Below are 44,502 nucleotides of genomic sequence, written 5' to 3' on the forward strand. Positions count from 1 at the left end.
TGGCGCTCTCACAGCACGCATTCCAGGCTGCCTGCGGACCGGAGAACCTCGCGGAGGTTCTAACCCTGTTCCGGGACTGGGCGCTGACCACTGACATCCAAGCCTGACATCAACGGCGGCAGATGACTATGCATCCCAACACTCCGTGATGGAGGCGACACACCTCGCCGGTTGCCGCTGACTAGAGCAGGCACAACGGGCGAATCGAACTTACAAGGCAGATGTCGGCGACGACGTCAAGCGCCTCAGCCGACGCACGGTCCCGCTATGACTCCACAGGGGCTTCGGCATCCCAGGGATCGATGCCCAGGTCCATGAACCGGCTGGCGTCGCGACCGTGGAGGAACCGTGCCCCTGTATAGGGGAGTTCGAAGGTCCAGTGCTCGGGCAGGTCGCGGGCTGCGTAGCGGCAGAGAAGATCGACCATCCCGAAGTCGAAGGCGGCCCAGCACCCGGGGGCTGCCCACTGCCGGTGCCAGATTACCGTGGTCCACTCGTTGGGGTCCGGTGTGTCCGCGCGCCAGCACAGCAGGTCGGCCTCCGTAGTCAGCCCCCAGCCGACGAGGAGTTCGGGCGCGTCGTACTCCTCCTCTTCAGCCCCAACGCATGGCAAGAGTCGAGGTCAACCGCTACGAGTCCGGAAGCCTGGGCGTTGACCGGCAGTGACACCTGGAGTCCGCAGCTGACCAGAGCGATAGCCCCTCGGGCGTTCTGAGGCTTCAGGGAAGCAAGTCACCCCGGTTCACGCAGTTGTACGAGCCGTCGTCATTGCGCCCCACGCTGTTGTACGACCAGCAGTGCAGCATGGGCGCGAGCGTCCACATCCGCAGTGCCATGAGGACGCCGAGGCAGGCGACAGCAGCCCGTCCGCCGTAGGACCGCCATCCGGAGAGCGCCAGTCCGCCGACGGCCACCAAGGCTGCGAACCCCAGCACGTACACGGCCAGCGGCGCCAGGTTGTCCCGCAGCCCGGGAAACGACTCCATCTCGATGGTCCCCAGGAAGCTGAACAACACCACGAGTACGGCAATGGCGAATACGAGGGCGGCCGTGCAACCACGGGCTGCGCGCGCGTATGGCTCGAGCGTGACCTCGCCCTGCTCGGCGGCATGCTCTCCGTTCACGGCACCTCCTCGTCTGCGGTGAGCCGCGATCGTAACGGGCCGACGGGGCCCGGCAGGAGGCGAGCCAACGCCGGCTCACCGCCCAAGAGGCGCACTTGGCAGACCCACTGAGCGCCATTCCAGGCCCGAGACAGCTTGTCGAATGCGTGTTGGAGTCGGCAAGCAAGGCTCCGTCAGACCACGCGACTGTGCAGGCCAGCCGCCTACTGCGGGCGAACGAGCGGGGCGCCTTCTTAGCGCTCGGGCACATCCGCCGATCACTGGGGCACGATCGGCGCGCCTTGGCCAGGATGCGCATCTGCTGTCTCCCGATGGAGCGGCGTGGTCCTGCGTCCGCCGGCGGCCTGCCGTAAAGCCGCCTGGATCGGAATCCGATTGCCCCGTCGCGGCCGGCTGCGCATCCTGCTGGGATGCGTTTCTCGATCAACATCCCCAACTTCGGTGACTTCGCCGACCCCCGTAACGTCGCGACCGTGGCGGCTGCCGCCGAACAGGCCGGCTGGGACGGTCTCTTCGTCTGGGACCACGTACTGCACCGGCAGCACCAGGGGCGTCCCTTCGGGGACCCTTGGATGCTGCTGACCGCGGCCGCGTTGGCGACCTCCCGGATCCGGCTGGGCACCCTGTTGACGCCGGTCCCTCGTTACCGTCCGCAGCAACTTGCCCGCCAAGTGGCCACCCTGGAGCACCTCAGCGGCGGCCGGGTGATCTTCGCCGCGGGTCTGGGCGGTCCCATCGAGGACGAATACCGCAGTTTCGGCGACGCCGCCGAGCCGCATCTCCTCGCCGAGCGGCTGGACGAGGGACTGGAGCTGTTGAGGCGCCTCTGGTCCGGCGAGCCGGTAACCCACCACGGCCGGCACTATGAAGTCCGGGACGTCACCCTGCTGCCCGCCACCGTGCAGCGGCCCGGTCCTCCGGTGTGGATCGGCGGGTTCTGGCCGCGTCGCCCGCCCATGCGGCGGGCAGCGCGGTGGGACGGCGCGGTGCCGCTGTTCGAGACTGCCCGGCATGGCCATGTGCCGGATGCGGCGGAGGTACGGGAGCTGGTCGGCTACGTGCGCAAGCAGCGTACGGCCGGGGCCGAACACCCCTTCGAATTCGTGCTCGGCGGTGCCACGCCCCCGGACGCGGCCAGGGCCAAGGACGTGATCGGTCCGCTGCACGACGCGGGCGCCACCTGGTGGGACGAGCGACAGGTCCAGACCGGCCCCGACCTGGATCGTCTGCCCCCGGTGCTGCGCCGCATTGAGGCGGGGCCGCCGGTGGTCTAATCAGCCGTTCGGGGTGCGCCGGTGAGCACCACGTGCGGCAGGCCGTGACAGGTGAGTTCGGCGCGGAAGCGGCCGGTCATCCCGGAGCGCAGGTGCTCCCCGTCGCGCAGCCCGTCGTCCTCGAAGGGCACGCCGGCGTCGTCGGCCAGGTGACTTCGTCGAATGTGGCGTCGGGGCGGATCGTCAGCGGGCGCGCGTACTTCTCCTCACTGTACGTGCGCCCGCACTCGGGCACCCATCGCGTCGCCTCCCACGCCCCTCCGCGCGCCCGGTAGCGCTCGGCCAGGGCGCGGGCCATGGTGGTGGTGCCGGTCGACGCCGCGCCGACGACCACCGCCCGGCGGGCCAGGGCCGCCCGTACCGGCGCGGCCATGGCGGAGTTCAGGAGGCCGCGCCGCGCAGGAATGGGGCTTGAGGCCACCGGCGCGCGCACGCTGCTCGACGCGTGCGCGGCGTCGGCACGATCGGGCCGACTCCGCTGCAACAGAACCCGGCCCTGTCCCCTGGTGCGAGTGGCAACGGCCGGGGTCAGCCAAACAGACCACCTATACCCCAGGGACACCCGGCCCGGGTGCCTCACGGGATAAGATCCGGTGAACCGGATTTCGTCGTGGTCTCAAGGACAATGGCAGCAGGTCGGCAAAGCAAAGGCAATACCTTTGCGGTGCGATACGGTTCCAAGAATGGCCGCAAAATGCTCATCCTGCAGCCGGCCGGAGCCCTGACCTGGCAGTACGGGCCGACCGCACGGAAAGCCGCGAGGCGTGGTTGTCCGGATTTCGCCCACGCTGCCGTCACGCGCGAAATCAATTCAGGATACCGGGTGGACCGATCCCCGGCGTGGGCTCCACTCTGCCCATGGAGGCCCCTCACCGCCGGGCTGCAACCCACGGTGACATCCCCGGGGCCGAGCGAGTGGCAACGAGCATGGGAGGTCCCCCGGCGTGCCGCATGACACGCACACAGATCATTCGTCCACCGAAGAACCCCAACAGAGAAGTCGCGGTATCCGTATACCCACAGCGGTCGTTGTCGTCCTGGTCGCATTGGTCCTGGGAATCGCGTTCGCCTCGCGTATCCGGATCGACGTCCACTTCGCGGCACCGACACTGCCGGCCCTGATAGCGGCGGAGCTGATCCGCCGGCTCGTCCGTTCCTTCATCTCACCGAAGGACCGGTAGGCGCCGGAAAGCACGAGTCGGCGCAGCGGCCACGCCCGCTGCGCCCGACGGGCGTCCGTCGGACGTCCGTCGGACGTCCGACAGAATGGCTCCGTGACCCGCGAAATCGGACCCCACCGCCGTGCCGCAGACCCGGTCCGGACCCGTCTGACGGCAGCCGCGGCCGCGGTGATCACCGTCGGTGCAGGGCTGGGGCTCCGGGCCGTGGCGGAGGGGAGCGTGGCCAAGTACGGCGGAGACGCGCTCTACACCGTCCTGCTCGTCACCCTCGCCGTTCTGGTGGCGCCCCGGGTGAGGCCCCTGACGGCGGCCGGAAGCGCCCTGGCCGCCAGTTGGGTGATCGAGTTCCTGCAGCTCAGCGACGTGCCCGCGGAGCTCGCCCAACGCAGCCTCGTCGCCCGTCTCGTGCTCGGCTCCACCTTCAATCCGCCGGACCTGCTCTGGTACGCCTTCGGCGCGGCGGCGGGCTGGCTCATCCACACCGCGGTGTGCTCCTTCCTGGCACGCCGGCGTACGGGGCACCGCTGACCTAATCCCACCACCCCGGTTCAGCGCGCGGCGAGCCGTAGCGCCATCTCCCGGGCGGAGGAGGGCACTCCGCGGACGGGCTCCCCGTACTGCGGGTGTGCCTGGTCGAGGGTGGGGACCAGGGAGCGGGACCGCTCCTCGGGTACGCGTTCCAGGACCGTCGTGCCCGTCTCCGCCTCCAGGGCCGGGGCGTAGCCCGCCGTGCGCAGGGCGGCGAGGGTCTCATCCGGGGGCGCCGTGGAGATCAGCACCGTCGGCGCGATCCGTCGCAGGCCCAGCTTGGCGAGGCCGCGCGTCTGCGCGACCTCCGCGATCAGCGTCGTGTCGTCGGAGCGGATGCAGCACGCCGAACGCACCACCCGCAGCCGCCCATGGCTGCGGGCGACGTCCTTGACCGTGTACGTCAGCGGTTGCGGCAGTTCCGTTCCCGGCCGGCATACGGCGGTGAGGCGTTCGAGGATGCCGTCGGCGTCCCATCCCGCGTCGAAGGCCCGGCGCAGGGAGGCGGGTGTGATGCGCCAGACCACGGCGTGCCCCTCGGACTCGATGTCGCCGACCGCCGACAGCAGCGCCGCCAGATCGGGCGCGGGGGTGCCGGTGACGGTGGCCGTGGAGTCGGCCTGGAACCGGGCCGTGGTGCTCGGCGGCGGCAGCAGCGAGCGCAGGGCCTCGCGCAGCGCCGCCACCGCCTTGGCCAGGGCCGGGCGCTCGGCCAGGCCCTCCCCCAGCCGGTCGGCACCCTCGGCCGCCGGGTCGGCGTCCGCGCCGGGCACAGCCGGGTAGTGGCGGGCGGCCCCGGCGTCCAGGAGGCCGGCGACCGCGCGGCCGACTTCGGTGAGCGCGCCGTGGGTCACCAGGCCGAGCAGCTCCGCCTCCGCCAACGTGGCCTCGAGGCGCCCTTCCAGGTCCTCGTCCTCGTAGGGCGCGATCAGCACCGGCCGGAACCAGACGGCGCACTCCAGTAGTTCGTCGCGTCCCTCTCCCCCGGCGGTCAGCCCGTACCCGTCCGGCAACGTGGCCAGCGCCTGGAGCACGCCGTGCCGCAGTGGCGCCGCGTACGGGTCCTGGGGGCTGATCAGCGCGACCGGGGTCTCGCCCTCGTCGGGCCAGTACGTGAACACCTCCGGGACCACGGCCCAGGCGGCCGTCAACGGCAGCAGCTTCCCGGCGGGCGTGGCCGCGGCCCAGGCGTCGTAGCGCTCGCTGGGCAGCAGCCGCGCCGGTTGCGGCGGAGTGGCGGGACGTCGGCGCCCCCGGCCGCGAGGGGCGGGTTCCGCCTTCTCGGCCTGAGGAGCGGCAAGGCCCGCGTTCACCGCCAGGTCCAGCCACAGCCGGGTGTGTGCCTCGCTCGTCCCGGCCGCCTTGGCCAGTCTCCTGGTGTCGCGCACCGCGATCCCGCCGGCCTTGCGCACCGCCACCGGTCGCGCGGCCAGTTCCCGCAGCACCAGTTCCGCCCGCCATGCGGCGGCTCCCGCCGCCACCGCGCCCTGGGCCGCCCAGTCCGGGGGCAGCCGGGTGACGCACGTCAGCGGTTCCGGGTCCAGGCTCGGCGTGGGCGCGGGCTGATCCCCGCGCAGTGCGTGACCGACCTCGTACGGCAGTTCCACCAGATCCGGCCCGACCGGCACCACCATGCCGTGTTCGGCGAGCCAGTCGGTGCCCTCGTCCCCGCTGCCGCCCTCCCGGAACGTGTACTTGCGGTCGGGTCCCGCGTAGTCGCCGTACCGGGACACGAAGCAGTGCGTGCGCAGGAGCGGGGGTCCCTGCAGCATGTGGTCGAGCAGTTCGTGAGCCGCCGCCGGGGCGGTGGCCACCAGCTCCCGCACCCGGCCGGGGTCCGCGAGCAGTGCGCCGACCGCCGCCTGTGCGTCCGCGCGGGTGCGCTGCTCGATCCCGAGGGCGGCGGCGATCCGTTTGATCTCCGGCGCGTTGTACGCCTGTGTGAACAGCAGGTCGGCCGGCCTGCCGTAGCCGTCCATCCGGGCCGCCGACGTGTGCAGCAAAGACGGCAGCGCCAACCGGCCGCGCGGCGCGGGGAGCACCAGCGCCCGCTCCCGCAGCCGTTGCAGCGCTTCCGCCGTCCTCTCACGTGGCGTGCCGCCCTGCTCCAGCCAGTCCAGCACGTCCGCCTCGGGCACCAGCCGGGTGTAGGGGTCCACCGGCGGCGGCGCCGGGCGCCAGCCGTACGCGTGCTGCTCGGCCGCGGGCACCGGCCCGTACGTCTCCAGGGCCCGGGCCGCCACGCACGCCAGCAACTGCGCCTCGCCCCCTGTCCCCGCAGCGACGGCGCGCTCCACGGAGTCGTCGGTGAGGAGGTGCTCCGCCAGTTGCCGGAACGTGGTGACCGGCGCATAGCCCGCGGCACGCGGCAGTTCGCGCTCTTCCAGCAGGGCGGTCAGGGGCTCGGCGGAGAGCCCGGCGAGCCACTGTTCCAGGGCAGTACGTGCATGCACCCCCTGAGCCTAGAACAGTCCGAGTCCCCCGATGGCACCCCTCTCGCGATGCACTTCGCCTCGGAGGCGCCGTACCGGCGGGAGCAAGGTGCGGCCTCACGACACGGCATGCCGCCGTGCCGTGGGGCCGCGCCCCGCAAGGAGGCTGGTCAGAAGCCCAGGCTCCAGGTGTCGAGGTAGCCGGGAAGGACGATGAAGTTGCCGGGGGTGTTGTCCCTGACCCGGAGCTTCCAGGTGCCGTTGGCCGGGACGGTGGAGGCGTCGACGGTGAACGTCTGGTGCAGTTCGGGGATCGCGACGGGGCCCTGCGACCAGCCCTTGACCGGGATCACCCGGCCGTCCTCGCTGACCAGGTCGATGACGTAGAAGCCGACGTGGACGGCGTAGAGGTCGACGGTCACCTTGAGGTCGGCCGGGGCGTTGCCGTTGCGGCCGCTGACGGTGACCGGGCTCTCGATCACCGCCCAGTTGGGGATGTCGTACCGGTTCGGGTTGACGAAGACGTCGCCGCCGGAGGCCAGGACGGTCCACTGGTAGCGGACCGTGCGGCAGTTGCCCGCCGCGTCCTTGACGGTGATCGCGGGCCGGTACTCGCCGCCCTTCACCGGAGTCCCGGAGACAAGGCCGGTCCTGGCGTTGATGGACATGCCGCGAGGGAGGCCCTTGGCGGAGTAGGTGAGGGGGCCGGGGCGGGAGCTCTGTGCCTGGATCTGCCAGGTGACCTGCTGGCCGGTCGCCGTCCGCCGCGGGTTGGTGCTGTCGATCGCGAGGTGGTCGACGAAGCGGTACCCGACCTTGACCGCGGCCCAGGCGCTGCCGACCGCCTCGTACTTCTTGCTGCCCATCCCGTAGAGGTCGGCGGCGGCCTGGAGCGTGGCAGTGCGCGCACCGGCGAAGTCCGTGGTGCTGGTCATGTAGACGGTCAAGGCGCGGTACCAGATGTCGGTGGCCGACTCGCGGCCGATGCCGGAGACCGCCTTGCCGTCGAAGGTCGGGCTGTCGTAGCTAACGCCGTTGATCGTCTTCTTGCCGCTGCCCTCGGAGAGCAGGTAGAAGAAGTGGTTCGCAGGGCCCGAGCTCTGGTGCGGGTCCAGGTACTTGGTGCCGGTGGTCCAATAGTCCTGCGACCCGCCGTAGCCCACGTCGTCCTTGGACGGCTGGTCCATGTAGCGCAGCGGTACGCCGGTGCCGTAGACGTCGACCTTCTCGGCGATCAGGTAGTCCGGCACGTCCTTGGGGCTGTTGGTGAAGAACTCCACCGCGGTGCCCATGATGTCGCTGGTGGCCTCGTTCAGTCCGCCGGACTCTCCGCTGTAGATCAGGTCCGCGGTGGCCGAGGTGATGCCGTGCGTCATCTCGTGGCCGGCGATGTCCAGGGCCGTCAGCGGCCGCTGGTTGTCCTCGCCGTCACCGTAGTTCATGCAGAAGCACTCTTCGTCCCAGTACGCGTTGACGTACCCGTCGCCGACGTGGACGTAGGAGCGCGCTCCGACGCCGTCGTCCGCGATGCCCTCGCGGCCGTAGCGGGAGTGGAAGAAGTCCCAGGTCTGCTGGGCGCCGTAGGCGGCGTCCACGGCGGCCGTCTGGAGGTCGGCCGGCGTGCCGTCGCCCCAGACGTCGTCGTCGTCCGTCATGACCTGCCGGGTGTCGTAGTCGTACGTCTCGTGGTTGCCGCGTGCGGCGTCCACCAGCTCGAAGACGTCACCGTTGCGGACGGAGCCGATCTGCACGCTGCCGTTGTGCTGGCCGGTACCCGTACCCGCGTGGACCTGCTCGACGCTCGCGAGCGGCTTGCCGGTCTTCGCGTCGGTCACCACCTGGAGCCGGCTGGGGGTGCCGTCCTTCTGGACGCCGGTGACGACGGACTCCCAGGCCAGGGTCGGTGCGCCGGTCGACGCCCAGACCACCAGGCGCGGCGCGCGGTCCACCGCGGCCTTGCGGGTCTCCTCCCGGCCGGCGATGTCCAGGGCCACTTTCCGCGCCTTGGCCGCCGCGAGCGCCGGCTTGGTCGTCGGCACCGTGAGCTTCGCGCCGGACGCCTTGGTGACCGTCCGGGCGCCGGCCCGCTCGTGCACCACCAGGTCGCCGCCGAGGACGGGGAGACCGGCGAAAGTCCGCTCGTACCGCGTGTGGACGGTGCCGTCGGCGTCCTTGACGACGTCCCTCGGTATCAGCTGCTCCTCGTCGCCCAGCTTCAGCGACTCGGCCGTACCGGCGCTCGTCGCGGCGGCGGCCTTGAGTATCTGCCCGCGCTGCGCAGCGGTGAGCGGGACCGTCCGCGCTCCGGGCACGGAGGACGCCGCGGTCCCCTGCGGGCTCTCCTGTGCGCCCGCCGAGGCGAGGGGCAGGACGGACGCGATGAGCGTGGCCATGGTGACGGTCGCGGTCGCCACGGCGCGTCTGCGCCCTGACGACCGGGCTGCGGATGGCGTGGACCGGGTGGCGCGGAAGGTGCTCGTCACTCCTGGGACTCCTTGTGAGTGGGGGCGATGCGGGGGCGGGTGAGGACGTGGCTGCGTCGGAGCCGCCCTCGCCCCCTGAAGTGGCCCGAACACAGCCCCAGATGCTTGCAGCGGCCGGTCCCCCTGTCACGAGTGCGGAGATCATTGTCCGGATTCCGGAGAGAGGCTCGCTGGGGTGTCACAAAGCGGCGGCCCATCTGGTCTGTTCGACCTCGCGGGAGGTACTCGGCGCTGCTCGGCAGCCCGCTCCGGACGTCGACTGCCGCCTGCCGCGGGGCCCGCCCCGCGAAGGCACCGTCGGTGCACGAAGCTCCCGCCGTCGCAGGTCAGCCGGACACCGACAGCTGCCCACTCGCACCCCTCCGGACCGGTGGCGGTCCCCGGCCGCAAGGGCAAGCCCCCGGAGCCGGTTGCCTCGCACCGCCGCGCCGACGCCTGGGCCCGCATCGTGGGCACGTCACCTCGCGCCACGTGAGGACGGGACGGTTTCCGGCCAATTTGGCCGCCGGACGACCCTGCCGCACACTCGGCGCGACACCCCCGCCGCGCGCTCTGGACGTCGCACCGGGCGCTGTGCGAGCATCACTGCCGGTCAGGTGCACGGCACTTGGCCTGCTTGATCCCGCCGCGCCCGCGGCCCGCAGATCTCCCTGCCCGGCAGGTAAGGGGGTCTCTTTCAGAGGAGACCCTTGTGCCCGTCGCACCTCGTCCCGCCCGGCCGACGCAGTGGCCGTTCTACCTGCGCGCGGTCGTGGACATCGTCTTCCCCGCCCACACGCTCCGCGTCATGCCCACCGCCGGACGGCCGGGCCGGCCGGGTCTCGCGTACCCGCTCCACGGCGGTCGGACGATCCACATCGTCACTGAGCCTTTTCCAACCTGATGGAGTGCGTGGGTAGTTGGGCTGGAGGGGTGGTGTCTGGACGTGAAGAAGCTCCTGGTAGACGGGTTCACGACCAAGATCGCCTGTCCACAGGAGCTTCCGCGTGCTTGTCGACTCGTCCGGCGTCGATGTGTCCACCTCGACCCTGCGCTACCTGTCCGCTCTCCTGCGGGCCCGCCGCCAGGAACGCGGAACACGTTGGCGTCGCGTGAGCGTGGGCCGCCAGGCCCTGCTGGTTCTCGCGCACCTGCGTTCCGGCCATACCTACGCCCAGCTGGCCGCCGGGTTCGGCGTAGGCACCACCACCGCCTACCGGTACATCGCCGAGGCCATCGACGTCCTGGCAACCCTCGCACCCACTCTCACCGATGCGATGAATACCGCCTCCCACCAAGGCATTCGTGATCCTGGACGGCACGCTGCTGCCGATCGACCGGATCGCAGCCGACCGGCCCTTCTACTCCGGGAAACACAAGAAGCACGGCATGAACGTGCAGGTGATCACCGATCCGGCGGGGCGACTGCTGTGGGCCTCGCCCGCGCTACCCGGCGCGGTCCACGACAACAAGGCCGCCCGCAGCCACGGCATCATCGACGCCCTGGAAGAAGCCGGCGTGGAGTGCTGGGCCGACAAGGGCTACCGGGGCGCCGGCGGCACCACACGGCTGCCCTACTGGGGTCGCTGGGAAACGCTCTCCACAGGTCAGCAGGCCGTCAACCGCTCACACGCGAAGATCCGCGCGCTCGTCGAGCGGGCCATGGCCACTCTCAAAGCCTGGCGACTCCTACGCAAGCTCCGCTGCAGCACCACCCGCGTAACCAGCCTCGTCCAGGCCGTCCTCACCCTGCACCTGACCTGCTCAAACTGAGGTGGGAAACAGCTCACTGACGCCGTCCCGGTGGCTGCTGCAGTGCAGGCGTTGGTGGCGACCTGCCATGCCCAACCCAGTGAGGCTACGCGGTCACGGCACTGGGGTCAGGTCCTGGCCGCCGTATCCGTGATGGTGACCACTTCGGTGGCGGGCACCTCGTGACCGTCGTCGTCGAGGAAGCCCACGTGGACGGGGCGGCTGGTGGAGCGCGTCCGTCGCAGCGCGGAGGGGCCCGAGGGGCGCGGGCGGTGGTGGTCGCCCCACTGCTGGAGCGCTGATAGCACCACCCGCAGGTCTCGCCCCGCCTCAGTCAGGTGGTAGCTCTGCCGAGGCCTGCTGCCCGGTTCCCGATATGCCTGCGTACACAGCACGCCGCTCTCGACGAGAAGCTTGAGCCGGGCGCTGAGCAGGTTGGTTGCGATGCCTAGGGACGACTGGATCTCCGCGAATTTATGTTTCCCGGTGAGGATCTCGCGGAGCACCAGAAACGTCCAGCGCTCGCCGAGAATCTGCAGGCTGCGCTCGATGGAGCAGGCCGGCTCGTTGTTCATGGGGCTTGACCCCTCCCCTTGGGTTGACACTGTCCACCTCCCGCGCAATACACGTCCCCGACTGGAGCATTTCGGACAATACTCTCCTGGATCTCGTATTGCAATCCAGACCCCGCGCTGCACGAAGACCTCCACACGCAACGGCGCGAATGCAGCAGGCGTGCGAGCCCACCCCTGCCGCAATCCTGACCGTCGACGGCTTCCAGGGAGCCCCACGCCATAGCGCAGACCTCGCATGCCTCACCCTTCACACCCCGCACCCCTCGCCGGAGTCGGCACCTGGGGCCGCCCGCCCCGCCTCCCTCCGCCGACACACCCAGAACCGCCCGCGACCGAAGTTCACGAAACCCCCCATATCTCTACAAATAGGAAGCAATCGCATCTAATCCGATCTACCCTGACTTGCGTATATAAATCCAACCGCTAACGTTGAAGTCGTGAGCGGCCCTGCCCCCAGCCCGACCGACAGACGATCACCCGCCACGAGCCAGCCGGAAACAGGGCGTGCCTTCTGCCGCTCTGGACGGGTGCTTTCGCCGCAAGGCCTGCCAGGGGCCCGGCGCAGCCCAACAGGTCGCACAGAGAGAGGATGATCGATGAGCAGCTCCACCGGAACGCCGTTCACCACAGTCCGGACGGCCGCTGAAGCCGCCGGCACCGGCACGGCGATAGCCCTGCTGGATGCGAATAAGAGGGTGGTCGGATGGACGCGGGCCGCCGAGCAGCTCGTTGGATACCCACCGGCGGACGTGGTGGGCTGCCCCGCGGCGACCCTCCTGGTGGACAGCGAGGACCGAGCGAAGGCATCGGCGTTCTTCGAGCCGGGCGCAGCCCGCGGTCGGTCCGGCTTCGTCAAGGTCCGCCACCGCGACGGCCGCAGGATCGACGTACGCCTGTGCGTGCAGTCGCTGTCCGGACACAACGGCCAGGCCCAGTGGGTCGTGTCGGCAGGCGGCAAGGGCACGCCCCCCGCCTGGGCGGCGGACCGAACGGTGCTGGAGTCGCTCCCGGGAACACTGAATCTCCCCAGCCGTCTGCCGGTCGGGGTCGTCATACGCGACACCGAACTGCGCTGCACGTGGGTGAACGACACCCAGGGCCTCAAGGACGGCATCCCCATGCCGCGACGGCTGGGCCGCAGACTGCCGGAGGCGGCTCCCGGCACCGAAGCCGCACAACTTGAGGCACTGATGCGCCAGGTGCTGCACAGCGGCGTCCCGGCACTCAACGTGGAATACCGGACGTTCCTGCCGGCGCAAGCAGCCAGGCGACACACGCTGACGGCGTCGTTCTTCCGCCTCGACGACGCGCAGGGCCGCGCCTTGGGCGTGTGCGCCGTGAGCGTGGACGCCACCGACAGCCGGCGGGCGCAAGAGCGTCTGGCGATCCTCGGCGAGGCCGGCAAGCGGATCGGAACTACCCTGGACGTGATGCAGACCGGACAGGAACTCGCCGATCTCGCGGTGCCTCTCCTCGCGGACCACGCCACCGTCGACCTGGCGGAGTCGGTTCCCCTCGGCGAGGAGCCCCTGGCACGCCTCGGCCTCAAGGGTGGTCGCACCCCCGCGTTCCGCCGCGCGGGCTTGGCCACGATCCACCCGGAGACCTCGCAGGCCCTGGCCGCGCGGGCAGAGGCGGTCATTGTCCCGCCGACGTCGCCAAACATCAGCGTCCTGCGCTCGGGGAAGTCCCACTTCGAACCGATCCTGGACACTTCGCCCGGCACGTGGGTGGATCACCACGATGCGGCACGGGCGGCGATCCACGACTGCACGGCACACTCATTGATCGTCGTCCCGATCCACGCCCGGGGTGCCGTGCTGGGTGTGGCGGCGTTCGTACGAACTGGCGACCGTGCGCCGTTCGAGGAGGACGACCTGCTCCTGGCCGAGGAACTGGTCAGCCGGGCCGCACTGTCCCTGGACAACGCCCGCCAGTACGCGCGTGAACGCTCCGCAGCCCTCGCTCTGCAACGTCACCTGCTCCCCCACCATGCGGCGGGCGGTGCGGCCGCTGACGTGGCCTCGCGCTACCTGCCGGCCGACGACCACCACGGTGTGGGGGGTGACTGGTTCGACGTGATCCAACTGCCCGGCGCCCGGGTCGCCCTGGTCGTCGGAGACGTGGTCGGACACGGCATCAAAGCAGCGGCAACCATGGGTCAGCTCCGCACTGCGGTACGCACCCTGGCCGATATGGACATGCCCCCCGATGAACTCCTGAGCCGCCTCGACGAGCAGGTCCTCCGCCTCACCGAGGCGGATGCCGACCCAGATGACCCGGCTAACACGACCATGACCGCCACCTGCCTGTACGCCGTCTACGACCCGGCCACCCGATGCTGCACGATGGCGCAGGCCGGGCACCCGCCTCCCGCGATCATCGATCCGCACGGTGGCGTCACCTTCGCCGATCTGCCTGCCGGCGCACCGCTCGGCCTCGGACTGGTCCCCTTCGAGTCCGTGACGGTTCAGTTGCCCGAGAACACAACGCTCGCCTTCTACACCGACGGCCTGATCGAGGATCGCAACCAGGACATCGACATCGGGATGGATCGCCTGGCTACGATCCTGAGCCGGCGGGGCCTCACGCTGGACGAGCTCGGCTCGTCGGTGGTGGAGACACTGCCGGCCAGGGCGCCGAGCGACGACGTCACCCTGCTCCTCGCCCGGACCCGCTCACTTGGCCCGGACCAGATCGCTTCGTGGCAGCTCCCGGCCGAACCGGCGTTCGTCAGCCGCGCCCGGGCCCTGGTCACCCGGCAACTGGCCCAGTGGGGACTGGACCGCCTCGCCCAGTCCACGGAACTGATCGTCAGCGAGCTGGTCACCAACGCCATCCGGCACAGCCAGGGCACGATCGGCCTGCGCCTCATCCGGCACGGGGCGCTGACCTGCGAGGTGTACGACACCAGCAACAACCACCCACGGCTGCGCCACCCCCAGACCACCGACGAAAACGGCCGCGGCCTCGCCCTCGTCGCCCACCTGTCCCGCCGGTGGGGAACCCGCAACGCACCCGACGGGAAACTCATCTGGGCCGAACAGCCACTGACAACCAGCCCGTGACATCACGTCCGGCAGCACGGCTCCCATCGCGTCGACCGGGCCGGCCACGGCCCATAGCCACTTCGCCGCAGCGCGAACACAAAAGGCAGCACCGGACTCATGGCACTGTCCTTGCGAGAAATGCAGGATATGGGTTCAGTCCGCTGCCCGCCCAGGGACTGAGCTGTTTCCCACCTCAGTTTGAGCAGGTCAGGTGCAGGGTGAGGACGGCCTGGACGAGGCTGGTTACGCGGGTGGTGCTGCAGCGGAGCTTGCGTAGGAGTCGCCAGGCTTTGAGAGTGGCCATGGCCCGCTCGACGAGCGCGCGGATCTTCGCGTGTGAGCGGTTGACGGCCTGCTGACCTGTGGAGAGCGTTTCCCAACAACCCCAGTAGGGCAGCCGTGTGGTGCCGCCGGCGCCCCGGTAGCCCTTGTCGGCCCAGCACTCCACGCCGGCTTCTTCCAGGGCGTCGATGATGCCGTGGCTGCGGGCGGCCTTGTTGTCGTGGACCGCGCCGGGTAGCGCGGGCGAGGCCCACAGCAGTCGCCCCGCCGGATCGGTGATCACCTGCACGTTCATGCCGTGCTTCTTGTGTTTCCCGGAGTAGAAGGGCCGGTCGGCTGCGATCCGGTCGATCGGCAGCAGCGTGCCGTCCAGGATCACGAATGCCTTGGTGGGAGGCGGTATTCATCGCATCGGTGAGAGTGGGTGCGAGGGTTGCCAGGACGTCGATGGCCTCGGCGATGTACCGGTAGGCGGTGGTGGTGCCTACGCCGAACCCGGCGGCCAGCTGGGCGTAGGTATGGCCGGAACGCAGGTGCGCGAGAACCAGCAGGGCCTGGCGGCCCACGCTCACGCGACGCCAACGTGTTCCGCGTTCCTGGCGGCGGGCCCGCAGGAGAGCGGACAGGTAGCGCAGGGTCGAGGTGGACACATCGACGCCGGACGGGTCGACAAGCACGCGGAAGCTCCTGTGGACAGGCGATCTTGGTCATGAACCCGTCTACCAGGAGCTTCTTCACGTCCAGACACCACCCCTCCTGCCCAACTACCCACGCACTCCATCAGGTTGGAAAAGGCTCACTGCCTTCAATCCTGGGGGACGCGACGCCACGACGCGGGCCAACCTCCGCGCGCACCACGCACTGCTGCACCGCATCGACGTCGCCGGGTTGCCCTGGTGGCCCGCCGTCGGCGGCGACCCTTCCGGCGCACACGCCGAACCCGGCGCGGCCGTGGTCGGCATGGACGACGCGCAGGCCCGCGCGATGGGCCACCGCTTCGGCCATGACGCCGTCTTCGCCTGGTCGCCCTGGCTGCTCTCCTGCGCCGACCCGGAGTACGACACGACCGCCGCCGGCTGGCACGCAGCCCTCCTCCGGCCGCCCGCCCTGCCGGTGGCGCCGTCGCCCGTAGGCTCCGGGCCCTCCCGCCTCAGGTCTGACGACTGTATTCTGCATACCAAAACGCAGAGCTCGGAGGCGACATGGCAGACCTGGACCCCGAGGTAGTCCTGGGCATGATGGCCCAGGCGCCAGACGGCGTAGTGATCATCGACCGTGAAGGACTCATCCGCTACTGGAACCACGGGGCGGAACGGATCTTCGGGTTCCCGGCGGCCGAGGTCGCCGGCCGCAGTCTGGACGTGATCATCCCCGAGCGGCACCAGCAGCGTCACTGGGACGGTTTCGAGAAGTCCATGGCCAGCGGCACCACCAAGTACGGGGACGACGACCTCCTGACCGTCCCCGCGGTGGGCGCCGGCGGCCGGAAGCTGTCGATCGAGTTCAGCGTGGTGCTGCTGAACGGCGCGGACAGGCAACCGGGTTACGTCGGGGCCGTCATCCGGGACGTCACCGAGCGGCGCGCCAAGGAGAAGGAGCTGTACCGCCAAGTGGCGGCCGCCAAGGCGGACCAGACGTCGGTCACCTGACCTCCGCAGCCACGAACGCGAAGCCCCCGTACGGAAGATCGGACGCTGTCGGTCAATTTTCGGGGGTGTGCGTGATGTCGGCCTTCAGGACCCGGTCGGGGGTTCTGAAGCCGTCATCGTTCGGGATGGGTTGTGGATGGTGATGCAGCCGAGCGGACCGAGTGAGGTCCCGGTGAAGACGGTGCGGGTAACTCGGGCCGCGCTTCCGAAAGGGAATCTCGCGACCCGGGTCCAGGACGAGCTGGGACCGCTGCTTCATGACGGGAGCTCGCGGACCCGTTCCCGGCCCGTGGCAGGCCTACCTGGTCACCGAGGTGGCTGGCTCTCGCACTGGTGTTGCAGTTCGCGGACACGTGGGCCGGCGGCAACACGAGCACCCCGTACGCCTGGTCCATCGCCTAAGCCCAGGCAGCGGATTCGGCCCAGCCGGCGGTGGCGGTGGTCATCGAGACGCGGAGGCCCGGCCTACAGAGATCAGCCGGGGCGGCAGCGCGGCGCCGATCGCGAAGGCGGTGATGGAGGAGGCGCTGCGGTTGGAGGCAGAAGCGCGGGACGGCGAGGCGCGGAGGCGATCGCGATGCCCCGCCGCTCAACGAGCGCCGAATACGACGGAACGCCCGGCCGAGAGAACTCGGCCGGGCGTTCCGGACCCCATGTCAGGCGAGTTTGAAGTCGCTTCGAATGACGCCGTATTCGGTCGGCTCCACCCAGCACGTGTCCTGATCTGGCTTCCCGGCTTGAAGTTCCAGTAGGTCGTAGCGTTATTGACCAAAGAAACCTTGACCTCCTCGATGGCCTTGTTGGAGCCGTCGGCCATCAGCACCTTGGCGCCGGGCAGGAAGCTGTCGCAGTCGGCCTTGCCCGAGCCGCCGCTGCCGCTCGTGCCACCGTTGCCGCGGGAGGAGCCGCCGGACTTGCCGCCGCCTCCGCCGCCGCCCTTGCCTGCACTGGGGTGCGAGGAGGACTTGGGTGCAGCCTTGGCCTGGGACTGCTTTTGGGCGGGGTTAATATTCCAGTGTGCTTTCGTGATCAGGATGGTGTTGCCCTCCTGGAGGCCGAACGCCAGGTCGGATTCCCGCCAGCTTCCGGCACTGGTGGCAGCAATGCTCAACGTCATGAACCGACTTGAAGGAAACGTGGCCTTGATCACGGGCGGCAGCCGGGGCATCGGTGCCGCTGTGGCGTTGCGGCTGGCCGAAGAAGGCGCCGACGTCGTCCTGACCTATGAGAACAACGCGGAACGCGCCACCCAGGTGGTGGAGCAGATCAAGGCCAGAGGGCGCCGGGCACTGGCCATCCAAGCCGACAGCGCCATCCCTGAGGCACTCACCGCCGCGGTGGACGAGGCCGTCGCGATGTTCGGCAGACTCGACATCCTGGTCAACAACGCCGGCATCTTCCTCGTTGGCCCGCTCGAAGCCCTGGGGTCGGCAGAGATCGATCGCACCCTGGCAGTGAACGTCCGGGCGCCGTTCGCAGCGTCCCAGGCGGCCGTGCGTCACATGGGCCAGGGCGGCCGCATCATCAGTATCGGCAGCAATGTCGCCGAGCGTGCGGTCTTCCCCGGACTGGCGCTGTACTCGATGAGCAAGACGGCTCTGGTCGGGATGACGAAGGGCCTGGCCCGAGAACTCGGTCCGCGTGGAGTCACCGTCAATCTGGTGCATCCCGGCCCCACCGACACGGATACCAACCCCGCTGACGGGCCGAACGCCGAGATGATCGCCGGCTTCACCGCTGTGGGCCGCTACGCGGAAGCGGCCGAGATCGCGGCCACCGTCGCCCACCTGGCAAGTGCGGACGGCGCGTACATCACCGGAGCCTCGATCCACGTCGACGGCGGCTTCACCGCCTGACACGCGAGCGCCTTCGCAACCACGCTGAGGGCCCAGCCCACAAGAGGGACGGCCACCGCGTGATCATCAGGGGTTGTGTGGACTCCTGAAGATCACGCGGTGGCTGCGAGCCATAGCGTTGACCCTGCCCGCTGGCAGGCGATGTTCGACCAGGTCATGGCCCGGATCGCGGGCAGGTTCGGGCGGATTGAGCCCCGGGCCGCAGCCCGCGCTTACCTGCTCGGGCTGTTGTCGAGCGTCGAACGGAAGAACTGCTGGCAGCTGGCCGAGCAGGCGGGCCTTGCGCGGCCAGGGCCGATGCAGCGCCTGCTGCGCTACGCCCGCTGGGACGCCGATGCGGTCCGCGACGACCTACGTGCCTATGCCGCCGAATACCTCGGCATCGATGGCGGCGTCCTCGTCGTCGACGAAACCGGCTTCCTGAAAAGGGGGGCGGGTCTTCGGCCGGAGTGCAAAGGCAGTACACCGGCACCGCAGGGCGCATCGAGAACGCGCAGATCGGTGTGTTCCTCGCCCCGGCCACCGGCCGGGGACGGGGCCCTGATCGACCGACGGCTCTAGCTTCCCGAACACTCCTGGTCCAATGACCCCGAACGCCGTGACACGGCCGGGATACCCGAGACGGTGCACTTCGCCACCAAGCCCGTCTGGCCCAGGAGATGATCGAGGCTGCGCTGGACGCCGGGATCACTGTCCCCTGGGTGACCGGGGCTTCGCCGTACGGAGACACCGGTGCCCCGCGCGCACGGATCGCGCGGGGCACCCGTGGGTCTGTCCGGGTCAGACGATGATCTTGCCCTCACGCAGCCTGGCGATGTCGTTCGCGTCGTACCCCAGGTCCGCCAGGACCTCGCTGCCGTGCTCGCCGAGCAGCGGGGCACCCTTGATCTCGGGCTTGAAGTTGGAGAACTTGATGGGGCTGCCCACCGTCAGGTAGGTGCCGCGGCCCTTCTGCTCGACCTCGACGATCGTGCCGCTCTTGCGCATGTCCGGGTCCTCGGCGAGCTCCTTCATGCTGAGGACGGGCGCACAGGGCACCTCCCACTTGCGCAGGATGTCGACCGCCTCGTACTTGGTCTTGTCGGCCAGCCACTTCTCGATCTCCGCGAAGATCTCGAAGATGTGCGGCTGCCGCGCCCTGGCGGTCGTGTACTCCGGGTCGTCGACCCACTCGGGCCGGCCGATGGCCTCGGCGGTGCGCTTCCAGTTCTGCTCCTGGACCGTGAAGTAGATGTAGGCGTTGGGGTCGGTCTCCCAGCCCTTGCACTTCAGGATCCAGCCCGGCTGGCCGCCGCCGCCGGCGTTGCCGCCGCGGGGCACCGCGTCGCCGAACTCGCCGTTCGGGTACTGCGGGTACTCCTCCAGGTAGCCGATCTTCTCCAGGCGCTGCTGGTCGCGGAGCTTGACGCGGGTCAGGTTGAGGACGGCGTCCTGCATGGACACCGACACCTTCTGGCCCACTCCGGTCGCGTTACGGTGGATGATCGCCGTCAGGAGGCCGATCAGCAGGTGCATGCCGGTGTTGCTGTCGCCGAGGGCCGAGCCGCTGATGGTCGGCGGGCCGTCCCAGAAGCCGGTGGTGGACGCGGCGCCGCCGGCGGCCTGGGCGACGTTCTCGTAGACCTTGAGGTCGTTCCAGGACGAGTCGTCGTTGAAGCCCTTGACCGAGCCGAAGATCAGGCGGGGGTTGAGCTCGTGGATGTGGTCCCAGCCCAGGCCCATGCGGTCCATGGCGCCCGGCGCGAAGTTCTCGACCAGGATGTCCGCCTCGCGGATCAGCTTCTCCATGACCTCCTTGCCCTCGGGGGTCTTGGTGTTGATGGCCAGCGAGCGCTTGTTGCTGTTGAGCATCGTGAAGTACAGCGCGTCGAGGTCGGGGTCGTCCCGCAGCTGGTTGCGGGTCACGTCGCCGCCCTGGGGACGCTCGACCTTGATCACGTCGGCGCCGAACCAGGCGAGCATCTGGGTGCACGCGGGGCCGGCCTGGACCCCGGTGAAGTCGATCACCTTGATCCCGGCGAGCGGCTTTTCACTCATGGTGGCTTCCTTCTTGTCTGTTCGCGGTGCGCGGGTGGGCGGTACTGGGGAACGGTGCTTCGGGGTGCGGTGCGTCGCCTACGGGGCGGTCACTTCTTGGCCGGCACGATGTTGCCGACGGTGATGCCCTTGGGGTTGAGGTGGGAGATGTGGCCGCTCTCGGTGCCCGCCGAGGGGTCGATCACGCAGTCGATGAGGGCCGGCCCGCCCGAGGCGAGCGCCTCGGTGAGGGCGGCGGTGACCTCGGCGGGGGTGGTCGCGCGGTAGCCCTTGCCGCCGAAGGCCTCGAACATCACGTCGTGGCGGGCCGCGGACATCAGCGTCGTCGGCGACGGGGCCTCGTCGTAGGGGTTGACGTCGTCACCGCGGTAGACACCGCCGTTGTTCATGATGACCGTGACGACGGGCAGCTTGTAGCGGCAGATCGTCTCGATCTCCATGCCGCTGAAACCGAAGGCGCTGTCGCCCTCCACGGCCACGACCGGCTCCCCGCTCTCGACGGCGGCGGCGATCGCGTAGCCCATGCCGATGCCCATGACGCCCCAGGTGCCGCTGTCGAGGCGGTGCCGCGGCACGTGCATGTCGATGACGTTGCGCGCGATGTCGAGGGCGTTGGCGCCCTCGTTGACAAGGTACGTCTCGGGGCGCTCGCGGATAACGTCGCGTACGGCCTTCAGGGCGCCCATGAACTGCATCGGGTGCGGGTCGGCCTTGAGGCGCTCGGCCATCTTGGCGACGTTCTGCGCCGAGCGCGCCCCCAGTTCCTCCCGCCAGGCGGCGGGGGCCGCGATCTGGCCCGGCTTGCTGCGCTCGATGAGGGCCTCGACGACCGACTCGATGTCACCGACGAGCGGCGCGGCGATGGGCTGGTTGCTGTCCATCTCCTTCGCCTCGATGTCCACCTGGACGAACTTCGCGTCGGGGTTCCACTGCGGTGCCTCGCCGTGGTTGAGCAGCCAGTTCAGGCGGGCGCCGACCAGCATCACCACGTCGGCCTTCTTCAGCGCCAGCGAGCGGGCGGTGGCCGCGGACTGCGGGTGGTCGTCGGGCAGCAGGCCCTTCGCCATCGACATCGGCACGTAGGGGATGCCGGTGGACTCGACGAACTCGCGGATCTGCGTGTCCGCCTGAGCGTAGGCCGCGCCCTTGCCGAGGACGATCAGCGGCCGCTGCGCGCCGGCCAGCAGCTCGATCGCGCGGTCCACCGCCTCGGGGGCGGGCAGCTGGCGCGGTGCCGGGTCGACGAGGCGGCTGAGCGTCTTCGCGCCCTCCCCGGCGTCCATGATGGAGCCGAGCACCGCGGCGGGGATGTCGAGGTAGACGCCGCCGGGGCGCCCGGAGACGGCGGTGCGCAGGGCGCGGGCGATCCCGCGGCCGATGTCCTCGACCCGGCTGACGCGGTACGCGGCCTTGCAGAACGGCTGCGCGGCGGCGAGCTGGTCCATCTCCTCGTAGTCGCCCTGCTTGAGGTCGACGAGGTGGCGCTCGCTGGAGCCGGAGATCTGCACCATCGGGAAGCAGTTGGTGGTGGCGTTGGCGAGCGCCACCAGCCCGTTGAGGAAGCCCGGCGCCGACACCGTCAGGCAGATGCCCGGCTTCTTGGTGAGGTAGCCGGCCGCCGCCGCCGCGTGTCCCGCGTTGCTCTCGTGGCGGAAGCCGATGTAACGGATGCCCTGCGCCTGGGCGAGCCGGGCCAGATCCGTGATCGGGATGCCGACCACCCCGTAGATGGTGTCGACGTCGTTCATCTTGAGCGCATCGACGACCAGGTGGTACCCGTCGGTGAGCTCGGCCGGTGCGTCGGCGTTCGCCGCTGTCTCCAGTGGTGAGGGGGCGGTCATGGTCCGAGGTCCTCCTTGGGCGGGTCATGCGTGCGGCTTCTCCCTTCACCATCCGCAGCCCGCTCCCCCGCGTCCAAGACCTATCGGCGACCAGCCGATAGACGGCGTTTATCGACGCACGCCACAGGGGCGTTGAGGTGGGTTGATAGACCTCCGCTATCGACCGTTCGCCAGTGCGTATTGGACGGGTGCTCCGCGCCCCGCGCAGTCTCGCTGGGGACGGTTCATCAGACATTCCAGGCGCGAGGAGGTGCGGCCATGGCCGTTCCGGCCGCTGCATCGGTGCGCGACCCCGACCGTTACCGGCCGCCCGCGGTCACGGGCCTGACCGATCTCCTCGACCGGCACGCCCGGGGGCGTCCGCAGGCACCGGCGCTGATCGCCGGCGCGGACCGCGCGGAGGTCTCCTACCGCGCCCTGGACGAGCTGGCCGACGCGGTGGCCGCGCGCCTGACCTCGGCGGGGCTGCGCCCCGGGGACCCGGTCGGCCTCGTCGGCGCCAACACCGTGGAGTTCGTCGTGGCGTTGCTGGGCGGGGCGCGGGCCGGGCTGGTGGTGGCCCCCGTGGACCCCGCGCTGCCCGAGCCGCGGATGACGGCCCGGCTGGAGGCGCTGGGGGTGCGGGCGGTCCTGCTGGGCCCGGCCGCGGGCGGCGCCCCGCCGGCGGCCGTGGGGCCCGGTGTCCCGGCCTGGACCCTGCGGGTGGACCTCTCCCCCGCCGGGACGGCGGCGGCCGTGCTCGGAACGGGCGCGGGCGCGCCGGCCGCCGCGCGGGGCGCGTCCGGCGAACTGACCGCGCACGACGCCCTGGTGCTGTTCACCGCGGGGACCACCGACCGGGCGAAGATGGTCCCGCTGACGCACGGCAACGTGGCCGCCTCGGTCCGCGGCGTGTGCGCCGCCTACGAGCTGGTGCCGGGCGACGCGACGGTCGCGGCGATGCCGTTCTTCCACGGGCACGGGCTGTTCGCCACGCTGCTGTCCACGCTGGCGAGCGGGGGCTGCGTGCTGCTGCCCGCGCGCGGGCGGTTCTCGGCGCACACCTTCTGGGACGACATGCGGGCGGCGGGCGCCACGTGGTTCACCGCGGTCCCCACCGTCCACGAGCTCCTCCTGGAGCGGGCGGCGACGGACCTCACGGGCCCGCAGGTGCCGGGCTTGCGGTTCCTGCGCAGTTCCAGCGCGCCCCTCAACACGGCCACCCAGCGGGCGCTGGAGCGCACCCTGGGCGCGCCCCTGCTGTCGGCGTACGGCATGACCGAGTCCGCGCACCAGGCGACGAGCGAGCCGCTGCCGCAGTACGGGTCGCTCAAGCACGGTTCGGTCGGCCGGCCGACCGGGATCGAGCTGCGGGTCCTGGACCCGGACGGGAAGCCGTGCCCGCCCGGCGGCGAGGGCGAGGTGTGGGTGCACGGTCCCACGGTGGCCCGCGGTTACCTGGGCAATCCCGCCGAGACGGCACACGGCTTCGCCGACGGCTGGTTCCGCACCGGCGACCTGGGCGCGCTCGACGAGGACGGCCACCTGTTCCTGACCGGCCGCCTGAAGAACCTGATCATCCGCGGGGGCGAGAAGGTCGTGCCCGAGCACGTCGAGGACGTCCTCGCCGGGTGTCCGGGGGTGGCCGAGGCCGCCGTGTTCGCCGTGCCCGACGCGACGTACGGGCAGCGGGTCGGCGCGGCCGTGGTCCTGGGCGGCGCGGAGGCGCCGGGGGCCGAGGCGCCCGGGGCCGAGGAGATCCGCCGGTACTGCCGCGCCCGGCTGGCCCCGTTCGAGATCCCCGACCGGATCCGGGTCGTCGCCTCGCTCCCGCACACGGCGAAGGGCGGTCTTGACCGGGCGGCGGTGGACGTCCTGTACTCCGAGGGCCCCGTATGGCCCGGGCTCACCTGACGCGGTGCTCCGCGGGCAACGGCTCGTCGAAGAACTCGTCCAGCGACAGACCGGCCGCCGCGGTCATGAACGCCCGCGCCGCGACCGACCCCGGGGTCGCCGCGTGGATCGCGACGGAGACCTGCGCCCTGGCGTCCGGCTCGACGAGGCGGACGGCCCGCATCCGGCCGAGCGGCGGCATCGCGCGCAGCCAGGTGTGCGGGACGATGCTCGCGCACGCGCCGGCGCCCACGCTGGCGTAGAGGGCCGCCACCGAGTCCGTCTCGACCTGCGGGGTCACCACGACCCCGCTCTCGGCGAACGCGTCGTCGATGACCTGGCGGATCCTCATGTCGGGGGTCAGCAGGGCGAGGGGCATCGTGGCCGCGTCCGCCCACTTCATGGTGTCGGTCTGCGGCAGCAGCTGGTCGCTTGAGGCGAGGAGCATGTACCGCTCCTCGTACAGCGGCATCACCTGCAGGTTCTCCCGGTCGTGCGGGGCGAAGTGCGCGATCGCGGCGTCCAGCTCGAACGCGAGGAGCTGGCGGTGGAGTTCGGTGGTCGACAGCCGGGAGCGGACCTGGACCTTGGCCAGCGGATGGGCCGCGCAGAAAGCGGCGACGGGCAGGACCAGGGTGGTGGACGCGGTGGGCTCGGTGCCCAGCCGCAGGGTGCCGGTGATGCCCGACTGGACGGCGGCCACCTCGGCCTTGAAGGCCTCCTGCTCGGCGAGGATGCGTTTGGCCCAGACCACCAGCCGTTCGCCCTCTGGGGTCAGGCCCTGGTAGTTGTGCCCGCGGTTGATCAGCGTGACGTTCAGCTCCCGCTCCAGCTTGGCTATCGCCGCCGAGAGCGCGGGCTGCGAGACGTAGCAGGACTCCGCCGCCCGGGCGAAGTGCCGCTCCCTGGCGACCGCCACGAAGTACTCCAGCTGACGGAACAGCATGAACGACTCCTCTCTGCCTGGGCCGCGGCCGCGCCGGCACTTCCTGCTGGAGTCGCAACGCCGTCGGTGCCGGCGGACCGGCGCTCCCGGGACCGGGAACGTCCCCGGGCGGCCGACGGCGGACGAGCTGGTTGCGGTGTGACCGGGCACAGCCTACCGAGCCGGATCGCGGCCCTCGTTCGTGCCCGCCAAGCCGGTGCGGGCCCCTGCCCGGGGCCCGGTCCCGTCGCCGCCGCGACGGGACCGGGCTCCGGAGGTGCTGCGGCGGTCGTCCGGCGGTGGACCGGCGATCCGCGGGTGTCTCGGGTTCGGATACGCGGGGGACGGGTCAGGCGGGGACGGGTTTGCGCGCGCCGGCCCCGTCCTCCCGGTCCGCGGTGACGCCGCGGGCCAGCAGGTCGGTCGCGGCGTGGACCGCCCGCAGGTTGGGGGCGTCCGCGCCGGAGATGTCGGCCATCTCCACGACGGCCGTCACGATGGCGTCGAGTTCCAGCTGCTTGCCGGCCTCCAGGTCCTGGAGCATCGAGGTCTTGTGGTGTCCCACCCCCTCGGCGCCCCGAAGCCGCTTCTCGATGGAGATGTCGGGGGTGCTGCCGACCCTGGCCGCGATGTCGAGGGTCTCCTCCATGAGCTGGGCGACCAGCCGCCGGGTGTGCGGGTGCTTGCAGATGTCGACCATCGTCGCCCTGGTGAGGGCGCTGATCGGGTTGAAGGCGACGTTGCCCATCAGCTTGATCCAGATGTCGTCGCGCAGGTTGGGCTCCACCGGGCACTTGAGGCCGCCGGCGATCATGGCCTCGCTCAGCTCCGTGCACCGGTCGGAGACACCGCCGCCCGGCTCGCCGATGGAGAACCTGGTGCCCTCCAGGTGCCGGATGACCCCGGGGGCCTCGATGACCGTCGCGGGGTAGACGACGCAGCCGATGGCGCGTTCCGGCGCCAGCACCGCGCTGGTGGCGCCGCCGGGGTCGACCGCCTCGATCCGCCGCCCCTCGTAGGGGCCGGCCAGCTCGTGGAAGTACCACCAGGGAATGCCGTTCTGACCGGCCACCACCGCGGTCTTGTCGTCGAGCAACGGGGAGATCAGCGGTCCTGAGGTCGCGTAGGAGTGTGCCTTCAGGCCCAAGAAGACGTAGTCGACGGGGCCGATCTCCTTGGGGTCGTCCGTGGCGTGGGGCTTGGCCACGAAGTCACCGCGCGGGCTGTTCACCCGGACTCCGTGGGCGCGTATCGCCTGAAGATGCTCACCCCGGGCGATCAGGTGGACGTCCGCGCCACCACGGTGCAGTGCCGCGCCCACGTAAGCGCCGATCGCACCGGCTCCGAGGACTGCGATTTTCACGGCGACTCCTCTCCATTCGAAGGGGGAGTGAATACTGTATGCAGTACTCTCTTGGGATGTACAGTCCCCTCACGCGAAGTCGCGCGCCCGGAACCGAACAGGGTCCCGCCCGGCGCCGCGACGGAGGTCTCCGGCGTCGCCCGGGACCATGAACCGGGTCACACACGCTCCGGACAGGTTGATCGAGCACGCAGCGGGGGAACGCTTCGCCGCACACGCGGTCCCGGGCACGCACGGCCGCACCACGAGGCCGGGGAGCACGCAGTGCGGACGACGGCTCGGCTGACGACGCCGTGACGTCAGTCAGTAGCGACGGAAAAGGAGAGCGATGTCTGATTCACCCCCACAGCAGATCGGTGTCGTCACCGAGTCCACCGCCGGGGAGACGCGGGTGGCGGCCACACCGGACAGCGTCCGCCGGCTCCTCGGCCTCGGCTACGAGGTCGTCGTGGAGTCCGAGGCCGGAGCGGCCTCCGGCTTCCCCGACGAGGCCTACACCGATGCGGGCGCGCGGATCGGCGACGCCTGGCAGGCGGACGTGGTCCTGAAGGTCAACGCCCCCTCGCACGAGGAGATCGGGAAGCTGCGCGAAGGCGCGACCCTGATCGGGCTGATCGCCCCGGCCCACAGCCCCGACCTGGTCGAGGAGCTGGCGGCACGGCCGATCACCGTGCTGGCGCTGGACGCCGTCCCGCGCATCTCCCGGGCCCAGTCGATGGACGTGCTCAGCTCGATGGCGAACATCGCCGGGTACCGGGCGGTGATCGAGGCGGCCCACGTCTTCGGGCGCTTCTTCACCGGCCAGGTCACCGCGGCCGGCAAGGTGCCGCCGGCGAAGGTCCTGGTGGCCGGCGCGGGCGTGGCGGGTCTGGCCGCGATCGGCGCGGCCGGCAGCCTCGGCGCGGTGGTGCGGGCCACCGACCCGCGGGCCGAGGTCGCCGACCAGGTCCGTTCACTGGGCGGCGAGTTCCTCGCCGTCGAGGTGGAGCAGGAGGCGAGCGGCGACGGCTACGCCAAGGCGACCTCGCAGGCGTACGACCGGCGCGCCGCCGAGATCTACAGCGAGCAGGCCGCGGACGTCGACATCATCATCACCACCGCGCTGATCCCCGGCCGCCCGGCCCCCCGGCTCATCACGGCGGCCGACGTGGCGTCGATGAAGCCCGGCAGCGTCATCGTCGACATGGCCGCCGCGCAGGGCGGCAACGTCGAGGGCACGGTCAGCGGTAAGGCGATCGTCACCGACAACGACGTGACGATCATCGGCTACACCGATCTGGCGGGCCGGCTGCCCGCCCAGGCCTCGCAGTTGTACGGGACCAACCTCGTCAACCTGCTCAAGTTGCTGACGCCGGGCAAGGACGGGCGGCTGACGCTCGACTTCGACGACGTCGTGCAGCGGGCCGTCACGGTGGTGCGGGAGGGCGAGAAGACCTGGCCGCCACCGCCCGTCCAGGTGTCGGCGGCGCCCGGCGGGCAGGCACCGGCGCCGGTGGCGACCGCGCCTGCGCCGAAGGAGCCCCGTCTCTCACCGGCCGCGCGCTACGGCCTGATCGCCTCCGGCATGCTCGCGATGTTCTTGTTGATCGCCTTCTCCCCGGCCCAGCTCGTGGGCAACTTCACGGTGTTCGCGCTGGCCGTCGTCATCGGTTACTACGTGATCGGAAAGGTCCACCACGCCCTGCACACCCCGCTGATGTCGGTCACCAACGCCATCTCGGGGATCGTGGTGGTCGGAGCACTGCTGCAGATAGGCCACGCCGGACCGGCCGTCACCGTGATGTCGGTCGTAGCGATCATGTTGACCACCGTGAACATCTTCGGAGGATTCGCCGTCACCCGCCGTATGCTCGGCATGTTCTCGAAGGGCTGAGGATCGATGAACGCAACCACGGCCGCACAGGCCGCCGACATCGTCGCCGCGCTGCTGTTCATCTTCAGCCTGGCCGGACTCTCGCAACACCGCACCTCCCGCGCCGGAGTGGCGTACGGCATCGGCGGCATGGCGCTGGCGCTGGTCGCCACCGTCGTCGCCGCGGCACAGGACATCCCGGGCACCGCCGTCGTGCTGATCGTCGCCGCCACGGTCGTCGGCGGTGCCATCGGCCTGTGGCGGGCGCGCCGGGTCGAGATGACCCAGATGCCCGAGCTCATCGCCGTCCTGCACAGCCTCGTCGGCCTGGCCGCGGTGCTGGTCGGCTGGAACAGCTACTACGAGGTGGAGGCGCACGGCGCCGCGCAGACCCGGGTCGCCGGCGACCTGCTCGGCATCCACCACGCGGAGGTGTTCATCGGCATCTTCATCGGCGCGGTCACCTTCACCGGATCCATCGTCGCCTACCTGAAGCTGTCGGCGCGGATCAAGTCCCGTCCGCTGACCCTGCCCGGCAAGAACGCCCTCAACCTCGGGGCGCTGGCCGCCTTCGTGGCCCTGACGGTGTGGTTCACGGTGAGCCCGGACCTCGGCCTGATGATCGCCGTCACCGCGCTGGCGCTCGTGCTCGGCTGGCACCTGGTCGTCTCGATCGGCGGCGGTGACATGCCCGTCGTCGTCTCGATGCTCAACAGCTACTCGGGCTGGGCCGCGGCCGCGGCGGGATTCCTGCTCAACAACAACCTGCTCATCGTCACCGGCGCGCTCGTCGGCTCCTCCGGCGCCTACCTGTCGTACGTCATGTGCAAGGCGATGAACCGGTCCTTCCTCTCGGTGATCGCCGGGGGCTTCGGCGCCCCGGCGCCGACGGGCGGCGACGCCGTACAGGGCGAGCACCGCGAGACCTCCGCGGAGGAGACCGCCGAACTCCTGGAGAACGCCACGTCGGTGATCATCACGCCCGGCTACGGCATGGCGGTGGCCCAGGCGCAGCACCCGGTGGCGGAGCTGACCCAGGCGCTGCGGCGGCGCGGGGTCGAGGTCCGCTTCGGCGTCCACCCGGTGGCCGGCCGGCTGCCCGGGCACATGAACGTGCTGCTCGCCGAGGCCCGGGTGCCGTACGACGTCGTGCTGGAGATGGACGAGATCAACGACGACTTCGGCGACACCACGGTGGTACTGGTGATCGGCGCCAACGACACCGTCAACCCGGCGGCGGAGGAGGACCCGTCCAGCCCCATCGCCGGCATGCCGGTGCTGCGGGTGTGGGAGGCGGAGAACGTGATCGTCTTCAAGCGGTCCATGTCCTCGGGGTACGCGGGGGTGCAGAACCCGCTGTTCTTCCGCGAGAACAGCCGCATGCTCTTCGGCGACGCCAAGGAGAGCGTGGACGCCATCCTGCGCTCGCTGAGCACGCCCGACCCCGCTTCCGCGGCGTCGCGGGGCCTGCGCACCGACCAGCAGCCCGCCCCTGCCTGACGGGTGCTGCACCCACGGCGGTGGGGCGGGGGAAGCGCGGCTTCCCCCGCCCCCGTCCGCCGTGCCGCCGGTGCTCCGCCGCGGGCCTTCGCATGCCGACGGCCGATTTCCGACCAAGCCTTGTCCATCCTGCGGCTGAATTGCATACCGAAATCTGTATTCTTGGCACTGTGCAAAGAACTCAGCCGACAGGGGGGCTCATGCGCGAGAGAAGCACCGCGGCCGCCGTCGTCCGGGTCACCCGGCCGGCACCGTTGCGCCAGGCCGTCTACGAGGCCCTGATCGACCTGATCGTCAACGGCACCCTCAGACCGGGCCAGCACCTGGTCGAGGCCGAACTCGCCGACCACCTCGGCGTCAGCCGCCAGCCGGTGCGCGAGGCGCTGCAACGGCTGCAGACCGACGGCTGGGTCGACCTGCGCCCCGCCCAGGGCGCCTTCGTCCACTCCCCCACGCAGGAGGAGGCCACCCAGCTCCTCAGCGTCCGCGCCGTGCTGGAGACCCACTCCGCGCACGGCGCCGCGCTGCACGCCACGGACGCGGACGTGGCACACCTGTGGGAACTGCAGGACGCCGGCATCGCCGCCCTGGCGGCGGACGACGCCCGCGGGATCGTCGAGGCCAACGCCGCACTGCACGGCTTCATCACCGAGCTGTCCCGCAACCAGGTCCTCGGCGAGCTGATCCTCCAGGTCGACCGGCGGGTGCGCTGGTACTACATGCCCATCGCGCGGCCCCGCGGCCGGGACGCCTGGAACGAGCACGCCTCCATCATCGAGGCCATCGCCCTGGGCGACGCGGAGCGTTCCGAGGAACTGATGCGCCGCCACACCCGGAACACCACCGACTTCTACTGCCGGCAGATCGCCGCCGCCGTCGACGCCGGGAGGGCGTGAGGGCCCACGGGAACGCCGACGGTCCGGGGGCAGGGGGGCACCCGGACCGTCGTCGAGGGGGGAACAGGAGTACGGGGAGCACGGGAGGGACGGGCGGGGCCGGGCGGAGCAGGGAGCGCACCCCACCGGCCGGCCCCGCCTCCGTGACGCGGGCACCCGGTGCGGAACTGCCGCCGTCCCGGGCCGGGCTCCTACGCCCGCGCACGTTCGATGGGGGGCTCCTCGCGGAGCCCCGGTACCGCAACCGTCAGGTGGTCGCCTCGGCAGGGGCGGCGGTGAGGCCGCCCACCGTGGCCACGGGGCTCCCGTCGCCGCTGCGGCGGGGGGCGCCGGGCTGCCGCAGGAACACCGTGATCAGCGCGGAGAGGAAGGCGATGCCCCCGGCCAGGCAGTACGCGCCGGTGTAGCCCCAGGCCGCGACCACCCCGGCGGCCACACCACCGCCGCCGACGCCGCCGACCAGCTTGGCGCTGTAGACCAGCCCGTAGTTCTGCGCGTTGTTGTTCTCCCCGAAGTAGTCCGGAGTGAGCGCGGCGAACAGCGGGTAGAACGCCCCGCCGCCGAAACCGTTGAGGAACGCGAAGAACAGGAACAGGGGTTCGTTGTGCGCCTGGCCCGACCACAGCACGCCGAACTGCGCCAGTCCCGCCACCACCAGGACCAGACCGAGCGTCTGACGCCGCCCCAGGTAGTCCGACAACCAGCCCACGATCGCCCGGCCGACACCGTTGACCACGGCGAGCACACCCGCCGAGGAGGCCGCGACCAGCGGGCCGAAGCCCAGGCTCTTGGCGAACGGGACCTGGAAGTTGATGCCGAAGAGCGACACGCCGCCGATACAGACCAGGGCGAACCACATCAGCGGCAGCTGCCCGGTCCTGATCGCCTCCATCGGGGTGAACTGGCCCTTGGCGGGCGGGTTCTTGGCCAGGCGCTTGGCGACCCGCCTCGCGTCCTCGGTCACACCGCGGTTCAGCGGGTCCACGTCGTGCGGCCACCAGCTCTTCGGCGGGTCGCGGAAGAACATCCCGCAGAAGGCGACGACCAGCACCATGCCCAGCGCGATCAGGTCGAGGACCATCTTGTAGTTGGACGGGTGGAACCAGTAGTTGAAGACGAAGATGAGCGGGAGGGTTCCGTAGGCGAAGCCGCCGTTCACGAACCCGGTACGGGCGCCCTTGTTGTCGGGGTACCACTTGCCGACCATGTTGATGCAGGTGGCGTACACCAGGCCGGCGCCCGTACCGCCCAGCACCGAGTAACCGGCGATCACCACGTAGGGGTTGCCGAGGTGCGAGAGCGCCAGGAAGCCCAGACCGGAGAAGACCGCTCCGGCGAGCATGGCCGTCCTGGCCGGCAGGACCCCGGTCTCCCGCAGCCGTCCCGCGGGGAACGCGACGCCCGCCTGGAAGACCGCCCAGATGCTGGCGATCCAGAACGTCTCGGTGAGGGTCCATCCGTGGGCGTGCTCGAGCACCGCCTCGGCGGAGCTGTAGCCGTACTCGTAGACGCTGACGCCCATCATCGCGATCCAGGGGAGCCAGACCATCCAGGCCCTGGGCCTCCCGAGGAGGGAGGCGTCGGTCTCCCCGACCCGGTAGACGCGGCCGTTCGCGTCGGTGACCTCCCGGTACTGGCCGGGAGTCACGTGCGGTGTTGCTGACATCGGTGCCTTCCCTTGCGTGAAAAGAACCTGGCGTGCGCCCCCTGGGCCTTTCTCTTCATGCGGAGGGGTGGAGCGGACCATCCCTGCGGCTCGGCCCGGCATGGCCGGGCCCGGTGGTACGTCGTCCGGGCGACTGAGGTCCAGGGCGGCAACCCGGACGTGACAGCGCGCAGGCGGGTGACACGGTGGTACGGCCCCGGGCATGGCTGTTCGGCCGTGCTCAGGGAGTGTTGAGGCAGACATTCAGCTGGTCAGCGCGATTCTCCATACTGGAGATTGCATACGGTATGGACCTGCGAAACGGGGTGTCCAGGGGACGACGGGAAGATTGACCAGCGCATTACCAACCGATCAAGCCCGCACCGCGCCCGTCCCGGCGGGCAACTCAGGCAGCTCCAGGGCGCGTTGTCCCAGGTCGGATGGGTAACTGCCACTGCCCGTCGGATGGTTGCCCGGGGCATCCGATGCCTCCGCGCCGCGGACCGGGCCGGGTCCGGGTAAAGGATCGGCAAGGAGGGGGCGGCACCCTTGTTACGCGCTCAGGCGCCCGAACCTCCGTAGCGCCAGCGGCAGGAACACCGCCAGCAGGGCCAGCGGCCAGGCCACCGCGGCCCAGACGTGGCCGGATTCACCACCGGGACCGCCGAACAGGTCGCGTACCGCCGTCGCCGTCCGGGACATCGGGTTCCACTGGACGGCCGTGCCCAGCCAGCCGGGCATGGAGTCGGGCGTGGCGAGGGACGCGGCGAGGTCGAGGCGGCGCCGCATGCCGCCGCTGTACTGCCGGACCGCCTTGCGTCCGGTGTCCGCGAGGCCGAAGCGCCCGAGCAGTTCGCCGGCGCGCTCGCGCGCCCGGCGGGCGCCGAGATGGTGCAGGCGCGCGAACATCTCCAGGTTCTGGCGGCCGCCGAGTTGCTCGTCCAGGGCCGCGTGCTGCCCGAGCAGGCCGATGCGGAACCGCACCTCCCGGGCCTCGGTCACCACGTCGTACCCGGCCACCTCGACGCGGCCGCGGTCCGGCCGGAGCAGGGTGGACAGGATCCGGACCAGGGTCGTCTTGCCCGCGCCGTTGGGGCCGAGCACCCCATGCACGCTGCCGCGCGCGACCAGCAGGTCGAGTCCGTCCAGCGCCGGTTTGTCGCGGTACTTCTTGTACGCCCCCTCGACGGTGATGGCTGCGTCGGTCATGGGCCACTCCCCCCACTGGGCAACTAGTCAAACTTGACTACCGGCGCAAAGTAGCGGGCGCGGAATCCATTCGTCAAATGTGACTAGTGCTCGTCCCCGGGATGCGGTTCCCCCGTCGTGTACGGGTTCTCCTCGCCCTGCGCGAGCACGCCCACGAAGGGCTCGCCCTCCCCGGCGAAGGTGTAGGCGCCGCCCTCGATCCGCTCGACGAGCCCACGGGTCCACGCGGCGTCGGAGTCGGCCGTGTGCACCCAGAGGTTCATGATCTCGCCGATGTGGCCGAGCCGGCCGGGGCCCTCCTCGGGGACGTAGTGCTCGGCGACGGCGGCCCGCCACTCCCCGATCCTGCGGATCCGCTCCCTCAGCAGGTCCAGTGCCTCGTCCCGGCGCAGGTCGACGATGAAGCCGATGGCCGCGGACTGGAGGTCCATCTTCTGGTCGTAGGCGACCAGCGCCTCGTGCAGGAGGCGCAGGAACTCCTCGGTCCCGGTGTCCGTGATCTCGTACTCGGTGCGGGGCGGGCCGCCCGCCGTCGACGGGGCGACCTCGTGGGCGTGCAGCAGTCCCTGCTTCGCCATCTGCTTCAGGGCGTGGTAGATCGAGCCGGGCTTGGCGTTGGACCACTCGTGCGCGCCCCAGTACTCCAGGTCGTTGCGCACCTGGTAGCCGTGGGCCCGCCCGTGCTGGCGGACCGCGCCCAGGACGAGGAGACGGATCGCTGACATGCCGTCCAGGTTAGGCCGAACGGCACCGGGCCCCGCACGCGCCCCGGCACCGCCGTGCCGCAGCAGGTGCCGGTCCGGTGCCGGGCCCCGTGTACGTCCCCCGTCCGGTCAGCCCGCGGGGTTGCGGCGGCCGCTCCGGCCGCCCCGGCCCTCGGTACCGGCCACCGGCCGCCGCCCGGAGCCGCGGGTCCCCGTACCGGAACCGGCACCGGAAGCCGCGCCCGCCGCTCCCCGGCGGTCGGCTCCCCGGCCGCCCGAACTGCCTGCGGCACCCGTCGTCCCGCGCGCGTCCGCCCGGCGGGCGCCACCGCGAGCACCGGTCCCGGCGGCGGCACCTGCCGCCGCCCCGGCTCCGCCGCCGCTGCGGCGTCGGCGAGCGGGCCGCCCGCCGTTCTCGGTGCCGTTCTTCTGGCGGGACGCCTTCGGCGCGGCCGGCGGCTGGGGCACCTCGATGGTGACGGCCACGCCGGACGGCTCACGGGCGCCGGTGATGGTCGCCAGTTGCGCGTCGCTCGAGGTGATGCGGGCCGTCCGGGGGCGGATGCCCGCGTCCGACATGAGCCGGGTCACGTCCCGCTTCTGGTCGGGCAGGACCAGCGTGACCACGCTGCCGGAGCCGCCGGCGCGGGCCGTGCGGCCGCCCCGGTGGACGTAGTCCTTGTGGTCCATGGGGGGATCGACGTTCACGACGAGGTCGAGGTCGTCGATGTGTATGCCGCGGGCCGCGACGTTCGTGGCGACCAGCGCGGTGACCTGGCCGTTCTTGAACTGCTCCAGGGTGCGGTTGCGCTGCGGCTGGGAGCGGCCCCCGTGCAGCGCCGCCGCGCGGACACCGACGGCCAGCAGCCGCTTGGCGAGCCGGTCGGCGGACCGCTTGGTGTCGAGGAAGAGGATGACCCGGCCGTCGCGTGCCGCGATGCGCGTGGTGACGGCCTTCTTGTCGGTCTCGTCCAGGACGTGGAGCACGTGGTGCTCCATCGTGGTCACCGCCCCCGCGGACGGGTCCACGGAGTGCACCACGGGGTCGGTCAGGAACCGCTGCACCAAGCGGTCGATGTTGCCGTCCAGGGTGGCCGAGAAGAGCATCCGCTGCCCGTCGGGCCGCACACGCTCGATCAGCCTGGTGATCTGCGGCAGGAAGCCCATGTCCGTCATCTGGTCGGCCTCGTCCAGCACCGTGATGCCCACGCTACCGAGCACGCAGTCGCCGTGCTCCACCAGGTCGTTCAGCCTGCCGGGGGTGGCCACGAGCACCTCGACGCCGCGCCGGAGCGTGGCGGCCTGCTTGGTCATGGACAGCCCGCCGACCACGGTGGCCATGCGGAGGTTCACCGCCGTCGCGTACGGGGTCAGCGCGTCCGTCACCTGCTGGGCGAGTTCCCGGGTGGGCACCAGCACGAGGGCGAGGGGCGCCTTGGGCTCCGCGCGCAGTCCGGCCGTACGGGCGAGCAGCGCCAGTCCGAAGGCGAGGGTCTTGCCCGAGCCGGTGCGGCCCCGTCCCAGCAGGTCACGGCCGGCCAGCGAGTTGGGCAGCGTCGCGGCCTGGATGGGGAAGGGGGTGGTCACCCCCTGCGCGGTGAGGGTCTTCAGCAGCCCCGCGGGCATGTCGAGAGCGGCGAAGTCCTCGACGGCGGGAAGTGCGGGTGTCGTGCTTTCCGGCAGCCGGAATTCTCTCGGCGACGATGCGGACGGTGCGGACGACGGCGCGCGCCGATTCGATTTCTGGGGCCTGCGGGACATGCGGATATTTGCCTTCCTGGAGCAGCGCAAACCGGGGTCCGCACCATGACGGTGCGGACCCCGGTGAGCAGGTACGCGTCCGGCGATCAGGCGGGGACGATGTTCTCCGCCTGCGGGCCCTTCTGGCCCTGCGTGACGTCGAAGGTGACCCGCTGGCCCTCCAGGAGCTCACGGAAGCCCTGGGTGGCGATGTTCGAGTAGTGGGCGAAGACGTCGGGGCCGCCGCCGTCCTGCTCGATGAAGCCGAAACCCTTTTCGGCGTTGAACCACTTCACGGTTCCCTGTGCCATGACATTCTCCTTCAGTAGGCAGAGGGCCCATCCGGGGAATGCCGGAGAACAAATAATGCGCCTGCGGGAGATGAATTCCGTCAGGCGCACATAGGTTTCATGGGTACCACAACTGCAACCAGGACACCTTAGCACAGGCCGCGCCCCGGACGACGGGGCGCAAGCGGCGGCAGGCACGGGACGGCGGGCGGGCACCGTCGGTCACGACGCGTTCACGCCGCAGGGTGAAACACCCACCCGTTCATGTGCCGGAGGCTCGGCACGCCCCCGCCCGGGGGCGCGGGGACAGGTCCCCGCGCTCCCCGGTGTCCGGGATCCCGGCCGGCCGGGACCGGCCGGGATTGCGCGTCGTCAGCGCAGCAGCTTCACCGCCTCGACCACCAAGGGGTCCAGCCCGTCCGCCCCGGCGTCGACGAAGTCGAGGAGACGGGTGCGCATGCGCGGGTCCCAGAACCTGCCGATGTGCCCCGCGACGGCCTCGGCCGCCCGGTCGCCCGGCAGATGGACGAGGTTGGCCGCGATGTCGTTGGCCATCCGGCGCTCGGCCGGCACTGCGCCGGCCACCTCAGTCCACCACCGTCAGCAGCTGGTCCCTGTCCCGGTCGTGTTCCGCGCCGTCGGCCCGCCGCGGGCGGGCGAGCCCCACCTGCACGGCGGTCACCTTGTACTCCGGGCAGTTGGTCGCCCAGTCGGAGTTCTCCGTGGTCACCACGTTCGCCCCGGTCACCGGGTGGTGGAAGGTGGTGTACACGACCCCGGGCGGCATGCGGTCGGAGATCTCGGCCTTCAGCGTCGTCTCCCCCACCCGGCTCGCCAGGGTCACCGTGTCGCCGTCCACGATGCCGCGGACCTCGGCGTCGTGGGGGTGCAGCTCCAGCACGTCCTCCGGGTGCCAGGCGACGTTGCCGGTACGGCGGGTCTGCGCGCCCACGTTGTACTGGCTGAGGATCCGTCCCGTGGTCAGGATCAGCGGGAAGCGCCGGGTGCTGCGCTCGGCGGTCGGCACGAAGGTGGTGACCACGAACTTGCCCTTGCCCCGCACGAACTCGTCCACGTGCATGATGGGCGTGCCCTCGGGGGCCTTCTCGTTGCACGGCCACTGGACGCTGCCCAGCTCGTCCAGCAGCTGGAAGGAGACACCGGTGAAGGTCGGCGTGACCTGGGCGATCTCGTCCATGATCTGACCGGGGTGGTCGTACGCCATGGGGTGGCCCATGGCGGTGGCGATCTCGGAGACGATCTGCCACTCGTGCTTGCCCGTCTTCGGCTTCATCACCGCGCGCACCCGGTTGATGCGGCGCTCGGCGTTGGTGAAGGTGCCGTCCTTCTCCAGGAAGGACGCGCCGGGCAGGAAGACGTGCGCGAACTTCGCCGTCTCGTTGAGGAACAGGTCCTGGACGACGACCAGTTCCATGGCCTCCAGCGCGGCGGTGACGTGCTTGAGGTTGGGGTCGGACTGCGCGATGTCCTCGCCGTGCACGAACAGGCCGCGGAACGTCCCGTCGATGGCCGCGTCGAACATGTTCGGGATGCGCAGCCCGGGCTCGGCAAGGATCGTGCCGCCCCAGAGGTTCTCGAACACGGTGCGCACGGCGTCGTCGGAGACGTGCCGGTAGCCGGGCAGCTCGTGCGGGAACGAACCCATGTCGCAGGAGCCCTGGACGTTGTTCTGGCCGCGCAACGGGTTCACCCCGACGCCGTCGCGGCCGAGGTTGCCGCAGGCCATCGCCAGGTTGGCCATGCCCATCACCATGGTCGAGCCCTGGCTGTGCTCGGTGACGCCAAGACCGTAGTAGATGGCGCCGTTCGGGGCCTGCGCGTACAGCCGTGCCGCCGCGCGCAGTTCCCCGGCCGGCACCCCGGTGAGCTCCTCCGTGGCCTCCGGGCTGTTCTCCGGGCGGGCGATGAACTCCGCCCACTCGTCGAAGTCCTCGCACCGCGCGTCCACGAAGGCCCGGTCGACCAGCCCCTCGGTGACCACCACGTGCGCCATGGCGTTCACGACGGCCACGTTGGTGCTGGGCCGCAGCTGCAGGTGGTGCTCGGCCTGGACGTGCGGGGAGCGCACCAGGTCGATGCGGCGCGGGTCCACGACGATGAGCTTGGCGCCCTCGCGCAGCCGGCGCTTCATCCGCGAGGCGAACACCGGGTGCCCGTCCGTGGGGTTGGCGCCGATCACCATGATGACGTCGGCCTCGGCCACGGACCGGAAGTCCTGGGTGCCGGCCGACTCGCCGAAGGTCTGCTTGAGCCCGTACCCCGTCGGGGAGTGGCAGACCCGGGCGCAGGTGTCGACGTTGTTGTTGCCGAAGGCGGCGCGCACCATCTTCTGGACGACGTACACCTCTTCGTTCGTGCACCGCGAGGAGGTGATGGCGCCGATCGCGCCCGACCCGTACTGCTGCTGGAGCTCGCGCATCCGGCGGGCGACCGTGCCGATCGCCTCGTCCCACTCGACCTCGCGCCACGGGTCGGTGATCTTCTCGCGGACCATGGGCTTCAGCACCCGGTCGGGGTGGCTGGCGTAGCCGAAGGCGAAGCGGCCCTTCACGCAGGAGTGGCCCTCGTTGGCGCCGCCGTCCTTGTACGGCACCATCCGCACCAGCTCGTCGCCGCGCAGCTCGGCCTTGAAGGAGCAGCCGACGCCGCAGTACGCGCAGGTGGTGACCACCGAGCGGGTGGGCATGCCGAGTTCGACCACCGACTTCTCCTGGAGCGTGGAGGTCGGGCAGGCCTGCACGCAGGCCCCGCAGGAGACGCACTCGGACTCCATGAAGCTCTCGCCGGCGCCGGCGGAGACCTTGGAGTCGAAGCCGCGCCCCTCGATGGTCAGCGCGAAGGTGCCCTGCACCTCGCCGCAGGCGCGGACGCAGCGGGAGCAGGCGATGCACTTGGACGCGTCGAAGTCGAAGTAGGGGTTGGAGGTGTCCTTCTCCGCGTCGAGGTGGTTCGCGCCCTCGTAGCCGTAGCGGACCTGCCGCAGCCCGACCACGCCGGCCATGTCCTGCAGCTCGCAGTCGCCGTTGGCCGGGCAGGTCAGGCAGTCCAGCGGGTGGTCGGAGATGTACAGCTCCATGACGCCCTGGCGGAGCTTCTCCACCTTGGGGGTCTGGGTCCGCACGCTCATCCCGTCCGCCACCGGCGTGGTGCAGGACGCCGGGGTGCCCCGCCGGCCGTCGATCTCCACCACGCACAGCCGGCAGGAGCCGAAGGGCTCCAGGCTGTCGGTGGCGCAGAGCTTGGGGATGTCGATGCCGGCGAGCGCGGCGGCGCGCATCACCGATGTGCCCTCCGGCACGGTCACCGGCATCCCGTCCACTTCCACCGCGACCGTCGCCGCGCCGGGGCGCTCCGGTGTGCCGAAGTCGGGTTCCTTCAGGAGTGTCATGCCGTGCCCTCCGTCCTTCCTCCATGGGCGTGCGTGCGTGGGATCGCCCGGCCGGGGTCGCGGGCGAGGAAGTCGTCGGGGAAGTGCGCGATGGCGCTGCGCACGGGCATCGGCGTGAGCCCGCCCATCGCGCACAGGGAGCCGTCGGTCATCAGCTCGCACAGGTCCTCGAGCAGGGCCAGGTTCTCGTCCCGCTGCTGACCGGCCACGATCTTGTCGATCACCTCGACGCCGCGGACCGATCCCACCCGGCAGGGCGTGCACTTGCCGCAGGACTCCTCGGCGCAGAACTCCATCGCGAACCGGGCCTGGGCGGCCATGTCGACGCTCTCGTCGAAGACGACGACGCCGCCGTGGCCCAGCATGGCACCCGCCTCGGCGAACGCCTCGTAGTCCATCGGCAGGTCGAACATCGACGTCGGCAGGTAGGCGCCGAGCGGCCCGCCGACCTGCACCGTGCGGACCGGCCGCCCGGAGAAGGTGCCGCCGCCGTACTCCTCGACCAGTTCGCGCAGCGTGACGCCGAAGGCGGTCTCCACGATCCCGCCGCGGGCGATGTTGCCGCCGAGCTGGAACACCTGGGTGCCGCGCGAGCGCTCCACGCCGAGTTCCCGGTACGCCTTGGCGCCCTCGGCGAGGATGACCGGCACCGTGGCGAGGGTGAGGACGTTGTTCACGACCGTCGGCTTGCCGAACAGCCCCTCGATGGCGGGGATCGGCGGCTTGGCCCGGACGGTGCCGCGCTTGCCCTCCAGGCTCTCCAGCATGGAGGTCTCCTCGCCGCAGATGTACGCGCCGGCGCCGACGCGTACGTGCAGGTCGAAGTCGAGCGGGGACCCAAGGATGCCCTCGCCGAGCCACCCCTGCTCGCGCGCGATGCCGATCGCCGCGCGCATCGTGGCCACCGCGTCGGGGTACTCGGAGCGGATGTAGAAGTAGCCCTCGCGGGCGCCCACGGCGTGCGCGGCGATCGTCATGCCCTCGATGAGCATGAAGGGGTCGCCCTCCATGACCATGCGGTCGGCGAAGGTGCCGCTGTCGCCCTCGTCGGCGTTGCAGCAGACGAACTTGAGTTCGTCGGCGCAGTCCATGACGGTCTTCCACTTGATGCCGGCCGGGAAGCCGGCGCCGCCGCGGCCGCGCAGGCCGGAGTCGGTGACCTCGGTGACGACGTCGGCGGGGGCCATGCCGAGGGCGGTGCGCAGTCCGGCCAGGCCGCCGTGGCGCAGGTAGTCCTCCGGCGAGAGGGGGTCGGTCACCCCGACCCGGGAGAAGGTGACCCGCGTCTGGCGGGCCAGCCAGGGCAGTTCGTCGACGACGCCGAGGCGCAGCGGGTGGTCCGCGCCTTCGAGCATGCCCGCCGCCAGCAGTCCCTCCACGTCCGAGGGGGCCACCGGCCCGTAGCCGACACGGCCGGCCGGGGTGACCACCTCGACCAGCGGCTCCAGCCACAGCATGCCGCGGGAGCCGTTGCGCACCACGTCGACGGGCGCCTCCCGCTCCGCCGCGACGCGCCGCAGCGCGTCCGCCACCTCGTCCGCGCCGACCGATCTGGCCGCCGAGTCACGCGGGACGTAGACCGTCACCGTGGAGTCGGAAGAGTTCTTCGTCATGCGACCGTCCCCTTGAGGATGGAGCCCAACCGGGCCGTGCCCACTCGTCCGTACAACCGGCCGTTCACCTCGACCGCCGGCCCCAGGGCGCAGTTGCCGAGGCAGAAGACCTGCTCGACGGTGACCGAACCGTCGGGGGTCGTCTCCCCCAGGGCCAGTCCCGCTTCCCGCGCGTAGCCCACCAGCGCGTCGGACCCGAGGGCCTGGCAGGCCTCGGCGCGGCAGATGCGCACCGTGGTCCGTCCCGCCGGCTCACGGCGGAAGTCGTGGTAGAAGGTCACCACTCCGTGGACGTCCGCCCTGGAGAGGTTGAACTCGTCGGCGAGCACCGGTATCGCCTCTTTCGGCACGCAGCCCAACTCGGCCTGCAGGGCATGCAGTACCGGTAGCAGGGCACCGCGCTGATCCCGATGGTCGGCCACAACCGTCCTGACCACGTCTTCGACCGTCATGTCACTCCCGCCGATCGTCATTGACCACTCCGCCTTCGCCAGGTCAGGGAGTTCGGGCGCGGGATCGTCACGAAGCCGCTTCGCCTTCCCGACGGTGCCGGCAGTACACGGCGACGATACCGCATACAAACTTCTGCATACAGAATCCTGCAGCCGGGACTTTCCCCAAGTCCCGGCACCCGGGCGCGTCTTGTCGCGACCGAAAGGCATGTTGCATACCAAAACCTGTATACTGACCGTTCCCGCCGCCGGCGACCCTCACGGCGGCCACCAGTGCAGAGCCGTCGGCCCACAGGCTCGGTGGCAGAACGGGGGAACCATGCGTGAGGCCCTGACGGCCGCGGCGACCCGCCGGGTCGCCCGCCCCGCACCACTGCGCCAGGCCGTGTACGACGCCCTGATCGAACTGATCATCAACGGCTCCCTCACACCGGGCCAGCACCTGGTCGAGGCCGAACTCGCCGAGCACCTCGGGGTCTCCCGCCAGCCGGTGCGCGAGGCCCTGCAGCGGCTGCAGACCGACGGCTGGGTCGACCTGCGCCCCGCCCAGGGCGCCTTCGTCCACTCCCCCACCGAGGAGGAGGCCGCCCAGCTGCTCGGCGTCCGCTCGGTGCTGGAGACGTACTCGGCCCGGCTCGCCGCCGAGAACGCCAAACCCGAGGACGTCGAACGCCTCTGGGAGCTGCAGAAGGAGGGCGTCGAGGCGCTCGCCGGGGGTGACGTGGAGCGCCTGGTCACGGCGAACACGGCGCTGCACTCCTTCATCACGTCCATCGCCGCGAACGCCGTGCTGGCCGAGCTGATCTCGCAGGTGAGCCGGAAGGTGCGGTGGTACTACACCCCCATCGCCAAGCCCCGCGGCAAGGACGCCTGGAACGAGCACGCCCAGCTCATCAAGGCCATCGCCAAGGGCGACGGCGACCGCGCCGGCGAGATCATGCGCAAGCACACCGAACGCACCGGCGACTACCGCAAGGCGGTCGCGGCGGGGGCGACGGCGCTGAGCTGAGCCGCCCCGCCCACCGCCGCCGACGCGGCCGTGTCCGCGGCCTCGACCGACGGGTGGACGGCCGAGGAGCCCAGGGCGTCGCGCAGTTCGTGCAGCCACGGCAGCACGGTGCGCAGCACGACCTCGTGCCCCGCGCCGTCCTCCCCGAGCATCGCGTCGGCGGGGACGAGGACCGGATCGGCCAGGACCGTGGAGGTGGCACTGCCGTGCGGTCCGCCTCCGTCCGGCCGGGCCGGGACGAACAGGTCGGGCGCGTGCGCGGGCACCAGCCACAGGGTCAGCCCGTCCCCGGCGGCCAGCGGCAGCGACGACCAGACGTAGCTGTCGGCCTCCCCCGCCGCGACCACCTCGCGCTTGCGGGCGCGCAGGGCGACCACCTCTCCCGAGCGGGTGGCGGTCGCGCCCGCGGCACCGTACGCGCCGTCCGTACCGTCCGCCAGGGCGAGGCTGCTGAGGTGGCGTCCGGCGGCCGTCTCGCCGCGCACCCAGCGGCTCCCGCACGCCTCGATCACGGCGACCGCCGCGTAGTGGGACTGCAGCACGGCCGCGGTCACCGGGCAGGTCCCGGCGATCCGCGCGACGACCTCGGCGGCCTCGGCCGGACCCCGGCCACCGCCGCCCAGGTCGGTGGAGACGGTCAGCCCGAGCAGCCCCGCCTCGCCCAGGGCGCTCACCGCGCGGCGCGGGAAGCTCCCCTCCCTGCCGGTCCGCTCGGCACGGGGCGCGATGACGTCGCTCAGGACACGGGAGAAGGCGTTGCGGTACGACACGAGGTGACCCCCTCGGGAACGGTTGCTGATCTGCCGTCAGGCAGCGGATGTGGGCACGACGACGGACGGGGCGGCCGGGCACGCGGGTGCGTGCGGGCCGGCCGCCCCGCCGGCGTGCGCGCGGACCAGCCGCCGGGAGCAGCCGTCCCGCGTCTCCCGGCAGGTTGCCGTCCGCCGGTCCGCGCGCAGGTCCTGGTGGGGGCTTGCGTGCCCCGGGTGGTTCAGGGGCGCGGGTCGATCTCCCGCAGCAGCCCCGTCGTGACGTCGAAGACGAATCCCCGGACGTCGTCGGTGTGGGGCAGGAACGGGGACGTACGCACCCGCTGCATCGACTGCCGGACGTCCTGGTCGACGTCCTGGAACGCCTCCACCGCCCAGGCAGGGCGCTGGCCGACCTCCAGCTCCAGCTCGTGGCGGAAGTCCTCGGTGAGGGTCTGCAGACCGCAGCCGGTGTGGTGGATCAGTATCACGCTGCGGGTCTTCAGGGCGCGCTGGCTGATGGTCAGCGACCGGATGGTGTCGTCGGTGACCACACCGCCGGCGTTGCGAATGGTGTGGCAGTCGCCCAGTTCCAGGCCGAGGGCGGCGTGCAGGTCGATCCGGGCGTCCATGCAGGCCACCACGGCCACCTGGAGCACGGGCCGGGCGCCCATGCCCGGGTCGGTGAACCCGGCGGCGTACTTGCGGTTGGACTCCACGAGGCGGTCGGTGACCGTCTCCCCGCCCGGGGCGCTGCCGCCGGGCTGTGCGGAACCGTACGTTGACGTCGTCATGACTTCCGGTGCGCTCCTTTTCTGGTGCGGCCGTCCACGTGCTCCGATCATCCACGCGGGCTGCCGGTCCGGGGCGGACCACGGCGGCTCCTGCCGCTCCCGTGTCCGCCCGGCGGTCGATAGACGGGGTGTATCAACGCAGGCCGGACCGCACGGCGCACCGGCCCCGGTACGGCGGCGGGGTCCGCGGCGCCGGCGGGCCGCACACCGGGCGCCGCCCGTACGGCGGCGGGGCGCACCGCCGGGTCGTGTCACTGCCGGTGGAACGGCGCGCGTGGTCCGCGGTCATGTCAGATCACTCCCAGTGCCTTGAGCCCCGGCAACTCGTCCTCGTGGATGCCGAGTTCGGTGGTGTAGATGTCGTGGTTGTGTTCGCCGAGGAGGGGTGAGCGGTGGATGGTGGTGGGTGAGTCGGAGAGTTTGAGGGGGTTGCCGAC

The 44,502-nt window shown here is 71.0% G+C and carries 32 protein-coding genes and 6 pseudogenes; 14 read left to right on the forward strand and 24 right to left on the reverse strand.

Going from position 1 to position 44,502, the window contains the following annotated elements:
- Positions 1-265 precede the first annotated feature (265 nt).
- Positions 266-613: a hypothetical protein gene (locus PV410_RS34355; protein WP_500329790.1), complete on the reverse strand. Its 348-nt coding sequence runs from the start codon at positions 611-613 to the stop codon at positions 266-268.
- Between the two features lie 106 nt (positions 614-719).
- Entirely contained in the window at positions 720-1,124 is a 405-nt protein-coding gene (locus tag PV410_RS34360; protein WP_500329791.1) for a hypothetical protein, read from the reverse strand.
- Between the two features lie 410 nt (positions 1,125-1,534).
- On the opposite strand from PV410_RS34360, the gene PV410_RS34365 reads away from it, so the two are divergent.
- Positions 1,535-2,398, forward strand: a complete 864-nt coding sequence (locus PV410_RS34365) for an LLM class flavin-dependent oxidoreductase (protein ID WP_500329793.1) — start codon at positions 1,535-1,537, stop codon at positions 2,396-2,398.
- A gap of 11 nt (positions 2,399-2,409) precedes the next feature.
- Here the strand turns inward: PV410_RS34365 and PV410_RS34370 are convergent.
- Positions 2,410-2,762: pseudogene (locus PV410_RS34370) on the reverse strand (AAA family ATPase); the annotation flags it as partial.
- Between the two features lie 910 nt (positions 2,763-3,672).
- Here PV410_RS34370 and PV410_RS34375 point away from each other — a divergent pair.
- On the forward strand, positions 3,673-4,107 hold the full coding sequence (locus tag PV410_RS34375; RefSeq protein ID WP_500329794.1) for a ribosomal maturation YjgA family protein: 435 nt from the start codon (positions 3,673-3,675) through the stop codon (positions 4,105-4,107).
- A 20-nt stretch (positions 4,108-4,127) separates the two neighbouring features.
- Here the strand turns inward: PV410_RS34375 and PV410_RS34380 are convergent, their stop codons facing one another.
- Both PV410_RS34380 and PV410_RS34385 read right to left on the reverse strand, forming a co-directional pair.
- Complete coding sequence (locus PV410_RS34380; RefSeq protein WP_500329795.1) at positions 4,128-6,560, reverse strand: helicase-associated domain-containing protein; 2,433 nt, start codon at positions 6,558-6,560, stop codon at positions 4,128-4,130.
- A 149-nt stretch (positions 6,561-6,709) separates the two neighbouring features.
- Positions 6,710-8,953 carry a M4 family metallopeptidase gene (locus PV410_RS34385; RefSeq protein ID WP_500329797.1) on the reverse strand — a complete coding sequence of 748 codons (2,244 nt, stop codon included), beginning with the start codon at positions 8,951-8,953 and terminating at the stop codon, positions 6,710-6,712.
- Between the two features lie 760 nt (positions 8,954-9,713).
- Here PV410_RS34385 and PV410_RS34390 point away from each other — a divergent pair.
- The gene (locus tag PV410_RS34390; RefSeq protein WP_500329799.1) at positions 9,714-9,905 is read left to right on the forward strand and encodes a hypothetical protein; all 192 of its coding nucleotides are present in this window, start codon (positions 9,714-9,716) and stop codon (positions 9,903-9,905) included.
- A 103-nt stretch (positions 9,906-10,008) separates the two neighbouring features.
- A pseudogene (locus PV410_RS34395) lies at positions 10,009-10,774 on the forward strand (IS5 family transposase).
- A 107-nt stretch (positions 10,775-10,881) separates the two neighbouring features.
- Here PV410_RS34395 and PV410_RS34400 read toward each other — a convergent pair.
- Positions 10,882-11,328 carry a winged helix-turn-helix transcriptional regulator gene (locus PV410_RS34400; protein WP_500329801.1) on the reverse strand — a complete coding sequence of 149 codons (447 nt, stop codon included), beginning with the start codon at positions 11,326-11,328 and terminating at the stop codon, positions 10,882-10,884.
- Between the two features lie 596 nt (positions 11,329-11,924).
- Here PV410_RS34400 and PV410_RS34405 point away from each other — a divergent pair.
- Positions 11,925-14,396: a SpoIIE family protein phosphatase gene (locus PV410_RS34405; protein WP_500329803.1), complete on the forward strand. Its 2,472-nt coding sequence runs from the start codon at positions 11,925-11,927 to the stop codon at positions 14,394-14,396.
- Between the two features lie 175 nt (positions 14,397-14,571).
- Here the strand turns inward: PV410_RS34405 and PV410_RS34410 are convergent.
- Positions 14,572-15,337, reverse strand: a pseudogene (locus PV410_RS34410) (IS5 family transposase).
- Between PV410_RS34410 and PV410_RS34415 the strand changes: the two are divergent.
- Both PV410_RS34415 and PV410_RS34420 read left to right on the forward strand, forming a co-directional pair.
- Complete coding sequence (locus tag PV410_RS34415) at positions 15,303-15,887, forward strand: DUF3293 domain-containing protein (RefSeq protein WP_500329805.1); 585 nt, start codon at positions 15,303-15,305, stop codon at positions 15,885-15,887. The pseudogene PV410_RS34410 and the gene PV410_RS34415 sit on opposite strands and share 35 nt — an antisense overlap.
- The gene (locus tag PV410_RS34420) at positions 15,863-16,309 is read left to right on the forward strand and encodes a PAS domain S-box protein (protein ID WP_500329806.1); all 447 of its coding nucleotides are present in this window, start codon (positions 15,863-15,865) and stop codon (positions 16,307-16,309) included. The genes PV410_RS34415 and PV410_RS34420 overlap by 25 nt, the downstream gene beginning before the upstream one ends.
- Positions 16,310-16,898: 589 nt before the next feature.
- Here PV410_RS34420 and PV410_RS34425 read toward each other — a convergent pair.
- Complete coding sequence (locus PV410_RS34425; protein WP_500329808.1) at positions 16,899-17,426, reverse strand: hypothetical protein; 528 nt, start codon at positions 17,424-17,426, stop codon at positions 16,899-16,901.
- Between PV410_RS34425 and PV410_RS34430 the strand changes: the two genes are divergently transcribed.
- Positions 17,425-18,165, forward strand: coding sequence for an SDR family NAD(P)-dependent oxidoreductase (locus tag PV410_RS34430; protein ID WP_500329809.1), 741 nt, complete (start codon positions 17,425-17,427; stop codon positions 18,163-18,165). The two genes, PV410_RS34425 and PV410_RS34430, sit on opposite strands and share 2 nt — an antisense overlap.
- A 156-nt stretch (positions 18,166-18,321) precedes the next feature.
- Positions 18,322-18,935, forward strand: a pseudogene (locus PV410_RS34435) (IS701 family transposase); the annotation flags it as partial.
- Positions 18,936-18,945: 10 nt separating this feature from the next.
- Here PV410_RS34435 and frc read toward each other — a convergent pair.
- Positions 18,946-20,202 (reverse strand): formyl-CoA transferase, encoded by a 1,257-nt coding sequence (frc, locus tag PV410_RS34440; RefSeq protein WP_500329811.1) that lies wholly within the window; start codon positions 20,200-20,202, stop codon positions 18,946-18,948.
- Positions 20,203-20,291: 89 nt separating this feature from the next.
- The gene (oxc, locus tag PV410_RS34445) at positions 20,292-22,043 is read right to left on the reverse strand and encodes an oxalyl-CoA decarboxylase (RefSeq protein WP_500329813.1); all 1,752 of its coding nucleotides are present in this window, start codon (positions 22,041-22,043) and stop codon (positions 20,292-20,294) included.
- Between the two features lie 258 nt (positions 22,044-22,301).
- On the opposite strand from oxc, the gene PV410_RS34450 reads away from it, so the two are divergent.
- Positions 22,302-23,936, forward strand: a complete 1,635-nt coding sequence (locus tag PV410_RS34450) for a FadD7 family fatty acid--CoA ligase (protein ID WP_500329814.1) — start codon at positions 22,302-22,304, stop codon at positions 23,934-23,936.
- Here the strand turns inward: PV410_RS34450 and PV410_RS34455 are convergent.
- Both PV410_RS34455 and PV410_RS34460 read right to left on the reverse strand, forming a co-directional pair.
- Positions 23,929-24,861, reverse strand: coding sequence for a LysR family transcriptional regulator (locus PV410_RS34455; protein WP_499514964.1), 933 nt, complete (start codon positions 24,859-24,861; stop codon positions 23,929-23,931). The two genes, PV410_RS34450 and PV410_RS34455, sit on opposite strands and share 8 nt — an antisense overlap.
- 328 nt (positions 24,862-25,189) lie before the next feature.
- Positions 25,190-26,203, reverse strand: coding sequence for a 2-dehydropantoate 2-reductase (locus PV410_RS34460; protein ID WP_500329816.1), 1,014 nt, complete (start codon positions 26,201-26,203; stop codon positions 25,190-25,192).
- Positions 26,204-26,531: 328 nt separating this feature from the next.
- Here PV410_RS34460 and PV410_RS34465 point away from each other — a divergent pair, with 328 nt between their 5' ends.
- The 3 genes from PV410_RS34465 to PV410_RS34475 all read left to right on the forward strand — a co-directional run bounded on the left by PV410_RS34465 (position 26,532) and on the right by PV410_RS34475 (position 30,451).
- Positions 26,532-28,076 (forward strand): Re/Si-specific NAD(P)(+) transhydrogenase subunit alpha, encoded by a 1,545-nt coding sequence (locus PV410_RS34465; protein WP_500329818.1) that lies wholly within the window; start codon positions 26,532-26,534, stop codon positions 28,074-28,076.
- 6 nt (positions 28,077-28,082) lie between these two features.
- The gene (gene pntB / locus PV410_RS34470; RefSeq protein WP_500329819.1) at positions 28,083-29,555 is read left to right on the forward strand and encodes a Re/Si-specific NAD(P)(+) transhydrogenase subunit beta; all 1,473 of its coding nucleotides are present in this window, start codon (positions 28,083-28,085) and stop codon (positions 29,553-29,555) included.
- A gap of 200 nt (positions 29,556-29,755) precedes the next feature.
- Positions 29,756-30,451 carry a GntR family transcriptional regulator gene (locus tag PV410_RS34475; protein WP_500329821.1) on the forward strand — a complete coding sequence of 232 codons (696 nt, stop codon included), beginning with the start codon at positions 29,756-29,758 and terminating at the stop codon, positions 30,449-30,451.
- A gap of 247 nt (positions 30,452-30,698) precedes the next feature.
- On the opposite strand, the gene PV410_RS34480 is transcribed toward PV410_RS34475, so the two are convergent.
- The 9 genes and pseudogenes from PV410_RS34480 to PV410_RS34520 form a co-directional block, all read right to left on the reverse strand.
- The gene (locus tag PV410_RS34480; RefSeq protein WP_500329822.1) at positions 30,699-32,117 is read right to left on the reverse strand and encodes an OFA family MFS transporter; all 1,419 of its coding nucleotides are present in this window, start codon (positions 32,115-32,117) and stop codon (positions 30,699-30,701) included.
- 729 nt (positions 32,118-32,846) lie between these two features.
- A pseudogene (locus tag PV410_RS34485) lies at positions 32,847-33,305 on the reverse strand (ABC transporter ATP-binding protein); the annotation flags it as partial.
- An 83-nt stretch (positions 33,306-33,388) separates the two neighbouring features.
- The gene (locus PV410_RS34490) at positions 33,389-34,030 is read right to left on the reverse strand and encodes a PadR family transcriptional regulator (RefSeq protein ID WP_500329823.1); all 642 of its coding nucleotides are present in this window, start codon (positions 34,028-34,030) and stop codon (positions 33,389-33,391) included.
- Positions 34,031-34,138: 108 nt separating this feature from the next.
- The gene (locus PV410_RS34495) at positions 34,139-35,770 is read right to left on the reverse strand and encodes a DEAD/DEAH box helicase (RefSeq protein WP_500329825.1); all 1,632 of its coding nucleotides are present in this window, start codon (positions 35,768-35,770) and stop codon (positions 34,139-34,141) included.
- Positions 35,771-35,856: 86 nt separating this feature from the next.
- Positions 35,857-36,060 (reverse strand): cold-shock protein, encoded by a 204-nt coding sequence (locus PV410_RS34500; protein ID WP_319137404.1) that lies wholly within the window; start codon positions 36,058-36,060, stop codon positions 35,857-35,859.
- A 351-nt stretch (positions 36,061-36,411) separates the two neighbouring features.
- On the reverse strand, positions 36,412-36,594 hold the full coding sequence (locus tag PV410_RS34505; RefSeq protein ID WP_500329841.1) for a formate dehydrogenase subunit delta: 183 nt from the start codon (positions 36,592-36,594) through the stop codon (positions 36,412-36,414).
- 31 nt (positions 36,595-36,625) lie between these two features.
- Entirely contained in the window at positions 36,626-39,448 is a 2,823-nt protein-coding gene (fdhF, locus tag PV410_RS34510; RefSeq protein ID WP_500329827.1) for a formate dehydrogenase subunit alpha, read from the reverse strand.
- The gene (locus tag PV410_RS34515; RefSeq protein WP_500329828.1) at positions 39,445-41,061 is read right to left on the reverse strand and encodes a formate dehydrogenase beta subunit; all 1,617 of its coding nucleotides are present in this window, start codon (positions 41,059-41,061) and stop codon (positions 39,445-39,447) included. Before PV410_RS34515 ends, fdhF begins: the two co-directional genes overlap by 4 nt.
- A complete protein-coding gene (locus tag PV410_RS34520) occupies positions 41,058-41,513 on the reverse strand; it encodes an NAD(P)H-dependent oxidoreductase subunit E (protein WP_500329830.1) in 456 nt (151 codons plus the stop codon). Before PV410_RS34520 ends, PV410_RS34515 begins: the two co-directional genes overlap by 4 nt.
- 319 nt (positions 41,514-41,832) lie before the next feature.
- On the opposite strand from PV410_RS34520, the gene PV410_RS34525 reads away from it, so the two are divergent.
- Complete coding sequence (locus PV410_RS34525) at positions 41,833-42,522, forward strand: GntR family transcriptional regulator (RefSeq protein ID WP_500329831.1); 690 nt, start codon at positions 41,833-41,835, stop codon at positions 42,520-42,522.
- Here PV410_RS34525 and PV410_RS34530 read toward each other — a convergent pair.
- The 3 genes and pseudogenes from PV410_RS34530 to PV410_RS34540 all read right to left on the reverse strand — a co-directional run.
- Positions 42,480-43,292: an acyl-CoA dehydrogenase family protein gene (locus PV410_RS34530; RefSeq protein WP_500329833.1), complete on the reverse strand. Its 813-nt coding sequence runs from the start codon at positions 43,290-43,292 to the stop codon at positions 42,480-42,482. The two genes, PV410_RS34525 and PV410_RS34530, sit on opposite strands and share 43 nt — an antisense overlap.
- Before the next feature lie 221 nt (positions 43,293-43,513).
- Positions 43,514-44,065, reverse strand: coding sequence for a beta-class carbonic anhydrase (locus PV410_RS34535; RefSeq protein WP_500329835.1), 552 nt, complete (start codon positions 44,063-44,065; stop codon positions 43,514-43,516).
- Between the two features lie 290 nt (positions 44,066-44,355).
- A pseudogene (locus tag PV410_RS34540) lies at positions 44,356-44,502 on the reverse strand (formyl-CoA transferase); the annotation flags it as partial.

This window comes from Streptomyces sp. PA03-5A, assembly GCF_033792725.1.
In the GTDB taxonomy this organism is placed as follows: Bacteria; Actinomycetota; Actinomycetes; order Streptomycetales; family Streptomycetaceae; genus Actinacidiphila.

Coding starts and splice junctions, on each gene's coding strand:
- fdhF (WP_500329827.1), bottom strand. CDS start 39,448: ATGACACTCCTGAAGGAACCCGACTTCGGCACACCGGAGCGCCCCGGC.
- PV410_RS34455 (WP_499514964.1), bottom strand. CDS start 24,861: ATGCTGTTCCGTCAGCTGGAGTACTTCGTGGCGGTCGCCAGGGAGCGG.
- PV410_RS34425 (WP_500329808.1), bottom strand. CDS start 17,426: ATGACGTTGAGCATTGCTGCCACCAGTGCCGGAAGCTGGCGGGAATCC.
- PV410_RS34405 (WP_500329803.1), top strand. CDS start 11,925: ATGAGCAGCTCCACCGGAACGCCGTTCACCACAGTCCGGACGGCCGCT.
- PV410_RS34430 (WP_500329809.1), top strand. CDS start 17,425: ATGAACCGACTTGAAGGAAACGTGGCCTTGATCACGGGCGGCAGCCGG.
- PV410_RS34450 (WP_500329814.1), top strand. CDS start 22,302: ATGGCCGTTCCGGCCGCTGCATCGGTGCGCGACCCCGACCGTTACCGG.
- PV410_RS34500 (WP_319137404.1), bottom strand. CDS start 36,060: ATGGCACAGGGAACCGTGAAGTGGTTCAACGCCGAAAAGGGTTTCGGC.
- pntB (WP_500329819.1), top strand. CDS start 28,083: ATGAACGCAACCACGGCCGCACAGGCCGCCGACATCGTCGCCGCGCTG.
- PV410_RS34480 (WP_500329822.1), bottom strand. CDS start 32,117: ATGTCAGCAACACCGCACGTGACTCCCGGCCAGTACCGGGAGGTCACC.
- PV410_RS34535 (WP_500329835.1), bottom strand. CDS start 44,065: ATGACGACGTCAACGTACGGTTCCGCACAGCCCGGCGGCAGCGCCCCG.
- PV410_RS34400 (WP_500329801.1), bottom strand. CDS start 11,328: ATGAACAACGAGCCGGCCTGCTCCATCGAGCGCAGCCTGCAGATTCTC.
- PV410_RS34475 (WP_500329821.1), top strand. CDS start 29,756: ATGCGCGAGAGAAGCACCGCGGCCGCCGTCGTCCGGGTCACCCGGCCG.
- PV410_RS34525 (WP_500329831.1), top strand. CDS start 41,833: ATGCGTGAGGCCCTGACGGCCGCGGCGACCCGCCGGGTCGCCCGCCCC.
- PV410_RS34420 (WP_500329806.1), top strand. CDS start 15,863: ATGGCAGACCTGGACCCCGAGGTAGTCCTGGGCATGATGGCCCAGGCG.
- PV410_RS34365 (WP_500329793.1), top strand. CDS start 1,535: ATGCGTTTCTCGATCAACATCCCCAACTTCGGTGACTTCGCCGACCCC.
- PV410_RS34495 (WP_500329825.1), bottom strand. CDS start 35,770: ATGTCCCGCAGGCCCCAGAAATCGAATCGGCGCGCGCCGTCGTCCGCA.
- PV410_RS34520 (WP_500329830.1), bottom strand. CDS start 41,513: ATGACGGTCGAAGACGTGGTCAGGACGGTTGTGGCCGACCATCGGGAT.
- oxc (WP_500329813.1), bottom strand. CDS start 22,043: ATGACCGCCCCCTCACCACTGGAGACAGCGGCGAACGCCGACGCACCG.
- PV410_RS34490 (WP_500329823.1), bottom strand. CDS start 34,030: ATGTCAGCGATCCGTCTCCTCGTCCTGGGCGCGGTCCGCCAGCACGGG.
- frc (WP_500329811.1), bottom strand. CDS start 20,202: ATGAGTGAAAAGCCGCTCGCCGGGATCAAGGTGATCGACTTCACCGGG.
- PV410_RS34465 (WP_500329818.1), top strand. CDS start 26,532: ATGTCTGATTCACCCCCACAGCAGATCGGTGTCGTCACCGAGTCCACC.
- PV410_RS34515 (WP_500329828.1), bottom strand. CDS start 41,061: ATGACGAAGAACTCTTCCGACTCCACGGTGACGGTCTACGTCCCGCGT.
- PV410_RS34505 (WP_500329841.1), bottom strand. CDS start 36,594: ATGGCCAACGACATCGCGGCCAACCTCGTCCATCTGCCGGGCGACCGG.